We start from the raw sequence: 54,723 nt of genomic DNA on the forward strand, positions 1-54,723 counted from the left end.
GCTGTCGACACATCCGGCGCGCCGCTGATCTCGGACACTTCGCCCGTCGCGGCCTCATAAAGAAAGAACGTGCCATTGCGGCCAGTCATCAGGATATCGTCGCCATTGGGCAGAAATTCCATCGCCCAAGGCCGCTCCAACCCATCGGCGAGGACCTCATGCGTATAATCCTGCGCAAAGGCGGGTGCTGCGATCATGATCGCCGTTGCTGTGGTGAATGCGGTGAATTTGGTCATAATATTCCCTCTGTTACATCGTTCCCATTTATATCTGGTCAACAATAGGGATAAGGCGAGGTTCCATAACATGATTGTCATGTCGGGCGCCTGCGCGGGCACCCGACCGCAATAAAAAAGGCCGCCTGCAAGCAGACGGCCCTTTTCGCAATGTCACCGTAGGGTGCGTGCAAGCACGCACCCTACCGATGGTCGCTTACTTATCGTCGTCGTCGCCGAATTCGTCAGCGGCGCTGCCAATATCGTCGAACAATTCCTGAATTTCGAATTCAGCGGCGGCTTCTTCTTCAGCAGCCAGTTCAGCGATGGATTTGCCGGCAGCTTGCAGTTCAGCCTCGTCCTTGGAGCGTGCGACGTTCAGCGTGATCGTCACAGTGACTTCGGGGTGCAGCACGACATCGACGTCATGCAGGCCCAGTTCCTTGATCGCGCCTTTCAGCACAACCTGATTTTTGTCGACGCTGAAACCATCGGCACTCGCGGCTTCGGCGGCGTCACGTGTGGTGACGGAACCATAAAGCGCGCCACCATCAGATGCCGACCGGATCACCACGAAAGTCTGACCGTCGAGCTTTTCGCCCAGACCTTCAGCTTCTTTCTTGGTTTCCAGATTGCGGGCTTCGAGCTGGGCCTTGTCAGCTTCAAAACGGGCAAGGTTTGCCTTGTTCACGCGCAGGGCTTTGCCCTGGGCCAGCAGATAGTTGCGGGCATAGCCGTCCTTGACGGAAACGACTTCGCCCATCTGACCCAGCTTCGCCACGCGTTCGAGAAGAATGATATCCATGATATGTCCTTACTTAACTGCGTATGGCAGCAGGGCCAGGAACCGGGCACGCTTGATCGCACGGGCGAGGGCGCGCTGGTTCTTGGAACCGACAGCGGTGATACGGGCTGGCACGATCTTGCCACGCTCAGAGATATAGCGCTGCAATGTGCGGGTGTCTTTATAGTCGATCTTCGGGGCGTCATCGCCTTCGAATGGATCGGACTTGCGACGGCGGAAGAATGGTTTGGTTGCCATGATTGCTATCCTTTACTGATCAACGACGTTCGCGGCGTTCGCCGCCACGGTCACCACGGTCGGGGCGGTCGCCCCTGTCACCGCGCTCTTCGCGCTTTTGCATCTGCACGGATGGGCCGTCTTCATGTGCATCGACCTTGATGGTCAGCACACGCATCACGTCATCATGCAGGCGCATCAGGCGTTCCATTTCCAGGATCGCAGGTGCGGGCGCATCGGTGCGCAGCAGGGCGTAATGGCCCTTGCGGTTCTTGTTGATCTTATAGGCCATCGTTTTGACGCCCCAATATTCGTTTTCCAGCAGCTTGCCGCCGTTATCGGTCAGCACCGTGCCGAAATGTTCGATCAAGGCTTCGGCTTGCGTGTTGGACAAGTCCTGACGCGCAATCATCACATGCTCATATAGCGGCATGTATACTCCAGTTCTTTTCTCGGCGCATTTCAAAGGCGGGGCAGTGACCCTTCTGCACCCCAGCCACGAGAGTCTGCGCAGTTCATAACAATACACAGAAGGATGGGGCCTTATACGCAGGCTGGCCCGCGATGCAAGGGGGCTGTTGGGGTGGCGGTTCACCGCCGTGTCCGCCTGAACATGTCATGTGCATTTATGTCGGGTTGCGGCTGGCAGGGGTAATCACTCTATAAACAGCACACATGAAACGCCCATCAGGAGCATCCCAATGAAAAACGTCCTTGCCGCAGCCGCCCTTGCCACTTTCGCCGCTGTCCCCGCCTTTGCCCAGGATTACGTGCTGGACGCCAGCCACAGCCAGATCGTCTTCACATACGAGCATCTTGGCTTTTCGACCACCACTGGCATGTTCTCCGGTTTCGAGGGCGAGATCAGCTTTGATCAGGAAGATCCTGCCGCCTCTTCCGTCACCGTGGAATTCCCCGTCCGCACCATGCTGACCGGCTGGGAAGGCCGTTTTGAGCATTTCATGAGCGGTGACTTCTTCGACGCTGCCGATGACGAAATGGTCAGCTTCACATCCACCGGGATCGAAGTGACCGGCGACACCACCGCCTTGATCACCGGCGACCTGACCCTGAACGGAGTCACCAAAGAAGTCGTGCTGGATGCCACCCTGAACCAGGCCGGCATGCACCCGATGGAGAACAAGGAATGGGCCGGTTTCGACGCGACAACAACATTGCTGCGGTCCGACTATAACGTCGGCGCGTTCGCACCGTTTGTGAGCGATGAAGTGCAGGTCATGATCTCGATCGAGGCGATGGTGGCTGAATAAGCCATCCGCGCCTAAGTACCTGTATTTTTAGCGTAAAGATTTGCACGGTTAGATTAACGAGTGCGTATTTCATCAGTATCAGACCACATCGGATAGTCCGGTGTGGTCTTTTTTGTTTGTGGGGATTGTCGCGGACCAGGGGCTTGCGTCAACATCAGCCAATGGATCAGCGATCCCGTAAGTTGTCAGTTGACAATTTAATGAGTGGAGGTTATCAATTGGGTCGCAAGCGGCACACATCGAAAGAAATCGAAGCGCTGCTGCAGGAACTTGAGGCGCTCGGGTGGATCGTCATTGAAGGCAGGGGACATGCATGGGGTATCCTGCGCTGTCCTGCGAACAGCAAGGATTGCCGATGCGGTGAATTCTGCCAGATGTCGGTCTGGTCCACGCCGAAAAACCCGCAGCAATTTGCAAAAAAAGCTGCGGCAAAAGGCGCTCGCCTGTGTGAAGCGCGATGAGAAGAAGGAAAAACCGCATGGCTGAAGACTTTGAATTCGAACTGGTCTTCGCGCTGCCCGAAGGGTCGCATGATGCCTTCGCGCTATCCGATGCCGTTTTTGAAGCAGGGTTTGAGGATGCTCTGGTCGGCACAGGCATCGCCGGACTTCTTGCTGTCGCGATTGAAGCGGAAGGCGAGGATGCGGAAACGGTCATCCTTGATGCAGCACGCGCGTTGATCAAGACGCTGCCCAAAGGCACGATCCTGCGCGAAATTCGCCCCGACCTTGTCAGCCTCGCCGATGTCGCCGAAAAGCTGGAGGTCAAACGCCAGGCACTGCAACAGCGCCAGATGCCGTTGCCGTCTGCCGGTGGCCTTTACCGCATTGATGAGATGATGGCAGTGCTGACCGCAGCAGCCCAACCCCAGCCGGGCGGTCGCCGCCCGCGATTTAACCTCAAAGCGGCGGAAAACTGGTTCCGGGCCGGGCAGGCCGCGCGCAGGATCAATGCGCAGTTGACAATGCGCCAAATCGACCCCGCAACGATTGAATACAAGTAGGTCGGGGTTCTCCCCGACCAATCCCGCACCCGACCCAATCCCGCGTCCGGCGGGGTAAACCCCGCCCTACCGTGTTGCGGTGACGGCCAGCGTCACATCCACCGCAAAGCCCAGCGAGCTTTCATCCGCCATCGACGCCCCGATCCCGAAATCGCGGCGGTCGAGCGTCAGGGTGCCGCTCATCTGGGCCACATCCCCATCCGCCACCAGATCAAACGGAAAGCTGACCGGCATTTCGCTGCCTTTGATCGCCAGCACACCATCGGCGATATAGGCCCCGGCCTCTTCAATAATCGTCCCGGTGAAGGTCGCGGTAGGGAAGGTCGCGGCATCGAAGAAATCCGCACCCATCGCCTGGCTTGTCACCGACCCCAGCGTCAGCGACTGGATCGCGATGGTCGTCATGACCTCGCCCGCAGCCCCGGTGGCATCAGGGTCGAAACTGATCGCGGCGGTCCATTCACCGAAACTGCCCTGCACATCGCTGCCCAATTGCGTCACGCTGATGCCGATCTCGCCTTCGGTCACTGTCCATTCAGAGGAAACAGTGGCCAAAGCCTCGGTCGGGGCGCTTTCATGCGCGCTGAACAGGCCCGCCGCGGCGGCACCCCCGGTGGCCAGCGCAAAGATCACGACGGCGGCCAGAGGGGCCGCAAAGCCCCCACGATGCGCAGGCACCTGTGGCGCATCGGCCCGGCCGAACCACATCCGGCGCAAAGTGGCATCCTTGTCGATGAAATGATGCTTCAACGCCCCGGCAACATGCAGCAGGATTGAGGCGATCATGATTTTGCTGAACAGCCAATGCAGCGCTGCGGCACTTTCGGCGACAGTCTCATTCAGCGGCACAAAGGGCAGGCCCTGCCCAAAGGGCCACCAGATTGGGGCAAAACCGCTGGTGGCCGCATGATGCACCCAGCCCGACAGCGGCACCGCGAACAGAGAGATATACAGCGTCCAATGCACCACCGCCGCCAGCGTCGATTGTGCCTTTTTGTCATGGTTCAGATCACCGGGTTTGGGCTGGCTTACCGCCCAGATAATCCGCGCCAGCGCCACGAAAAACACCAGCACCCCCAGCGTTTTATGCACTGAGAACACCTGCGCCTTCAGCGCCAGCTCCGCATCCGTCTCATAAGGCAGCGCATTGGCGATTAACCCCAACGGCACCAACGCCAAAATCAGCAAGGCGGTCAGCCAGTGGAATGTCTTGGTCACCGACCCATAGGTCTGCGCGGTATTGGCTGCGGGCATCGTCATCTCCTGTAAATGCTGCACTGCAGATAGCAGCGCGCGGCCCAGCGGCAAAGACCCGCCGATGCAGAGTGATTGTGCATCTGTGCTGCATTGCTTGCCGTGTCCGCGCGCAGCGGCTAAACCAAGGCCAAGCAATGAATTAGGAGCAGGTCCAGATGCGGGCATTCGTTTTTCCCGGCCAAGGGGCGCAGACAATCGGGATGGGGCAGGCGCTGGCTGCGGCCTATCCATCGGCCAAAGCTGTCTTTGACGAGGTGGATGAGGCTTTGGGCGAAAACCTCTCCGCCCTGATCTGGGACGGCGATATCGCCGAACTGACCCTGACCCAGAATGCCCAGCCCGCCTTGATGGCAACCTCCCTTGCCGCGATGCGGGCGCTGGAATCAGTAGGCGTCGATGTCACCGCTGCCAGTTTCGTTGCAGGCCATTCCTTGGGCGAATATTCCGCCCTTGCCGCCGCAAAGGCACTGACCATCGCCGATACCGCCCGCCTTCTGCGCATCCGTGGCCGCGCCATGCAGGAGGCCGTGCCAGTGGGTATCGGCGCGATGGCCGCCCTTTTGGGGCTCGATTTCGACCAGGCCCGCGCGGTGGCCGAAGAAGCCGCACAGGGCGAGGTCTGCGAAGCTGCCAATGACAATGATCCGGGGCAGGTCGTCGTTTCCGGCCACAAGGCCGCTGTCGAACGCGCGCTCGATATCGCCAAGGCCGCAGGTGCCAAACGCGCGATCCTGCTGCCGGTCTCCGCACCGTTCCATTGCAGCCTGATGGCCCCGGCGGCAGAGGTGATGGCGCAGGCGCTGGCAGAGGTCACCATCGACAAACCCGCCGTGCCCTTGGTCGCCAATGTGCTGGCCGATGTGGTGACTGACCCTGACAAGATTCGCACATTGCTGGTCGCTCAGGTCACAGGCTCGGTCCGCTGGCGCGAAAGCGTGGCCTTCATGGCCGCGCAGGGTGTCACCGATACCTATGAAATCGGCGCAGGCAAGGCGCTGTCCGGCATGGTCAAACGGATCAACCGCGACCTGACAGCCAGTGCCATCGGCACCCCCGAAGATGTGGCCGCCATGGCTGCTGCATTTCATGAATAAAGGAATACATATGTTTGATCTGACTGGTAAAACTGCACTCATCACCGGTGCTTCTGGCGGTATCGGCGGCGCGATTGCCAAGGCGCTTTATGATGCCGGGGCCACCGTCGCGCTATCGGGCACACGGGTGGAACCGCTGGAAAAACTTGCCGCTGAACTGGGCGACCGCGCCCATGTGCTGCCCTGCAACCTGTCCGATGCAGAGGCCGTCACCGCCCTGCCAAAACAGGCGGCTGATCTGATGGGGTCGGTGGATATTCTGGTCAACAACGCCGGAATCACCCGCGACAACCTGTTCATGCGGATGTCGGATGATGAATGGGCCGATGTGCTCAACGTCAACCTGACCTCCACCATGCGCCTGTGCAAAGGCGTCATTCGCGGCATGATGAAAGCGCGCTGGGGGCGGATCGTGAATATCTCCTCTATCGTCGGTGCCACCGGCAATCCCGGTCAGGCAAATTATGCTGCCTCCAAGGCCGGGATGGTCGGCATGTCCAAATCCATCGCCTATGAGGTCGCCAGCCGTGGCATCACCGTCAATTGTGTGGCACCGGGCTTTATCACCACGGCAATGACCGACAAACTGAACGACGACCAGAAATCCGGCATCCTGACCCAGGTCCCCGCCGGCCGCATGGGCGAGGCGGATGAGATCGCCGCCGCCGTCTTGTATCTCGCCAGCAATGAGGCAGGCTATGTCACCGGTGCGACCTTGCATGTGAACGGCGGTATGGCCATGCTATAGCACGGGGAGGACGGGGAAAGCGTTTGCCAAGACGAATTTCTCTGCTATGAGCCTCGCAGCTTAACATGCGGCGTCGTGCCCGCTTTGCTAAATCCCGCAAGGGAATATGAAATCGGGCGCTTGCCCAGAAAGAACTGAGGAATTGACATGAGCGATGTCGCAGACCGCGTACGCAAGATCGTTGTAGAACATCTTGGTGTTGAAGAAGACAAAGTGACCGAAACTGCGTCTTTCATCGACGATCTGGGGGCAGACAGCCTCGACACCGTCGAATTGGTCATGGCTTTCGAAGAAGAATTCGGGATCGAAATCCCTGATGACGCTGCAGAAACCATCCAGACTTTCGGCGATGCGGTGAAATTCATCTCCAGCGCACAATAAATCCGGTTCACCGGGTGCAAACGGCGTCCCTCGGGGCGCCGTTTTGCTTTTGAGGCGCAGCTTTGCGCCCAGAGGTTGATCCGCGCCCTTGCCCCTATGTGGCGGGCTGGGGTATCAAGCAGAAAATACGCCAAGAGGTGAGGGCATTATATGCGTCGTGTCGTTGTAACAGGTCTGGGGCTGGTCACGCCCTTGGCTGACGGGGTCGAAAACAGCTGGAAAGCCTTGCTGGCCGGGAAATCCGGCGCAGGCAAGATCACCGGCTTTGATCCCAGCCGCCTGACCACGCAATATGCCTGCGAAGTCCCGCTTGGTGACGGAACCGACGGCACGTTCAACGCCGATAAATATATGGAAGCGAAAGAACAGCGCAAAGTCGATACATTCATCCTCTTTGGCATGGCCGCCGCCCAGCAGGCGATCGAGGATTCGGGCTGGATGCCGACCGCGCGTGAAGATCAGGAACGCACCGGCGTGATGATCGGGTCGGGCATCGGCGGGCTGAATTCCATCGCCAACACCGCCGTGATGATGGCCGAAAAAGGCCCGCGCCGCGTCTCTCCCTTCTTCGTCCCCGGCGCGCTGATCAACCTGATCTCCGGCCAGGTCTCGATCCGCTACGGCTTTCGCGGCCCGAACCACGCGGTAGTGACGGCCTGTTCGACCGGTGCCCATGCCATCGGCGACGCCTCGCGCCTCATTCAGTTCGGCGACGCAGATGTCATGATCGCAGGCGGGGCAGAGGCCGCGATCTGCGAGCTTGGCATCGCCGGGTTCAACGCCTGCAAGGCGCTCTCCACCGCGCACAACGACGACCCGACCAAGGCCAGCCGCCCTTGGGACAAAGACCGTGACGGGTTTGTCATGGGCGAGGGGGCAGGGATGCTCGTTCTGGAAGAATATAAACATGCCAAGGCGCGTGGTGCCAAAATCTATGCCGAGGTTTTGGGCTACGGCCTGTCCGGTGACGCACACCACATCACCGCCCCACCGCCCGACCATGAAGGCGCCGAACGCGCGATGCGCGCCGCCTGCCGGAACGCCAAGATCGACCCAAGCCAGATCGATTACGTCAACGCCCATGGCACCTCGACCATGGCTGACACCATCGAACTCTCCGCCGTCGAACGGCTCGTCGGGCCAGAGGCTGCGGCGAAACTCACCATGTCCTCGACCAAATCCGCCACAGGTCACCTGCTCGGTGCCGCTGGCGCGATCGAGGCGATCTTCTCCATCCTCGCGATCCGCGATCAGGTGGCACCGCCCACGATCAACCTCGACAATCCCGATGTCGAAACTGTCGTCGACCTCTGCGCCAACGCCAAACGCGAACGCAAAATCGACATCGCTTTGTCGAATTCCTTCGGCTTTGGTGGCACCAATGCCAGCGTGATCTTCGGGAAACCGACCTGATGTGGCGCAATATCGCCTCCAACGCGCTGACGCTGTTCGTCGTCGCCTTGTTCCTGCTGGCCGGTGCCATCGGCTGGGCCAGCAAAGCATACCGCGACCCCGGCCCGCTGGCGCAAGCCATTTGTTTCGAGGTGCCTGCCGGTGCCTCGATGAACGCCGTCGCAGACCGGCTGTCAGAGCAGGATGCCGTCACATCGCGGATGATTTTGCGCGCTGGCGCGGATTACACCGATAAATCGGGCCTGTTGAAAGCGGGCAGCTTTCTGGTCCCCGAACGCGCCTCGATGGAAGAAATCGTCGATATCATAACCCGTGGCGGTGCCAATACCTGCGGCACCGAAGTCATCTACCGGATCGGCGTCAATCAGGTGCAGGGCGTGGTGCGCGACCTTGATCCGGTGACCAACCGCTTTGTCGAATTGGTGACCTTCGATCCAGTCGCTGGCGAAGAACCCGCCGAATATATCGAGGTCCGCGATCAGGCCGACACCCGCTATCGTCTGATCCTCGCCGAAGGCGTGACCAGCTGGCAGGTGCTGAACGCGCTGCAAAATATCGCCACAATCGACGCGGATGTGACCGAAAGGCCCGCCGAAGGCAGGCTCGCCCCCGGCAGCTATGACCTGACCCCGGGCACCGCCGCCTCGGCCATTCTGGCGCAGATGACATCGCGGCAGGATCAGATCATCGCCACTGCCTGGGCCAACCGCGATGAAGATTTGCCGCTCGCCAACCCGGAAGAGATGCTGATTCTCGCCAGTATCATCGAAAAGGAAACCGGCATCGGCGGCGAACGGGCACAGGTCGCCAGTGTCTTCGTCAACCGGTTGCGGCAGGGCATGCGGCTGCAGACCGACCCGACCGTGATCTATGGCATCACCGAAGGCGAAGGGGTATTGGGCCGCGGCATCAGGCAAAGCGAATTGCAGGCCGAGACGCCGTGGAACACCTATGTGATCACCGGCCTGCCACCGACGCCCATCGCCAATCCGGGCCGCGAAAGCATCGAGGCGGCGGTCAATCCCGATGAGACCGATTATATCTTCTTCGTCGCCGATGGCACGGGCGGACATACATTCACCACCAATCTTGACGACCACAACCGCGCCGTCGCGGTCTGGCGGCAGATCGAGGCTGAACGCGCCGCCAATCCCCCCGCCGCGGCAGAGTAAGCGAAGATTTTTCATCCGGAAAATCTCTGCCCCGCCAAGAAATGCCTGCGACATTTCCTGGCTGCTTGCGGCGGTGATATGGCGCGAGGCCCCGGAGCACGTCCGGGGCTGCGGTTACCTCGCACGCAGGGTCCGCCTCCCACGCAGCCCCGGACTTGATCCGGGGCCTCACCCCCATACACCCCAACAAAACTAAACATCCCGCTAACCCCCCGCACGCAGCCATTGCGCGTGCAGGTTGTGCTGGCACCCCCTTTGCGGTAATTTCAAATCGCTAGATGGCGTGATCTGACCCTCACCCACTCGACCTGCGGAAGATGTCCAACAGGTCATTCATCATGAACCCCGATCCCGATACCGACCCCACGGCGCTGGCCAAGGCCCGCGACCGCGTCGATGAAATCAGCCTTCTTTTCGGGCGCATCCGTGCGCTTCTCGACCACAGCCTGCGGGTCACTGACGATTTGTCAGAGGAAACCCCGCGCGCTGTCATCACCCGTATGGACCAATTGATCGCGGCGCATCTGAAGATGCTGACCGCAGAGGAGGCTTTCAATGCTGCCCACAACAAAAATCCCACCGATCTCGCCGAACTTGACCGCATCCGCTGTGCGCTGGAACGCCGATTCCGTCGCCTCTGCGCCAGCAGTGATCCGCAAGGCGTTTCTGAACAGCCTTGATCCGGCGGAATTGCAGGCCTTGCCCTATCTGTTCCCGTTCTGGGCGATGCCGCATCAATTGCCCCCGCCAGGCGATTGGCGCACCTGGCTGATCATGGGCGGGCGCGGTGCCGGCAAGACCCGCGCCGGGGCCGAATGGGTCCGCGCCATGGCGGCCGGCGGCGCGCGCCGGATCGGCATCATGGGCGAATCCTTCCGTGAAGGGCGCGATGTGATGATCTTTGGCGAAAGCGGCATCATGGCGGTCAGCCCGCCCGCCGCGCGCCCCAAATGGATCGCCACCCGCGACCTGCTGGTCTGGCCCAATGGTGCCGAGGCGCAATTGTTTTCCGCCCAGCAGCCAGAGGCTTTGCGCGGCCCGCAATTCGACGCCGCCTGGGTCGATGAGCTGGCGAAATGGCGCAAGGCGTCGGACACATGGAACATGCTGCAATTCGCGCTGCGACTGGGGGATAACCCGCAGGTCTGCGTGACGACAACACCGCGCCGCTCCATGATGCTGCGCGCGCTGCTGGCGCGCCCCAGCACGGTGATGACCCATGCAGCAACCCATGCCAACCGCGCCAATCTGGCGGCGGGCTTTCTGGCCGAAATGGCGGCAGAATATGAAGGCACCACATTGGGACGGCAGGAATTGGAAGGGCTGATCCTCGACGATGTTGAAGGGGCCTTGTGGCAGATGGCACCACTCGCCGCCTGTCAGGTGACGGAAGCGCCGCCCTTGACCCGCATCGTCGTCGCGGTCGATCCGCCGACCACCGCCCATGAAGGATCAGACGCCTGCGGCATCATCGTCGCTGGCGTGGTCATGTCCGGCCCGGTGCAGGACTGGCGCGCCTATGTGCTGGAAGATGCCAGCATTCAGGGGGCCAGCCCCGCCATCTGGGCGCGCGCCGCCATCGCCGCAATGGCGCGCCACAAGGCCGACCGTCTGGTCGCCGAGGTCAATCAGGGCGGCGATATGGTCGAGGCCGTGATCCGCCAGATCGACCCTTTGGTGTCCTTCCGCGCCGTGCATGCCAGCAAAGGCAAGATCGCCCGCGCCGAACCGGTCGCCGCCCTTTACGAACAAGGCCGCGTGCATCATCTGCGCGGCTTGGGCGATCTGGAGGACCAGCTCTGCCAGATAACCGCTGCGGGCTATGAGGGCAAAGGCTCCCCCGACCGCGTCGATGCTTTGGTCTGGGCGTTGCAGGACCTGATGATCGCCCCCGCCGCAAACTGGCGCAATCCGCAGATCCGGCAGTTGTGACCGTCACATCCCTGCGGGATGTTTGGTGCCTCCGGCGGGAGTATTTTTCGGAAATAAGAAGCGAAAGTTCCCGTCTTCTTATTTCTCCAAATACTCCCGCCGGAGGCATCAAAGTTTTTTCTCACAGGTGTTGCCACACCCACCGAACGCCGCAGTAACCCGATCCTCATCCCTTTTCGTTAAATTGGTTTCAACGCTGCAAAGACCACGTGATCCGCAGCCAAGGAGATGCTGATGTTTGATTTTCTCACCCGCAAAACGGCCCCCGTGCCCGAAGTGAAAACTTCGGCCACGGGCCGCATCATGGCGATGCAGGGCGGCCGTGTCGCCTGGACCCCGCGCGATGTGGTGTCTTTGACCCGCGCCGGGTTCCTTGCCAACCCCATCGGCTACCGCGCCGTGAAGCTGATCGCCGAAGCCGCCGCCGCGATCCCGCTGATCGTGCAGGATGACCAGCGCCGCTATGATCATCATCCGGTGCAGGAATTGCTGGCGCGCCCCAATGCCGCCCAAGGCCGCGCCGAATTGCTGGAGGCTTTGTTTGGCCAGATCCTTTTGACCGGCAATGGCTATCTGGAGGCTGTCGCGATTGATGACCTGCCTGCCGAAATCCACGTTTTGCGGTCTGACCGCATGGCCGTGGTGCCCGGTGCCGATGGCTGGCCTGCGGGCTATGAATATTCCGTGGACGGGCGCAAACATCGCTTTACCAGCACCGACAGCCACAGCCCGATCTGCCATGTGAAATCCTTTCACCCGCAGGATGACCATTACGGCTTTTCCGCCTTGCAGGCCTGCGCCGCCGCGATTGACGTGCATAATGCGGCCTCGCGCTGGTCCAAGGCCTTGCTCGACAATGCCGCCCGGCCATCGGGGGCCATCGTCTTTCGTGGTGGCGAAGGCCAATCCGCGCTGACGCGGGACCAATATGACCGCCTGATCGATGAGATGGAAACCCAGCATCAGGGCGCGCGCAACGCTGGCCGCCCGATGCTGCTGGAAGGCGGGCTTGACTGGAAACCGATGGGCTTTTCCCCCTCCGACATAGAGTTCCAGAAAACGAAAGAGGCCGCCGCGCGGGAAATCGCCATCGCTTTTGGTGTGCCGCCGATGCTGCTCGGCATTCCCGGCGACGCGACTTATGCCAATTATCAGGAAGCCAACCGTGCCTTTTACCGCCTGACCGTTCTGCCTTTGGCAACCCGCGTCACATCGGTCATCGCCGACTGGCTGTCTGATTTTTCGGGCGAGCGGATCGAAATCCGCCCCGATGTCGACCAGATCGCCGCCCTGTCGCCTGAACGCGACAGCCTCTGGCGGCGGGTGGGGCAGGCGGCTTTCCTCAATGAGGCTGAAAAACGCAATCTGCTGGGCCTGCCAGCGCTGGAGGTGGGTGATGGACAATAAAATCATCGCCCTGCGCGGCACACCGCGCCCGCCACCGCCACCGGCCTCGGATTTCTGGTTCGCCCATGTCGATCTGCGGCTGGGAAAAATCGAAACCATCATCGCACGGCTCGCATGGCAGATCTGGATTGTGGTCTGCGGCAGTGCTGCCTTGCTGATCATCGAAATTGTCACAGCATTCAGCGGGGGGACCCCATGACCTTGGAACATAAATTCTGCACCAGCCCCGGTGCTGTCACAGTCAGCGATGGCGCTGTGATCAGCGGCTATGCCTCGCTGTTCGGCAAATCCGATCAGGGCGGCGATATCGTCACCAGCGGTGCCTATCGCATCAGCCTGTCACAGGGCCGGCGGATCAAGATGCTCTGGCAGCATGATCCCACCCAGCCGATTGGCATCTGGGATGAGGTGGTCGAGGATCACAAAGGCCTTTGGGTCAAAGGCCGCCTGCTGACCGATGTCGCCAAAGCGCGCGAGGCGGCAAGCCTGATCGCCGCCGGGGCCATTGATGGCCTCTCCATCGGTTACCGTACGATCAAGGCGCGCAAGGATGACACCGGCGCGCGCCACCTGACCGAACTCGATCTGTGGGAGGTGTCTCTGGTCACCTTCCCGATGCTGGCCGATGCGCGCGTTGCCGCAAAGGCCGACCAAACTGGCGCGGATGATCTGCGCCAGCTGACCGCGGCCTTTGCTGCCGCACGCCGCCTGCTGCAACCGCGCTAACCCCGCCACCCAAAGGAAAAACCGACATGACCACACCCGTGCCACAGGCTCGGACCGATACGGCTATGCCCACCGATCTGACCACCACAATCGCCGGATTTCTGGCCGATTTCACCAGTTTCACCCACGGCCTAGAGGCCAAATTGCAAAAACAGGATGACCGCATGAACAAGCTTGACCGTAAAACCCTGATGAATGCGCGTTCCGCGCTGACCACGGCCGCCGTGCAGGACGCACCGCATCACAAAGCCTTTGCCGCCTATCTGCGCTCTGGCGATGATGACGGCCTGCGGGGCTTGGACCTTGATGGCAAGGCGATGGCCTCTTCCATCGCCGCCGATGGTGGCTATCTCGTCGATCCGCAGACCGCCGATACGATCAAAGGCACGCTGTCGTCGACCGCCTCGCTCCGCGCTGTCGCATCCGTTGTGACGGTCGATGCCACCTCCTATGACCTGCTGGTCGATCATTCCGACATGGGCGCAGGCTGGGCGTCCGAGACCGGTGCGGTGGCAGAAACCACAACCCCGCAGATCGACCGGATCACCATCCCGCTGCATGAACTTTCCGCCTTGCCGAAAGCCTCGCAACGGCTGCTCGATGACAGCGCTTTCGATATCGAAAACTGGCTCGCGGGCCGCATCGCCGATAAATTCGCCCGCTCCGAGGCGGGTGCTTTCATCAACGGCAACGGCATCGACAAGCCGAAGGGCCTCTTGACCTATCCAACGATCGAAAACGAAATCTGGGAATGGGGCCATATCGGCTATGTGCCCACCGGTGTCGCAGGCGGCATCAATGGCGGCGATGCGATTGTCGATCTGGTCTATGCTTTGGGGGCGGCTTACCGTGCCAATGGCACCTTCCTGATGAATTCCAAAACCGCCGGCACCATCCGCAAGCTCAAAGACAACGATGGCCGGTTCCTCTGGTCCGACGGTCTGGCCGCGGGCGAGCCTGCGCGCCTGATGGGTTACCCCGTGCTGATCGCCGAAGACATGCCCGATATCGCGCCCGATGCCATGCCCATCGCCTTTGGCGATTTTGGCGCAGGCTACACCATCGCCGAACGCCCCGATCTGCGCGTGCTGCGCGATCCGTTCTCGGCCAAACCGCATGTGCTGTTTTACGCCACCAAACGTGTCGGCGGCGCGGTCAGCGATTTTGATGCGATCAAGCTGTTGAAATTCGCAGTGGCCTGACGCCGCTGCGATAGGGTGGCGCGTTTATCGCGCGCCACCTCACCCCCCGGCGGCGGGCCTCTCTTGCAAGGTCTAGCAACCCCCCTCTTCCGTGAGCGTTGCAGGGCGGGTCCGCCGCCGGGGTCAGTGCCACCAGAAATGCAAAGGAATACCATAATGTTAGTCGAAGAAATGCCGGTCTCCGATGCGGTCCTGCCGGTGGCGCAACTGAAAGAATATCTGCGCCTGTCCACAGGTTTCGCCGATGCCGCCGATCAGGATGCCTTGCTTTTGCGCCATCTGCGCGCCGCCATGGCGGTGATCGAGGCGCGGATCGCCAAGGCGCTGATCGCGCGCGATTTCACCCTGACCCTGACCGCCTGGCGTGATCCTGTGCGGCAGGTCCTGCCCATCGCGCCAGTGACTGCGATCACCAGCATCACGCAGATCGCCCATGACGGCACGGAAACCCGATCCGACCCCGCGCGCTTTTATCTTGTCCCCGACAACCAGCGCCCCTGCCTTGTCGCGAAAGGCGGCATCCTGCCGCCCATTCCGCCGCATGGTGCGGTGCGCATCGGGCTGGTGGCGGGCTTTGGGCCGGATTGGTCCGACCTGCCAGCGGATCTGGCACAGGCGAGCCTGATGCTCGCCGCGCATCATTACGATGGCCGCCATGATATCAGCGCCGGGCAAACGACCATCCCCGCCGCCGTCACCGGCCTGACCGATGGCTATCGCCAGCTGCGTCTGGGGGCAGGGCGATGAGCATTCCGCAAATGACCCGCGCTTTGGTGCTGGAACATCCTGTCCAGACCCCCGATGGCGCCGGTGGCTTCGCGACCGATTGGCAAGCCCTTGGCGTGATCTGGGCTGCGATCCGCCCCGGTCTCGCGCGCGAAACAGCCAACCTGTCGCGCATAGCTTACCGCATCACCCTGCGCGCGGCCCCCTACGGCGCACCCTCGCGCCCCGAAGCCGGGCAAAGGTTCCGCCGGGGCGAAAGGATCTACCAGATCGAGGCTGTGGCCGAGGCTGATCCCAAAGGTCTCTACCTCACCTGCACAGCGTCAGAGGAGGTTGCGACATGAGCTATGCCATCGCCGCCGCCCTGCAAATGGCGATCTACACAAGGCTGAGCACAGTGAATCTGCCGGTCTATGACGCCGTGCCTGCCGGGGCCTTGCCACCGCTTTACGTGCTGCTGGGCGCAGAGGATGTCCGCGATGCCTCTGACCAGACCGGCTTTGGCGCCGATCACGCGCTGAGTATCGCGGTGATCAGCGAGGCGGCGGGTTTCGCCCCCGCCAAACAGGCCGCCGCCGCGATCTGTGACGCGCTGCTCGACACCCCCATGCCGCTGACACGCGGCACGCTGGTGGGCTTTCATTTCACCAAGGCCCGCGCCGCCCGCAAGGGTGGCCAGCGCCAGATTACCCTGACCTTTCGCGCCCGCGTGGCCGATGACACCTGAACCCCTCATATAAGGAATGCCCCCAATGGTGGCCCAGAACGGAAAAGACCTGCTGATCAAGATCGACATGACTGGCGATGGCCAGTTCGAAACCCTCGCTGGCCTGCGCGCCACGCGGATCAGCCTGAATGCGGAAACGGTGGATGTGACCAGCCTTGAAAGCGGCGGCTGGCGTGAACTCTTGGGCGGGGCGGGCGTGAAAACCGCCGCGATATCAGGCTCTGGCGTGTTCAAGGATGCCAGCACCGATGAACGCGCGCGCCAGATCTTCTTTGCCGGGCTGACGCCGGATTTTCAGGTCATCATCCCCGGTTTCGGCACGCTGCAAGGGGCCTTCCAGATCACCGCCATCGATTACGCCGGCAGCCATAATGGCGAGGCGACCTATGAAATCGCCCTCGCCTCTGCCGGGATCGTGCAATTCACGGTGCTGGTCTGATGGGCAATCCTTACACAGGTGAAGTCGCCGTGATGATCGGCGATGTCGTGCATGACGCCAAACTGACGCTTGGCGCGCTGGCGGAGTTGGAGGCGAATTTGCACACCGGATCGCTGGTCGATCTGGTCGCGCGGTTTGAAGGCGGTGCCTTTTCCAGCCGCGACGTGATGGCCGTGATCGTCGCAGGCCTGCGCGGCGGTGGCTGGCGCGGGCAGGCGGGTGATCTGCTGGCGGTGGAGTTTCCGGGCGGTCCCTTGGGGGCCGCGAAACTCGCCGCGACCTTGCTCGCCCGCGCCTTCACGGTGCCGGAATGACACGGCTTGACTGGCCCGGATTGTTGCGCGCGGGGCTATGCACGCTGCGCCTGCAGCCCGGTCAATTCTGGGCGCTGACGCCTGCGGAACTGCACTTGATGCTGGGCGCGCAGGCGGGGCCAGCGCCCATGACCCGCGCGGGCCTGGATGCCTTGGCCCGCGCCTATCCTGATGATGTGAAAGGGAATGATGATGAGCGATCTTGACAGGCTGGACGCATTTGACAGCGATATCAGTGCCTTGGAACGCAGCCTTGGCGATACTGCCGCCGTGACGGCGGCGTTTGAAACCCAATTGCGCGGCGCCCAGACCGCCTTGACCGACACGACCCGCGATCTGGGACAGTTGGAGCGTGGCTTTTCCCACGGGTTGCGCCGCGCGCTCGATGGTCTGGTGCTGGATGGCAAAAGCCTGTCGGATGTCTTCGCGGGCCTTGGCCGGGCGATGTCCGGCACGGCCTATAACGCCGCGATGAAACCCGTCACCGATCATTTTGGCGGCGCGCTGGCAGGGGGCCTCAACAGCCTCGTTTCGGGCCTGATGCCCTTCGCCGATGGCGCGCCGTTTTCGCAAGGCCGCGTGATGCCCTTTGCCAAGGGCGGGATCGTCACCAGCCCTACGAGTTTCCCGATGCGCGGCGGCACCGGCTTGATGGGCGAGGCGGGGCCAGAGGCGATCATGCCGCTCGCGCGCGGCCCCGACGGGCGGCTGGGTCTGCGCGGCGGTGGCGGTGTGACGGTCACGATGAATATCACCACGCCCGATGTGCAGGGGTTCAATCGCAGCCAAAGCCAGATCGCGGCCCAGATGGCACGCGCCCTGTCACGCGGCCAGCGTAATTCCTGAGGAGAATGCGATGTTTCACGAAATCAGATTTCCCGCGAACCTGTCATTCGGTGCCACAGGCGGCCCCGAACGGCGGACCGAGGTGGTCACACTCGCCAACGGGTATGAAGAACGCAACACGCCCTGGGCGCACAGCCGCAGGCGCTATGATGCGGGGCTGGGCCTCAGCGCTCTGGACGATCTGGCCACATTGATCGCGTTTTTCGAGGCGCGGCAGGGCCAGTTGATCGGCTTTCGCTGGAAGGATTGGTCGGATTACACATCCTGCCTGCCGTCGCAGGACATCACCGGCACCGATCAGCTGATCGGGATCGGTGATGAGGTGCGGCGCGATTTCCAACTGACCAAAACCTATCGGTCGGGGGTGACCAGCTATATCCGCCCGATCAGAAAGCCGGTGGCGGGGAGCGTGCAGATCACGCGCGGCGGTGATCCGATGGTGGACGGCATCGATTACACCGTCGATCACGCGACCGGTGTGGTGCAATTCACCCAAGCCCCCGATATCGGGTCCGAAATCCGCGCAGGCTATGCCTTTGACGTGCCGGTGCGCTTTGCGACCGATACGATCCGCACATCGATGTCGCGGTTTCAGGCGGGCGAAGCACCCGACGTGCCGGTGATCGAGGTGCGGCTATGAATGCGCTCTCTGCACATCTGGCGACTGGCGCGACCCATCTGTGCCATTGCTGGGCGGTGACGCGCAGCGATGGTGTCACGCTGGGCTTTACCGACCACGATCTGGCTTTGACCTTTGACGGCATCCGCTTTGCGCCTGAAACCGGCCTGTCGGCGCGGGCCTTGGCCAGCACCACCGGGCTGTCGGTGAATAATACCGATGCTGTGGGTGCTTTGTCATCCGATGCGATCAACGAAGCTGATATCACCGCTGGCCGCTATGATGGCGCGCAGGTGCGGGTCTGGCTGGTGCGCTGGGATGATGTCACCCAGCGCGATCTGCGCTTTGCGGGCAGCCTGGGTGAAATCACCCGCGCCGCGGGCGGGTTTCAGGCGGAACTGCGCGGGTTGACGGAAGGATTGAACCAACCACAAGGGCGGTCCTATCTGACGCAATGTTCCGCCGTGCTGGGCGATGCGCGTTGCCGATTTGATCTGGATGATCCGGCCTATCGGTTTACAGCACAGCCTTTGGCGGTGGAGGATGGGCGCGTGTTCCGCTTTGCGCAGCCTGCTTTCAACGATGCTTGGTTCGATGACGGGCAGGTGCTGGTGACGACAGGTTCGGCACAGGGCCTGCGCGGCACGATCAAAACCGACCGGCTGGTGGCAGGTATCCGCGAGATCATCCTGTGGGACCCTATCCGCGCCTCTGTCAGTGTCAGCGATACGCTGATGGTCACGGCTGGCTGTGACAAAGCCGCGCAAACCTGCCGGGTGAAATTCGCCAATCTGGTGAATTTCCAAGGCTTCCCCGATATCCCCGGCGAAGATTGGCTGGTCGCGATCCCGCGCAGCGATGGCAATCTGACCGGCAGCAGCAGGCGCGCGACATGACCTGCGTCGTAACCGCCGCGCGGGGCTGGATCGGCACGCCTTACCTGCATCAGGGCGCGGCGAAGGGCGTGGGTTGCGATTGCCTTGGCCTGTTGCGCGGGCTTTGGCGCGACATCCACGGGGCAGAGCCGGAAAAGGTGCCGGCCTATACCCCCGATTGGTCCGAACCGCAGGGGGTGGAACTGCTGTGGCAGGCCGCGCTGCGCCATATGCCGCCTGCGACCGGACCCATGCAGCCCGGCGACGTGCTGCTGTTTCGCATGCGCGCAGGCTCTGTGGCGAAACATCTGGGGTTGGTCAGCGCCACCGGCGACACCCCTGCCTTCATCCATGCCTATAGCGGGCATGGCGTGGTCGAAAGCCCGTTATCCGCGCCTTGGGCGCGGCGCATCGCGGCACGGTTTATCTTTGCACAAAGGAGCCTTTGAGATGGCGACGATTGTTCTTTCAGCCGCAGGCTTGGCGCTTGGCGGATCGATAGGCGGCTCTGTCATGGGCCTGTCCATGGCTGTCGCGGGCCGTGCCGCTGGGGCGATGCTCGGCGCGCGGATTGACCAGCGCTTGCTCGGTGCGGGCAGTGATGCGGTGGAAACCGGCAGGGTGGACAGGTTTCGCCTGACGGGTGCGGCGGAAGGGGCCGATATCGGGCAGGTCTACGGGCGGATGCGCGTGGGCGGCCAAGTGATCTGGGCCAGCCATTTCCGCCAGTCGAGCCGCACCAGTGGCGGCGGCAAAGGTGCGCCGCGCGCACCGCAGACCACCGAATACAGCTATTCCGTCAGCTTTGCCGTGGCTTTATGCCAAGGGCCGATCAGCCGGGTCGGGCGGATCTGGGCCGATGGGGTCGAGATTGCACCGGGTGATCTGAACATGCGTGTCTATCACGGCAGTGCCGATCAGTTGCCCGATCCCTGTATGTCCGCGATCGAGGCGGGTCAGGTCCCGGCCTATCGCGGCACTGCCTATGTGGTGATCGAGGATCAGGATCTGGGCGCCTATGGCAACCGCATCCCGCAACTGACGTTTGAAGTGGTGCGCGCCGGGCTGGACGGCGGGCTGGAGGCCAGCCTGCAAGGGGTCGCGCTGATCCCCGGCACCGGGGAATATGCGCTCGCGACAACGCCTGTCTATCTGTCGCCGCGCTATGGTGAACGGGTCGCGGTGAATATGAACGCGCCTGTCGGGCAGAGCGATTACAGCGTGGCGATGGAGGCCCTGCAGGGCGATCTGCCACGCTGCACATCCGTCGTGTTGGTGGTGTCATGGTTCGGCGATGACCTGCGCTGCGGGTCCTGTCAGATCTTGCCGAAGGTTGAACAGAAGGATGTCGATGCCGCTGCCATGCCGTGGCGTGTGTCTGGCATCAGCCGCAGCACAGCGCAGCTTGTGCCCTATCAGGCGGGTCAGCCTGTCTATGGCGGCACGCCCGCCGATGCGGCGGTGGTCGAGGCGATTATGGACCAGCGCACGCGCGGGATCAGGACGGTGTTCTATCCCTTCATCCTGATGACGCAATTGGCGGGCAATGATCTGCCTGATCCCGCGACCGGCGCTCTGGGCCAGCCCGCCTTGCCATGGCGCGGGCGGATCACCAGCGGTGCTGCCGACAGGAGTGTCGCGGCAGAGGCGGAGGTGGCCGCCTTCATGGGCCATGCCGCGCGTCAGGATTTCGCGGTGCAAGGGACACAGGTCAGCTATACCGGCCCTGTGCAAGGCGGTTATCGGCGCTTCATCCTGCATTACGCGCATCTATGTGCGGCGGCAGGGGGTGTGGATGCGTTCTGCATCGGATCGGAAATGCGCGGGTTCACGCAAATCAGGGGGGTGAATGGCTTTCCGGCAGTCGCCGCCCTGCGTGCTTTGGCCGCCGATGTGCGTGCCATTCTGGGACCGGATTGCAAGATCAGCTATGCTGCCGATTGGACCGAATATCACGGGCTGCAACCGGCAGGGACGGCGGATAAGCTGTTTCACCTCGACCCGCTCTGGGCTGACACAAACATCGATTTCATCGGGATCGACAATTACATGCCCTTGGCCGATTGGCGCGATGGTGAGAGCCATGCCGATGCCAGTGCGGGGTCCATCCATGATCTGGCCTATCTGCGCGGCAATATCGCGGGGGGTGAGGGGTATGATTGGTATTACCCCACGCCAGAGGCGCGCGATGCCCAACGCCGGGTGCCGATTACGGATGGCTTGGGTGAACCTTGGGTCTGGCGCGTGAAAGATATCGCCAATTGGTGGGGGCAGGCGCATCACGACAGGATCGGCGGTGTGCGGCAGGCACAGCCCACCGCTTGGGTGCCGCAATCGAAACCGATCTGGTTCACCGAATTTGGCTGTGCAGCGGTGGATAAAGGGGCGAACCAGCCCAACCGGTTTGTCGATGCGAAATCATCGGAATCCGGTCTGCCGCATTATTCCAACGGCAACCGCGATGATCTGATGCAGATGCAATATCTGCGCGCCATGGTGCAGCATTATGCTGATCCGGCGTGCAACCCGACCTCTGCTCTCTATGGCGGGCCGATGGTGGATACCGCAAGGATGCATGTCTGGGCTTGGGATGCGCGGCCTTATCCGGCCTTTCCGGCCAATCGCAGCCTCTGGGCCGATGCGGGCAATTATGCGCGCGGGCATTGGCTGAATGGCCGGGCGAGCAATCTGCCGCTGTCCGCTGTGGTCGCCGCGATCTGTGATCAGGCGGGGATACGCGCCTATGATGTGTCGCGGCTGTTTGGCATTGTGCGCGGCTATCATCTGGACCGCGTGGCAAGCGGGCGGGCGGCGTTGCAGCCCTTGATGCTCGCCTATGGGTTTGACGCCGTGGAAAAAGGCGGTGTGCTGGTGTTTCGCAATCGCGCGGCGCGTGTCGCGGCGACCCTGCGCCCGGATGATCTGGCGCTGGATGCGGAACAGGATCAAAGCTTTGCCCTGACCCGCGCGCCATTGGCGCAAAGCGCTGGGCGGGTCGAGGTTTTGCATCTGGATGCCGATGCCGATTATGAACCGGCGGCAGCGGATGCGCGACAGGGGGATGGGACATCACCCACTGTGGCGCGCAATGACTTGCCGCTGGCCCTGACCCGTGCGGAGGGGCGCAACATCGCCGCGCGCTGGCTGCAAGAGGCGCTGGTGGCGCGCGATACGGTCAGTTTCGCGCTGCCGCCGTCGCGCGATTTGGGCGCGGGGGATGTTGTGGCGCTGGATCTGCCGGGGCACGAAGGGCGTTACCGGATCGACCGGGTCGAGGATGCGGGGCTGAAACTGGTCGAGGCTGTGCGGGTCAGCGCCAGTACCCATCTGCCAAGCCCGGCAGAGGATCAGGCGGTCGTGCTGAAACCCTTTGCAGCACCTGTGCCGGTGGAACTGCTGCTGCTCGATCTGCCTTTGCTGCGCGGCGATGAATGGCCGCACGCGCCGCATCTGGCGGTGGCGGGTGCGCCCTGGCCGGGGTCAGTCGCGGTTTATTCCGCCGCACAGGACAGCGACTATGTGCTGAGCGATATCAGGCGTGACCCTGCGGTGATGGGGGAAAGCGTGACGGCCTTGCCACGTGGCCGCGCCGGGATCTGGGACCGGCAGGCGGGGGTCGATCTGCGGCTGATCAGCGGCACGCTGCAATCGGTGACGGCGCAGGCGGTGCTGGCCGGGGCGAATATGATCGCCATCGGCGACGGGTCGGTGGATCATTGGGAGGTGTTGCAATTTCGGGACGCTGTGCCTTTGGGCGGTGGCAGCTACCGTCTGCACGGGCTGTTGCGCGGGCAGGCGGGCAGTCGCGGGATCATCCCCGATCTCTGGCCTGCGGGGGCTAAGGTTGTGCTGCTGGATGGCCGCGTCGCGCAGATGGTCCTGCCGTCGCGGGCGCGTGGGCTTTCGCGGCATGTCCGCTATGGCCCGGCCAAGCGGCCCTTGGGGGATCCCAGTTTCCGGTATCGCGTGGATGCTTTTGCGGGCAACGGGTTGCGCCCCTTTCCGGTGGCGCATCTGCGCATGCGGCAAGGGGCGGAGGGTCTACACATGTCATGGATCAGATGCGGCAGGATCGATGGTGATCTGTGGGCCGATGGCGAAATTCCGCTGGGCGAGGCGGCGGAGATTTACGACATCCGCGTGCTGCGCGACGGGATTATGCGCAGGCAAGCCCGCGTGACCAGCCCAATCTGGCATTATCCTGCCGCGCAGATCGCGACGGATCATGGCGGTGCTGCGTTCCGCATCGAGGTGGCGCAGGTGTCGGAAAGCTTCGGCCCCGGCCCCTATACAGCACAGGTGCTGGGCTGATGCGGGGGGTGCATCTGGCCGATCTGGAATGGGTCACGCGGGTTCTGCTGGCTGTGCCTGCGGCGCAAAGGGCCGATCTGCTGGAAGAGATGCTGATCACCGCGACCCGTGGCGATCAGTTCTATCAGCTGACCGGCCGCGCGCATCCTTTGCATGGGATCGGCACGCTGATGTCGGCGGCATCGCGCCTGAAGATGGTGCCGCGCCCGGCGGTGCTGACGCCGGATTACCTGCGCTGTCTGGCGATGATCGCGCTGCGGATCGGGGATCAGTCATCGTGATGTGACAGATCACGCTTTAATCTTGGCCAAAGCCCCCTATCTGGATTAGAACCGGGGGCCAGAGACAAAGGATAGACCCATGCGCCAGCCCAAAGCCGCCCTGACCGAACTTGACCCGGTCTGGCACCGCATCTGTGAAGAGGCCGAAGCCGCGATTGCGACTGAACCGCTGATCGGCGGGCTGGTCCATGCGGGTGTGCTGCATCACGCGACGTTCGAGGCAGCACTTGGCCACCGGATCGCGATGAAACTGTCGTCATCCGAGATGTCGGAACAGACGTTGCGGGAAACCGCCAATGCGGCCTATGCGGCAGAGCCTGCGCTGGCGCTGGCAGCTAGGGCCGATCTGGTGGCGATCTATGACCGCGACCCGGCCTGCCATCGGTTCATCCAGCCCTTGCTGTTCTTCAAAGGGTTTCAGGCGGTGCAGGCGTATCGCTTGGGCCATTGGCTGTGGACGCAAGGGCGGCATGACATGGCCTATTTCGTGCAGATGCGGGTGAGCGAGATTTTCGGGGTCGATATCCACCCCGCCGCGAAGATCGGCAAGGGGATCATGATCGACCACGCGCATTCGATTGTTGTGGGGGAGACTGCGGTGATCGGGGATAATGTATCGATGCTGCATTCGGTGACGTTGGGCGGCACCGGGAAAGAGGACGACGACCGCCACCCCAAGATCGGCAATGGTGTGCTGATCGGGGCGGGGGCGAAAGTGCTGGGCAATATCAAGGTTGGCCATTGCAGCCGGATCGCCGCAGGGTCCGTGGTGCTGGACGATGTGCCGCCGATGAAGACCGTGGCGGGGGTGCCTGCGCGGATCGTGGGCGAGGCCGGATGTGCGCAGCCGTCGGTGACGATGGATCATTTGTTTCGGGAGTGAGGGGGGGTAGCCGGCAGCTATTTGGGACTTTCCAGCCGTTCACTGCGCGCGAGGAAAAGTCCGCTTCGTGCTGTTGTAGTGCTTCACTTTCTTAGTAGCATCTTACAAGGATAAATGAAAAAAATTTGAGGAATAATTTATGCTGTTTAGGGATATCCCCGTCGACATTTGGCGTACCGTGTGGGCTGAACTGGAACAGGTTGTAGTTGGCGGCGGCAGCTCCAGGGACCTTGTTCCAGATGCACGGCCTGACACCCGCCGCGCGTCCCACTGGCTTGTCAGCGGAAACTCAATCGTCTTTCTAAAGGCGGTTACGAGGCTCGCATACAGCCGCTGCGGAATGGAGTGGGACGGCCCGCAAACAACGGCGGTCGCCCGGTTTCTCACCGAAATGCATTTTCCGGTGGTTAGGGATAACCAACTCCGTGAGGGAAGTGGGGGTCCGGACCCAGCCGAAGTCTTAGGTGAAGTTGATCCCCCACAAACTCCTGAATACGAGACAGTTCGCCGGTTGTCGCGTCGGGAGCAAGCTCAGTTTCGTGCCGACCTGAAAAGAGTGTACGGGCCGCGATGCGCAATTTCCGGATGCGAAGTCGAGGCGGTTCTCGACGCATGTCATATACTAAGCCACGCGGCTGGAGGTCCCACCGAAGTTTCTAACGGTCTTCTCTTGCGGCGAGACCTTCATACGCTGTTCGATCTTGGCCTAATCGCGGTCGATCCGGAAGCACGATCGTGGCGGTTTCACGAAGACCTAGCCGATCATTATCGGGACCTTTGCGATGTTCGAAATGGTCCAGATTTCGAACCTGGTGATACTCGACTTGATAGACTAGCCACGCATTGGCAAGCTTCGCAGCTTTGACCATTTGAGAGCGGCATTAATCAATTTCTCGCCCGCCTACGGCACCAAAGCTGCCATCCGAGATAAATGCGGCATTTGTCATTCTGGGCTCAAAACGGACATTCCAGTGCAAAAAGCCCCGCCATCAGGCGGAGCTTTTCTGATTATCACCAGCCCTACGCCAACATCGTCAGCGGATTTTCCAGATTATCCTTGATCGCCTGCAGCAAATTCGCCCCCAGCGCCCCGTCGATCACGCGGTGATCGACTGAGAGCGTCACCGACATCACCGTCGCCACGGCCAGTTCGCCATCGGCGCCCACGATGGGTTTTTTGACGCCTGCGCCGACGGCCAGGATGGCGGCATGGGGTGGGTTGATGATCGCGTCGAAATTGTCGATGCCGAACATGCCCAGGTTGGAGATCGCGAAGCTGCCGCCCTGGTATTCGCTTGGCGCGAGTTTGCGGTCGCGGGCGCGGGTGGCGAGGTCTTTCATCTCTGCCGAGAGCGCCGACAAGGATTTCATTTCCGCGTCGCGCAGGACGGGGGTGAAGAGGCCGCCTTCGATGGCCACCGCCACCGCCACGTCTGATTTTTCGAATTTCAGCGTGCGGTCACCGGCCCAGACGGCGTTCGCGTCGGGGACCTGTTGCAGGGCCAAGGCGCAGGCCTTGATGATGAAATCATTGACCGAGAGTTTGACGCCGCGGGATTCCAGTTGCTTGTTCAGCGTGCCGCGGAATTTCATCAGCGCGTCGAGGTTGATATCGCGGCGCAGGTAGAAATGCGGGACGGATTGTTTCGCTTCGGTCAGGCGGGCGGCGATGGTCTTGCGCATGCCGTCGAGTTTGACCTCCTCATAGGGGCGACCGTCGTACATTTTGATGACGGATTCCGTGTTGGGGCTGGTGGCCATGGTTGTGGCTTTGGGGGCCTCGGTTTTGGCGGCTGGCGCGCTTTCGGATTTCGCAGATGGTTTGGCGGATTCCACGTCCGCCTTGACGATGCGGCCGTGGGGGCCGGAGCCGGTGACAGCGGCCAGATCGAGGCCTTTTTCGGCGGCGATCCGGCGGGCGAGGGGGGAGGCGAAGATGCGCTCGCCGTCCTTTGCCGGGGCGGCGGGGGCTTTTGTGTCGGTTGCGCTTTTTGTCTTCTGTTGAGGCCCCGGCGTGGGGGCCGGGGCTGCGTTGCTTGCGGGCGCGGGGGCTGCGGGGGCAGGGCTGTCGCCGTCCCGGGCTTGATCCGGGACCTTGTCGCCGGTCGGCGCAGCGATATCATCCGCGCTTTCGCCCTCTTCCAGCAGCACGGCGATGACGTCGTTGACTTTCACGCCTTCGGTGCCTTCGGGGATCACGATCTTGCCCATCACCCCTTCATCCACGGCCTCGAACTCCATCGTGGCCTTGTCGGTTTCGATCTCGGCCAGAATGTCGCCGGAGGAGACTTTGTCGCCTTCCTTGACGTGCCATTTGGCCAATGTGCCTTCCTCCATCGTGGGGGACAGGGCGGGCATCAGAATTTCTGTGGGCATCTCTGTCTCTCCTTAGCGGTAGGTCACGGATTTGCAGGCGGCGACGACGTCGTCGGTCGTCACCAGCGCGTGTTTTTCGAGGTTCGCGGCATAGGGCATCGGCACGTCTTTGCCGGTGCAGTTGATCACGGGGGCGTCGAGGTAATCGAACGCCTGCTGCATGATCACGTTGCTGATATAGCCGCCGACAGAGCCTTGCGGCCAGCCTTCTTCGACCGTGACGCAGCGGTTGGTTTTGCGCACGGATTTGAGGATGGTTTCGGTATCCATCGGGCGGATGGAGCGCAGGTTGATCACCTCGGCGCTGATGCCTTCTTCGGCCAGCTTTTCAGCGGCGGCCAAGGCATAGGTCATGCCGATGCTGAAGCTGACGATTGTGACATCGGTGCCGGCGCGTTCGATTTTCGCCTTGCCGAAGGGGATAGTGAAATCATCCATGACGGGGACGTCGAAAGATTTGCCATACATGATCTCGTTTTCCAGAAAGATCACCGGGTTGGGGTCGCGGATCGCGGATTTCAGCAGGCCCTTGGCATCGGCGGCGGAATAGGGCGCGACGACCTTGAGGCCGGGGATCTGCATGTACCAGGCGGTGTAATCCTGGCTGTGCTGCGCGCCGACGCGGGCGGCGGCCCCGTTGGGGCCACGGAAGACCATGGGCGCGCCCATCTGGCCGCCGGACATATAGAGCGTCTTGGCGGCGGAGTTGATGATATGGTCGATGGCCTGCATCGCGAAGTTGAAGGTCATGAATTCGACGATGGGTTTCAGACCGCCGAAAGCGGCACCTGTGGCGATGCCTGCGAAACCATGTTCGGTGATCGGTGTGTCGATCACGCGTTTGGCGCCGAATTCGTCGAGCAAGCCTTGGGAGATTTTATAGGCGCCTTGGTATTCGCCGACCTCTTCGCCCATCAGGAAGACATTGTCGTCGCGGCGCATTTCCTCGGCCATGGCGTCGCGCAGGGCCTCGCGGACGGTGGTTGCCTTGACCTCGACATCATCGGCCCAGTCGGGGGTGACGTCGGACACGGGGGCGGCGGGTTTGGCCGCTGCCGGGACCTTGGCCGGGGGGGCTTCGGTTTTCGCCTCTTCTTTTTCCGCCGGGGCTGTGTCTTCGGGGACGTCTTCGCCTTCTTCGACCATCACGGCGATGGCGGTGTTGACCTTCACGCCTTCGGTGCCGGCTGCGATCAGGATCTTGCCGATGATGCCTTCATCGACGGCTTCGAATTCCATCGTGGCCTTGTCGGTTTCAATCTCGGCGAGGATATCGCCGGAGGCGACTTTATCGCCTTCCTTGACCATCCATTTGGCGAGCGTGCCTTCTTCCATCGTGGGCGACAGGGCGGGCATCAGAATTTCAATTGCCATGTCTCAAGCCTCCTGCGGGATTTCTGTGGCGTAGATATCGGTCCAAAGTTCGTCCAGATGCGGTTCCGGGCTTTCCTTGGAGAATTCGGCGGCTTCGTTGACCACGGCCTTGATGTCTTTGTCGATGGCCTTGAGGTCTTCGTCGGTCGCATGTTTGCCGGTCAGCAGCATGTCGCGGATCTGCTCGATCGGGTCGCGTTCGTCACGCATTTTCTGCACCTCGTCGCGGGTGCGGTATTTGGCGGGGTCAGACATGGAATGGCCGCGGTAGCGATAGGTTTTGACTTCGAGAATATATGGCCCTTTGCCCGCACGGCAGTGGGCGACGGCCCTTTCGCCTGCTTCCTTGACGGCCAGCACGTTCATGCCATCGACTTCTTCGCCCTTGATGCCGTAGGCGGCACCGCGTTCCCAGAGGGAGGGCGATTTGGTGGAGCGACCGACCGAAGTGCCCATGGCATAGCCGTTGTTTTCGATCACGAAGATGACGGGCAGATCCCAGAGCTGGGCCATGTTATAGGTTTCATAGACCTGACCCTGGTTCGCCGCGCCATCGCCGAAATAGGCGAAGGTGACGCGGTCATTGCCTTTGTATTTGTCGGAAAACGCCAGACCCGCGCCCAGCGGCACCTGCGCGCCGACAATGCCGTGGCCGCCGTAAAAATGTTTCTCTTTCGAGAACATATGCATAGAGCCGCCTTTGCCTTTGGAAAAGCCGCCTTCGCGGCCTGTCAGTTCGGCCATGATGCCCTTGGGGTCCATGCCGCAGGCGAGCATATGACCGTGGTCGCGGTAGGAGGTGACGCGCTTGTCGCCTTCACTTGCCGCGGCTTCCAGCCCCACAACGACTGCTTCCTGCCCGATATAGAGGTGGCAGAAACCACCGATCAGGCCCATGCCGTAAAGCTGGCCTGCCTTTTCCTCGAACCGGCGGATCAGCAGCATTTCGCGGTAATGTGTCAGCAATTCCTCGGCTGATACATTGGATTGCGCGGCTGGCTTTTTGGGTGGCATGGTCTCTCCTCCGACATGGCAGCATATAGTTTAGTATTAAACTATCTCTCAGAGTAAGGCATTTCGGGATGGATTGGAACCGGGAATATGACGTGGCGGCACGAGCGCGGGGTCGCGCTGAGGGCAGGGGGGGCTGACCGGCTGCGCCGGGCCTCCGGCGGGGATATTTGGGCTCGGACGATGGGGGGCGGGGATTGAATTGACAAAGTTTGCCATGAATGCCATCAAATGCGCGAAGGAGCATGCGATTATGGCCACGATGAACGTCTCTTTGCCCGATCCGATGAAGAGCTGGGTCGAGGCCCAGACCCAAGACGGACGATACAGCAATGTCAGTGATTATGTGCGCGATCTGATCCGTCGGGATCAGGACCGGCAACAGGCCGTCGTCGCATTGCAGCAGCTTGTCGATGAAAGTCTTGCCAGCGGCCCGGCGCAGCCTTTGGATGTTGACGCCTTCCTCGCGCGCATGCGGGGCCCTGATGCCAGAACCGGAAATCGTTGAATATCGGTTATCGCCTGCGGCGTTAACTGATCTGGACTCTATCTGGGCTTACACGGCGCGGACATGGTCGGAAAGTCAGGCTGACATCTATATACGCAGGCTGGCTGCTGACATGGATCTGCTGGTCCAATACCCAAAGATCGTGCGGGAACGTATGGAGATCGATCCGCCCGTTCGCCTTTATCGTTCAGGGTCACATTTGATCGTTTATCGCATCGAAACAGGGTTTCTGCAGGTCTTGCGCATTGTCCATATGCGGCAGAACTGGGCGGCATATATCAATGATTGATCTCAAGTGTCATTGGGAAAAAATGAATTACCTGTGGCTTTCAGCGAATAACAATCTCATCCGCGCCGATCAGGCCGAGCACGTCGCGGGCGTCATGCAGAGGGCAAGGGATGCTGACCGGCTGCGCCGGATGCCTCCGGCGGGGATATTTGGGTTCGGAAGATGGGGGGGTGGACCCGGAAGCCAGAACGCTGGGATGTCGTGCTGCCAAAGGTTCTGCGGATCGCCGGGGCGCTTCGCTTGATCCGCTCTTAAGCAGGCTGTTTACCAAAATGAAAAAACGCTTGAACCTCTCGTCGCTGGAGGTTGTATGTAAAGTGGGACTCAGACACGCGAGAGCACAATGTCCCAAGATTACCTTGCCGAAACACACATCCTCAACTATCGCGCGGCGCCTATCCAGCGTCTGATCAAGGATCGTGGGTGGGAAAGGTTGCAGCCGACAGCGCGGATCGGCGCGGCCTATGATTTTGTGCGCAACGACATCCTGTTCGGGTACAATGCGCAGGATGATTTGCCCGCCTCGCATGTGCTTGCTGATGGGTTTGGGCAATGCAATACCAAGACCACGCTGCTGATGGCCTTGCTACGCGCGCTGGATGTGCCTTGCCGGTTCCATGGTTTCACCATCGACAAGGGGTTACAACGCGGTGTCGTTCCCGAATTGATTTATCCGCTTGCACCGCAGAACATCATCCATTCCTGGGTGGAGGTGGAACATGCAGGTGAATGGCTTAATCTCGAAGGGTTCATACTGGATCAGGCCATGCTGACGGCATTACAGGACAGATTTCCGGAGAGAAACGTGCTCTGTGCCTATGGTGCGGGCACGGATAAGCTGCAGGTGCCCGAGGTCGCGTGGCGCTGCGAGAGCACATATATCCAAAGAACAGGGATCACGCAGGATTTCGGCGTTTTCGCAGCGCCGGATGTTTTCTACGCGCGGCACCGCCAGCTGTCAGGCTTGCGCGGCTTTCTTTTTCGTCAGGTGTTTCGGCATTGGATGAACCGCCGTGTGGCGCGGATACGCAAAGGCGACGTCCCGGTGATACCGGGTGGCGAGGCCGCCCTTGTTCCGAAGGCTGCAAATGCGACGCCGCGCGTGGTGATGTGACGGCAGGCTGGGGGGCGTTCAGCGAATAACAATCTCATCCGCGCGGATCAGGCCGAGCACGTCGCGGGCTTGTTCATCCAGCAGGTCGAGGTCGAGGTAAGTGTCCGACAGGCGGGTGGTGAGGTTTTCCATCCGGGCGACCTCTGCCTGCAAAGCGGCGAGTTCGGCGCGTAGTTCAATCGCTTCGGCGCGGACTTCGACGCGTTTGAACAACCCGTTCTGGCCCTGCACGGCGGCGAAGGTGAAATAGAGCCCCAGCATGATTGCGCCAAGGTAATAAAGCAAGGCCCCGATCGCCGGGCGGTTGCGTTTGAGCATCTGCTGTCCTCTGGTATCGCCTCTGCCGGGCAATTGTCTGTATTGTGGCACAACGGCCCGGCAAAGTTAATCCAGAAAATGCGGGGTCAGTCGCGGCCGCGGTAGATATCGACCAGTTTGGCGAGCATCGCCAAAGCCTCGCCCCGTTCGCGCTGGAACGAATTGCGCCCGATGATCGAGCCGTTGCCGCCGCCGTCGCGGATCGCGCGGGCATCGTCGTAGACAGAGTTGGCATCCTTGGCGGCACCGCCGGAAAACACGGTCAGGCGGCGCCCGGCAAAGGCCGCATCGACGCAATGCCGCACGCGGGCGGCTTGGGTGGCGATGTCGATGTTCTTGTCCTGGTAGACTTTCTTGGCTTCGGGCAGGGACAGGTCATCGGTGGAAAGTTTGATCTTGATGATATGCGCGCCAAGCAGCGCCGCGATCTGCGCGGCATAGGCGGCGATGTCGATGGCGGTTTCGCCGGTCTTGTCGAGTGCCTCGCCGCGCGGATAGGACCAGATGACGGTGGCGATGCCTTTACTGGCCGCCTCGTGCCGCATTTCGGCGATGTCGCTGAACATGTTCAGCGCGGCGGATGAGCCGGGATAGATGGTGAAACCGATGGCCGAACAGCCAAGGCGCAGGGCGTCATCGACGCTGGCGGTGATCGCTTGGGTTTTGGGCGCGGCATCGGGGATCAGGGAATTGGCGGAGTTCACTTTCAGGATCGTCGGGATCTGGCCTGCGAATGTATCCGCGCCTGCCTCGATCATCCCCAAAGGCGCGGCATAGGCGTTCAGGCCCGCGTCGATCGCCAGTTGGTAATGGTAATGCGGGTCGTAACCGGCGGGATTGGCGGCAAAACTGCGGGCGGGGCCGTGTTCAAAGCCCTGATCTACGGGCAGGATGATCATCTTGCCGGTGCCGCCCAGTTTGCCGGCCATCAGGATGCGGGCAAGCTGGGCTTTGACGCCAGGGGTATCGCCTTCGTATTGCGACAGGATTTTCTGGACGATGCGGGTGGTTTTCATGGACGGGGCCCTTTTGGCAGCGATGGTTGCGGCAAGGGTTAGAGCGGCAGGCGCGCGGTTGCAAATGTGTTAGCGCGAACGGCGGGGATTTTAGCGTTAACGGCGTGATCCTCTTGGTTGTGCGGTGCGCTTGGGCTAGCATGGCGCAAAACTGGGAGAGGCGAAAATGTCTGAAACGATCAAGGGGCCTACATCGTATTTTCCATCTATCGAGGCGAAATATGGCGAGCCCATTGCCTATTGGAAAGATTTGATCCGCGCGCAATCGGGCAAGAAGCACATGGAGCTGGTGGCGTGGCTGAAGCAAGAGCACGGGATAGGGCATGGCCATGCCAATGCGCTTGTCGCGGATACATTGCGGGAGGGGAGCAAGACGCAATGATGTGTGGGGCGGGGTTTTCCCCGCCACTAGATCATCCCAGCGCGGCCACACCCGGCAAGGTCTTGCCTTCCATCCATTCCAGAAACGCCCCACCGGCACCGGAGATATAGGTGAAATCATCGGCGACGCCCGCTTGGTTCAGCGCGGAGACCGTGTCGCCGCCGCCGGCGACGGAGATCAGTTTGCCATCAATCGTCAGCTTGGCGGCATGGCGCGCGGCGGCATCGGTGGCGGCGTTGAACGGGGCGATCTCGAAGGCACCCAGCGGGCCGTTCCAGATCAGGGTTTTCGCCTTGTCCAGCACCTGGGCGATATAGGCGACCGTTTCGGGGCCTGCGTCGAGGATCATCGCGTCGTCGGGGCAGGCATCGGGCGCGAGGGTTTCGCTGGCTGCTCCGGCTTTGAATTCACGCGCGACGACGATGTCGCGGGGCAGGATGATTTCGCAGCCCGCTTCCTGCGCTTTTGCCAGAATATCGCGGGCGGTGTCGGCGAGGTCGTGTTCGCAGAGTGATTTGCCGACATTGATGCCTTGGGCGGCGAGGAAGGTGTTGGCCATGCCGCCACCGATCACCAGATGATCGACCTTGCCCACCAGATTGCCCAGAAGGTCCAGCTTGGTGGAGACTTTCGCGCCGCCGACCAATGCCACGACCGGGCGGTCGGGATTGCCAAGCGCGGCGTCGAGGGCGCCGAGTTCCTCCTCCATCAGCCGACCCGCGCAGGAGGGCAGCAGATGCGCGATGGCTTCGGTGCTGGCGTGGGCGCGGTGGGCGGCGGAGAAGGCGTCATTGACGTAGATATCTCCAAGGCTCGCCAGACGCGCGGCGAAGGCTGCGTCATTCGTTTCCTCGCCCGGATGGAAGCGGAGGTTTTCGAGCAGCAGCACCTCTTCATCCTCCATCTCGTCCACGGCTTCGGCGTAGTTGGAACTGACGAAAGTCACGGTCAGGCCCAGCACGTCGGCGACGGTGCCTGCGATATGTTCGAGCGACATTTCGGGGACGACCTTGCCCTTGGGCCGGTCGAAATGCGCCAGCAGGATGACCTTGCCGCCTTCCGCATGGATCGTGTCCACGGTGGGGATGATCCGTTCGATCCGGCTGGTGTCGGTGACCACGCCGTTTTCCACCGGCACGTTCAGATCGACCCGCACCAGCGCGCGTTTGCCGTCAAAATCCATATCGTCGAGTGTTTTCCAGCTCATCGGGTCCATCCTTTGGGGTTGCTTGCTGCTTTGTTGCGGCAATGATGCGCCCGCGTCAACAGCGCTGCCTTGGCTTTTGCGCGCGCGCACCATATGTCCAAGGGCAATTGCAAGCGAAGGAGCCCCAAATGGCCGAGATCAAAGACCCAGAGAACACGATTATCATGACGCTGAAAGATGGTGAGGTGGTTATTCAACTGTTGCCAGACGTGGCCCCCGGCCATGTGGAGCGGATGAAGACGCTGGCCCGCGCCGGTGCCTATGACAATGTCGCCTTTCACCGGGTGATCGACGGGTTCATGGCGCAGACGGGTGATGTGCAGAATGGCAATATGGAAAAGGATTTCAACATCCGCCGCGCCGGCACAGGCGGGTCTGATATGCCCGATCTGAAGGCTGAATTTTCCAAGATCCCCCATGCGCGCGGTTCGATTGGTGCGGCGCGGTCTTCCAGCCCGGATTCGGCGAACAGCCAGTTTTTCATCAACTTCAAGGATAATGATTTCCTGAACGGGCAGTATACTGTCTATGGCCAGGTGATTTCCGGGATGCAGCATGTCGATGCGATCACCAAGGGTGAGCCGCCTGCGAACCCTGACCGGATGATCAGCGTGAAGGTGGCGGCGGATGTATAAGGCATTTATCGCAGCGGCCCTGCTGGCGAGCCCTGCCTATAGTGCGGGGCTGGAGATCGATATTGCGGGCGATGCCAATGGCACGATTGTCATTGATCTGTTCGAGGATATTGCACCGCTCCATGTCGCGCAGATCACGGCGATTGCCGAAGCGGGGGATTACGACAATGTCGTGTTCCACCGGGTGATTGATGGGTTCATGGCGCAGACAGGTGATGTCGAAAATGGCGTGATGGGGGCAGATATGTCCCGCGCGGGCACTGGCGGGTCTGATCTGGGCAATATCCCGGCGGAATTTTCGGACCGGCCGTTTGAACGTGGTGTGGTCGGCATGGCCCGGTCGCAGAACCCGGATTCGGCCAATAGCCAGTTCTTCATCATGTTCGAACCCGGCTATTTCCTGAATGGCCAATATACGGTTGTCGGCGAAGTGACCGAAGGCATGGAGATTGTCGATGCCATCAAACGCGGTGCCGGTGCCAATGGCGCGGTTGTCGGCGCGCCTGATGTGATGACAGCGGTGCGGGTGGTCGAGTAAAGGTTGGCGGTGGGGCCCCGGATCAGGTCCGGGGCTGCGCTTGTGTTTTGATGTTGGCGTAGAGGTCCTGGATCAGGTCCGGGACTGCGACATTGGCAAGTGGGACGTGTTATTGCTGGCGTTGAGGTCCCGGAGTAAATCCGGGACTGCGTATGGCTTAAACGCGGCAGCCACTATGACACGCAGCCCCGGACTTGATCCGGGGCCTGCGCGAAAAAATCCACTACATTTGCAAACAACGCAGCCCCGGACCTGATCCGGGGCCTCAACACTTATGTTCCGCAAAACGTCCGCGTAACGCGTTCGTCCTGCGACGGGGGCCGCGCGAAGGTGGCATGTGGGGCATAGGGCTGCGTCACCGCCGCCAGCAGCGCCTCGAAGGGCGCGAAATCGCCCGCGACACCGGCCTGAATCGCGGCCTCGACCTGATGATTGCGCGGGATGATCTGCGGATTGGCCTTTGCCATGATCGCTGTGGCATCCGGCGCTTTGCGGTTTTCCCAGCGCGCGGCCCAAGCGTCAAACCCCTCACGGTCAATAAACTGATCGCGCGCCTGATCACCCGACAGCGCCGTGAAGGTTGCGGTGAAATCCGCGCCATCCTGTTCCATCAGGGCCAGAAGGTCGCTGATCAGCGCGGCATCCTCGGCACCCGGATCCACGATCCCCAGCTTGGCGGCGAAGACCCTCAGCCAAGCCTCGGCATAAAGCGGGGCGAAACGGTGCACGGCGGCGGTGAAATCCTCCACCGCCTTGTCGCGGTTGGCCATCAGCGGGATCAGCGCGGTGGCAAATTGCGCCATATTCCATGCGGCGATCTGCGGCTGGTTGGCATAGGCATAGCGGCCATGCTGGTCGATGGCGCTGAACACGGCGCCTTGGCTGAAAGCATCGATAAAGGCGCAGGGGCCGTAATCGATGGTTTCGCCCGCGATGCTGACATTATCGGTGTTCATCACGCCATGGACAAAGCCCAACCCCATCCAGCGCGCGATAAGCTGCGCAGAGTTCGCGATGACGGCGTCGAGCAGTTCGGCAGGACCATCGACCTGCGGATAATGCCGCGCCATGACATGGTTGGTCAGCGCGATCAGCGCGTCGATATCCTTGCGCGCGGCGAAGAATTGAAAGGTGCCGACGCGGATATGGCTTTGCGCCACACGGGTGATGATCGCACCGGGGAGATTGGTTTCGCGATAGACATCCTCGCCCGTCGTGACGGCGGCCAGCGCGCGGGTGGTGGGGACGCCAAGGGCATGCATCGCCTCTGACACCAGATATTCGCGCATCACCGGGCCGAGCCAGGCGCGGCCATCGCCGGAGCGGGAATAGGGGGTGGGGCCTGCGCCCTTGAGCTGGATATCACGGCGGATGCCGTCGCTGCCCACCACCTCACCCAGCAGGATCGCGCGGCCATCGCCAAGCTGGGGGTTCCAATTGCCGAATTGATGCCCGGCATAGGCCTGAGCGAGGGGCGCGGCACCTGTCGGGATGTGGTTGCCGGCAAAGACCTGCGCGGCATCGGGGGCGTTCAGGTCAATGCCGAGTGTGGCGGCGAGCGCATCATTGCGGGCGAAGATTTTCGGTGCCGCCACGGGCGTCGGCAATTGCGGCGTGAACATCTGCCGGGGCAGGGCGGCATAGCTATTGTCAAAGGCGATTTTCATAGCTTGGCCAAGCGATCCGCCAGCAGGGCATAAAAGCCTGCGGCATCCAGATCACCGATGAAGAGCGCATTCTTGGGCCGGTCGGTAATGCCCCACCAATCGGCGACTGTCATGCCAAGGGTCAGGTCGGACGTGGTCTCAATCTCGACATTGATCTGCCGGCCGGTGAACAGGCTGGGGTCGATCAGATAGGCCACGGTGCAGGGATCATGCAAAGGCGCGCCTTCGGAGCCATATTTGGCCATATCGAAACGCTCGAAAAAATCGGTCCAGGCGGCGACCATATCGCCGACCTTGGTGCCCATGGCGCGGAAGGCGTCAATGCGGGCGCGGGTGGTCAGCGCCTTATGCGTGACATCGAGCGGCATCACCACCAAGGGCACGCCGGCGTCAAAGACGATCTTGGCGGCCTCTGGATCGACATAGATGTTGAATTCCGCCGCCGGGGTGATGTTTCCCACCGCGAAATAGGCACCGCCCATCAGCACGATCTCCTGCACGCGGGGGATGATATCGGGCGCGCGTTGGAACGCGGTCGCGATATTGGTCAAGGGGCCGATGGGGACGAGGGTGACCGTACCGCTGGGTTCATCGCGCAATGTCTGGATGATGAAATCGACGGCATGCTGATCCTGCAGGGGCATGGTCGGGTCGGCCATCTGCGGACCGTCAAGGCCGGTTTTACCATGCACATGCTCGGCGGTGACCAAAGGGCGCACCAAAGGGGCGCCACAACCGGCAAAGACCTTGATATCGGGCCGACCGGCCAGTTCACAGACGATCCGCGCGTTCTTTTCCGTCAGGGGCAGCGGCACATTGCCTGCGACGGCGGTAATGCCCAAAACCTCGATCTCCGCCGGGGAGGCCAGCGCCAGCAGAATGGCGACGGCATCGTCCTGTCCGGGATCGGTGTCGATGATGATCTTGCGTGCGGTCATGGTCGGGTCCTTTCAGGGCTTGACGGCACCTTGTCGCCTGCGCAGGCCGGGAGCAAGGGGTCCTGCTGTAACGTGATCGGCGGGCACTGGTAATCGGCACGGTTTAGGCCCAGATAGGATCGAGATCATTTGATCAAGGAGAATGACATGACCAATCTCAAAACATTGCTGTCCCCTGCGGCGGCCCTGCTGCTGGCGCTGCCGGCTTTTGCGCAATCGGCGGATATCGATATCAATGCCGACGGGATGTACAGCTTTCCCGAAGTGCAGGCCGCAGCCCCTGACGTGACCGAGGATGATTTTGCCGCACTCGACAGCAATGGCGATGGCCTGCTGGATGCGGAAGAAATCGCCGCTGGCGAAGCGGCGGGCGTGCTGCCGCGCTAAAGACCTTCACATGCCCTGACGGGCATGTTTGGGCGCGCCGCGCGGGAGTATTTGGAGAAATAAGAAGGGCTGGGCCGCGTCTTCTTTTTTCCAAAAATACTCCCGCCGGAGGCTTCCGTCGCTTGAAAAGCGGCGGATCAGACAGCGCCGCGGGAAAGTGCTGCGACACCGGTGCGCGCGACCTCCTGCAGGCCCAAGGGGCGCATCAGATCGGCAAAAGCGTCGATTTTTTCCGGCGTGCCGGTGATTTCAAAGACGAATGATTCCAGCGTGCTGTCCACCACATTGGCGCGGAAGATATCGGCGAGGCGCAGGGCCTCGACCCGGTGGTCACCTTTGCCGGACACCTTGAACAGACCTAGTTCGCGTTCGACGCTCGGCCCCTCGACGGTCAGGTCATTGACCTTATGCACATCGATGATTCGGCCCAGCTGCGCCTTGATCTGCACGATGATCTGCGGCGTGCCGGTGGTGACGATGGTGATCCGGCTGCGGTGGCCCTGATGGTCGACTTCGGCGACGGTCAGGCTTTCGATATTATAGCCGCGCCCGGCGAAGAGTCCGATGACCCGCGCCAGCACGCCGGGTTCGTTTTCGACCAGCACGGCCAGCGTATGTTTCTCGATCGTGTCGGAATAGCTGGGCCTTAGGTCATAGGCGGAATGGCTGGTAGAGCCTTTTTTGATCTTGAGCGGTGACATGATGTCTCCCTTATTCTTGAGTTGAACCGGTTTACACCAGCACCGCGCCGCCGGCTTGGATGGCATCCTTGGTGGATGCATCGCCGAGCAGCATTTCGTTATGGGGTTTCCCTGACGGGATCATCGGGAAGCAGTTTTCATGCTTTTCGACCAGACAATCGAACAGGACCGGTCCGTCATGGGTCAGCATTTCCATGATCGCGTCATCCAGCGTGTCCGGGTCGCTGCACAGGATGCCCTTGGCGCCAAAGGCTTCGGCCAGTTTGACGAAATCGGGCAGGGATTCGGACCAGCTTGATGAATAGCGTTCGCCATGCAGCAATTCCTGCCATTGCCGCACCATGCCCAGCCGTTCGTTGTTCAGGATGAATTGCTTGACCGGCAAACGATATTGCATCGCGGTGCCCAGTTCCTGCATGTTCATCAGCCAGGATGCCTCGCCCGCCACATTGATCACCAAAGCATCCGGATGCGCCATCTGCACGCCGATGGAGGCGGGGAAACCGTAACCCATCGTGCCGAGGCCACCGGAGGTCATCCAGCGGTTGGGGTCCTCGAATCCCAGATATTGCGCGGCCCACATCTGGTGCTGGCCAACCTCGGTGCAGATATAGCGGTCGTGTTTTTTGGTCAGCTCTTCCAGCCGTTGCAGGGCATATTGTGGTTTTATGACAGCGCCTTCCTGCTTGAACTTCAGGCAATCGACCTTGCGCCATTCCTTGATCTGGTCCCACCATTTGGACAGGCCTTCGCTATTGGTCTTGCGCCCGCGGGCTTTCCAGACGTTCAGCAGATCTTCCAGCACATGGGCGACATCGCCCAAGATCGGGAAATCGGCATGGACGACTTTGTTGATGGAGGAGGCGTCGATATCGATATGCGCTTTCTTGGAGCGCGGGCTGAAAGCGTCGATCCGCCCGGTGATCCTGTCGTCGAACCGCGCACCGATGTTGATCATCAGATCGCAATCATGCATCGCCATGTTGGCCTCGTACAGACCATGCATGCCGAGCATGCCCAACCAAGCCTCGCCCGAGGCCGGGTAGGCACCCAGACCCATCAGGGTGGAGGTGATCGGGAAACCTGTCGCCGCCACCAGTTCGCGCAGCAATTGCGACGCGGCAGGGCCGGAATTGATCACGCCGCCGCCGGTATAGAAGACGGGCCGTTTGGCGGTTTCGATCGCTTTCACCAGATCGGTGATCATCGACAGATCGCCTTTGACCTGCGGATTATAATGCGTTTCGACCTGCCGCGCCTCGGTATAGGTGCCGGTGGCAAATTGCACATCTTTCGGGATGTCGATCAGCACCGGGCCGGGGCGGCCGGAGAGCGCGATATGAAACGCCTCATGCAGGGTGGCGGAGAGTTTGTCGGTATCCTTGACCAGCCAGTTATGTTTGGTGCAGGGGCGGGTGATGCCGACGGTATCGGCCTCCTGAAACGCATCTGAGCCGATCATGAAGGTCGGGACCTGACCCGTCAAAACGATGATCGGGATGCTGTCCATCAGCGCATCGGTCAGCCCGGTCACCGCATTGGTGGCCCCGGGGCCGGAGGTGACCAGCGCCACACCGGGTTTGCCGGTGGAGCGCGCATAGCCTTCGGCGGCATGGACAGCGCCTTGTTCGTGGCGGACCAGCACGTGTTTGATGTGGTTCTGCTGGAACAATTCGTCATAGATCGGCAGGACAGCGCCACCGGGATATCCAAAGACGACGTCCACGCCCTGATCGATCAGGGCTTGTACGACCATTCTTGCGCCCGTCATGGTTTTGTTCATTGCTCTGGTGTCCTATCCGTTTCGTTGCATCTGGCATAAAAAAACCCCCGATTGTGTCGGGGGCGCATGGGGTCATTATGGCGATCCGTTACCGGCCCATGCGCATGTGATCCACAAGTAGTACGACGACAATCATCAGGTTTCCTTTTGCTGAGGCTGGTTCTAAAGGCAAGGCACAGGGCGGTCAACCGCCCTGCTGGAGAAAATGTCGTGAAAGACCGTTTTGTCGCAACTTTCTTTCAGAGCCCGGCGGTCAGCGCGATATAGGCGATGTAAGCCACCAGCATGCCCGCGCCGATGATCCGGTTCATCCGGCCCACAAAGAACACCAGCGCCAGCACCAGCAGGGTGATCGCGATGACAACGGGCGTATCGACGGTCAGGAAGCGCGGATCGACCGGGATCGGCACGATGATCGCGGTGATCCCCAGAATCGCGAGGATGTTGAAAATGTTGGACCCGACGATATTGCCAAGGGCGATATCGCGTTCGCCTCGGATCGCGGCCATAACGGTGGTGGCCAGTTCCGGCAGCGATGTGCCGATGGCGACGATGGACAGGCCGATCATCGCCTCGGACACGCCGAACTGGCGCGCGACGATGGTGGCAGACTGCACCAGATAATGCGCGCCGACCATGACGGTGACCAGACCCAGCAATGTCAGGCCGATGCCGAGCCAGAGGCTTGTTGGCGCTTCAATCGGGTCTTCGCCGTCGCGTGAGCCTTTGAAACTGAAATAAAGATAGACCAGCAAGGCCAGCACCAGCGCCAGACCTTCGAGCAGGCCCACCTCGCCACCCCAGAAGATCAGCGGCAGGGCCAGTGCGGCACCGCACATCCAGTAGATATCCTTGCCGACATCGGCCATCCGCATGGTGATCGGCCCGATCAGGGCGGCGATGCCCAGCACCAAAAGGATATTGGCGATATTGGAGCCGACGACATTGCCGATCGCGATGCCGGGCTGCCCGCCAAGGGCGGCGTTCAGCGAGACCAGCAATTCCGGCGTCGAAGTGCCGAAACCGACGATGGTCAGACCGATGATCATCGGCGAAATGCCAAAGCGCAGCGCGATGCCGCTTGCCCCTTTCACCAACCAATCGCCACCAAGAAACAAGGCCAGAAGGCCGCCGACTAGAATTAGGTAAGTGATCATAAGGCCCTCGCTGTTGGGCGACACATGGGGCGCGCAGGCGGCAGAGGCAAGAGGGGGCGGGCGAATAAACCCCGCCGCCCCATCTTCCGAGTCGTTGAAATCGCGCAAAGCGCGAATTCAACTACATATCCCGTGGGTCCGGGGCTGGCCCCCGATTTTCTTACTTGTCGAAATCGCTGGCGCTGTGCCGTTCCGGCAATTGCCCGGCCTCATCGCCCCAGGTGCGATTGACCATCTTGCCGCGCTGATAGGCGGGACGATCATGCACCTCGGCCACCCAGCGGTTCACGTTTTTATAAGACGCGGTGTCAAGGAATTTGGCGGCGTCATAAGCCTCGCCCTTGACCACAGCGCCATACCAGGGGGCGATGGCGATATCGGCGATGGAATAATCCTCACCCGCGATGAATCGGTGATCGGCCAATTGCCGGTCCAGCACGTCCAACTGACGCTTGGCTTCCATCGCGAAACGGTTGATCGGGTATTCGAATTTTTCCGGCGCATAGGCGTAGAAATGACCGAAACCGCCGCCCAGATAGGGGGCCGCGCCCTGCAGCCAGAACAGCCAGTTGAGCGTCTCGGTGCGGCCTTTGATATCCTTGGGCAGGAAGGCCCCGAATTTTTCAGCCAGATAGACCAGGATCGCGCCGCTTTCGAAAACCCGCAGGCCGGTGTCCGTATCGAACAGGGCGGGGATTTTGGAATTGGGGTTCACCTCGACAAACCCGCTGCTGAATTGGTCGCCTTTGTTGATGTCGATCAGCCAGGCGTCATATTCGGCGCCCGCGTGACCGGCTGCCAGCAATTCCTCCAGCATCACGGTGACTTTGACGCCGTTGGGTGTGGCCAGCGAATAGAGCTGCAAGGCATGTTCCCCGCGGGGAAGGTTTTTGTCATGGGTCGGACCGGCGATGGGGCGGTTGATGCTGGCGAATTTGCCGCCGCTTTCAGCGTCCCAGGTCCAGACTTCGGGGGGCGTATAGGTTGGTTGATCGGTCATGTTCTGCTCCTGCAAAGGGATGATGGCTGCGTTAAACCAGCCTTGGCGCGTGGATGGCAAGCCCCGCAAGCGGCACATGATTGTGACGTGGCAGGGCCGGTGCGCGTGAAATGCGCGACAGGCATTGATATAGGTCGGTTTTCGGCCTTGCCGCCTATTTTCGTGGTTTTCTGCGGGATCGTCCCGGCTGCGGTCACTTTTGTGCGAAAGGACCTGCTGATGATTATGCCCCAGAATGGTTAAAAATTCCTGACCCCTCCGATCTGAGGGTTGAGCATGCTGTGGACGGGCGTTCGGGCAAGTGCCGAGATCTGAAGCCGGGGCGGGGTGAATCAGACGGGCCGTGGTGTGGGCGCGCGGTCGCGTGCGGGCGCGGGCTGTGCCTGTTTGGCAGGCACAGGGTTGCGGTTCTGACGCGGCGCGGGGGTGTTAGCGCCCCAACCTTTCCACGGTGTGAACGTTTTTTGATAAAAAGTGATCCGCCACTCATTTACCCTATTTCCCGGTGCGAAATGTCAGGCTAGCGTTTCGCGACGACAGGACGTGATGGGCAGATAACGACCCACACCATCGTCATTTTTTTGGGAGGAGAAACTATGGACCGTCGGTCTTTTTTGAAGAAGTCCGCCTTGGGCGGCTCTGCCGCTGCGGCGACTGCGCTGGCGGCACCTGCCTATGCGCAGGGCAACCGCACGTTGACGCTGGTCACCACCTGGGGCCGTGGTCTGGCCGGTGTGCATGATTCCGCGCAATATTGCGCGGATGCGATCACCGCGATGACGGATGGCCAGATCACCGTCGATGTCAAAGCCGCGGGCGAATTGGTCGGCGCGTTTGAAGTGTTCGATGCCGTCGCTGCCGGTCAGGCCGATATGTATCACGGCGTGGATTATTATTTTCTTGGCCAGCATCCGGCCTTTTCGTTCTTTTCGCAGATCCCGTTCGGCATGACCTTCATGGAATATGCCAATTGGTTCGACCATGACGGTGGCCGCGAATTGGCGGATGAGCTTTATTCGATCTTTGGTCTGAAAACCTTTTCCGCAGGCAATACCGGCCCGCAATCGGGTGGCTGGTTCGCCAAGGAAATGAACAGCCCCGAGGATTTTCAGGGTCTGCGGTTCCGGATGCCCGGTCAGGGTGGTCAGGTGCTGGGCAAGCTGGGTGCCTCGGTCCAGAACCTGCCGGGTGCGGAGGTTTATCAGGCGCTGGCCTCCGGTGCGATTGACGGGACTGAATGGATCGGGCCTTGGGCGGATGAAACCGCCGGGTTTCAGGAGATCACCAAATTCTATTACACCGCCGGTTTCCATGAGCCGGGGCCGAACCTGAACCTGACGCTGAACCTTGAGGTATACGAAAGCCTGACGCCGGCGCAGCAATCGATCATCGAAAATGCCAGCCGTGCCAGCAGCATCTGGACGATGTCGCTGTTCATGTCGCGCAATGCGGCGGCTTTGCAGCGGTTGCAGGCGGGTGGCACGCAGGTGCTGGAATTCGCAGACAGTATCTGGGACGCTTTCGCCACCGCATCGGATGAGGTGGTCGCGGAATCCATGGGCGATGATATCTATGCGCGCTGCCATGAAAGCTATTTCGCGTCGATGGCCAGTTCCGCGCAATGGGCAAGCACATCGGAAGGCGCCTATCTGGCGCAGCGTAACCGTCTGAAAGGCTAGGCCTTTTCGGATCAGGACGAAAGGCCCGGGCCGGGTGCTGCGGGCCTTTCGTTGTAGCGCGTCCAGAATGATCGGAGAAAGAGCATGGGATTGGTCGAGGCATGGGGCGGCACCGCTTTGGGCTGGTTTTTCGCCCATCTGATCGAGGCGTTTTACAACATCTTTTCTGCTTTGCTGAATCCCGGCCTCTGGCTGGCCTGGGTGCCGCAGATCAACGCCCCGATGGATGAGGCGGGCAAGGCGGCGCTGGCGCGGTTCATCTATTATGGGGCCTCGGTCGAATTGTTCTTTGCGGTTTTCGTGGTGTTTCTGGTCGTCACCCTTGTCGGGCTGATCTGGAATAATGTCATGTGGCGGTGTGTGCGCGGCCTGGAAGGGTTCGCCAATGCGGTGGGCCGTGTGGCGGCCTGGGCCGGGCTGATCATGGTGCTGCAGCAGATTGTGATCATCTTTCTGCAGGGCATCTTTGCCGTCTCGGACATCAGCCTTGGCTTTGGCTTTACCTTCTCCCGGCCGGTGAGCTGGTGGTCGGATGAGCTGAAGCTTTACAACGCCATCGTCGTGACGATGTGCGTCACCTATACTTTCGTGCAAGGCGGGCATGTGCGCGTCGATCTGTTCTATTCCATCATCAGCTATCGCGCGAAACGTGTCGTCGATATGCTGGGATCGCTGTTTTTCATGGTGCCTTCGGCGATTGTGATCTGGCTTTATGGCTGGTTTTTCCTGTGGCGGCATCTGGTGCTGCCGAACCCGTCCGCATCCGACACGCTGGAACGGCTGATCCAGCGCGCGCAGGTGCTGCAATGGAATATCGAGACGATCAGCACATCGGCTAATGGGTTTGACGCCTATTTCCTGTTCAAGATCCTGCTGCTGACCTTCACCGGGATGGTCATGGTGCAGGCGGTCGCGTTTTTCTATCGCTCTTACCTCGAATGGAAAGAGGGCGAGGCGAGCGAAGGCAAATTCCTCGACAAAGACCGGATCGGCGATGACACCGCCGAACTGGTCGTGAAAATTCATTAGGGCGGGCAATATGCTTTTCGGATTAGACGGTATCGAAATCGGCATCATCATTCTTTTCCTGACCCTGTTTGCGGGTATCCTGTCGGGGTTCCCGGTGGCCTTTGCGATCAGCGGATCGGCGGTGATTTCCTTTGCGATTATCGCAGCCTTGGACAGTTCGGGCCTGTTGATCCATGCGGCGGTCGATATCAGGTCTGACGCCTATCGCGCACTGATTGCCGAAGGGGTCAGGCCGGATGCGGTATCGGTGTTCCGCTATCCTGATCTGCCGCGCTTTGAGGACCGGCTGTTCCCGCAGGGCTGGGAAACGGCGCTGGACCGCAATATCGGCTTCATGGTGAACCGCATCAATGAAAAGGTGCTGGCAGGCAATTCAATCGAGATTCTGCTGGCGGTGCTGATGTTCGTGATGATGGGCATCGTGCTGGAACGGTCGCGGATTGCCGATGAATTGCTGACCACGATGGCGCGGGTCTTTGGCCCGCTGCCGGGTGGTCTGGCCGTGTCCATCGTGATCGTGGGCGCGTTTCTGGCGGCATCCACCGGGATTGTCGGGGCGACGGTTGTCACCATGGGGCTGCTGGCACTGCCGACGATGTTGAAGAACGGCTATTCGCCGCAACTGGCGACGGGCGTGATCGCGGCGGCGGGGACCTTGGGGCAGATCATTCCGCCATCCATTGTCATCGTGTTGCTGGGGACTTTGGCGGGTGATCTTTATGCCACGGCACAGGAACAACGCGCGCAGCTGGCGGGCTGCAATGATGCGCTGACCTATCTGGGCACGCCTGCGGTGGTGTCGGTGGGCGCGCTGTTTCAGGCGGCCCTGCTGCCCGGTATCCTGCTGGCGGTGCTTTACGGGGTCTATTCCTTTGTCTTTGCCTTGCTGAACCCGACGAAGGCCCCGGCGGTGCAATTTGCCGAAGGCACCGGCACCAAGACCGGCAGCCGCAATGACAAGCTGACCTGGTTTCTGGGCGTCCCTGTCGGCATCATCGTGCTGGCCGTGGGGCTGGGGCAGGTGGGGATTGTTGGCAGTCAATCGGTGTTGGTGGGCAGTTTCACGGAATCGGGTGAATCGGCATCCCTGCGCACCCGCGTCAGCCCGCAATGCGCGCAAAGCATGATCGCCCTGCATGGGCAGGAGGCCTGGGATACTGCCGTGGCAGAGCAGGCCGCGATTGATGCAGCGGGCGGGGTGGAACAGGCGCGGCAATTGTCACCCGAGGAACGGGCCGAGCGTGTCCTGCAACGGGCGGCAGATGCGCCGCCTGTCGGCACCGGGATCGGGGTGACAGCGGTCTTTCTGGGGTTGATGCTGGCGCTGGCGCGGGGTGTCGCGCCGCTGGCGGATCACCGGCCGTTGTGGGTTGGTGCTGCGGGCGTCGTGCTGTTGCTGCTGGTTGATATTGTGCTGATCTCGCCGTTGACGACGCCGGGGGTGACCACGCTGCTGATCGCTCTGCCACTGCTGATCGCCTATCGCGGGCTGCGTGTTGCGGCGATCTATCTGGGGCAGAATGATATCCTGCGGGTGATCTTTCCGCCGCTCGTGCTGATCGTCGCGGTGCTGGGGTCGATCCTTGGCGGGATCACCAATCCGACACCGGCAGCGGCGCTTGGCGCGGGCGGCGCGATCTTGCTGGCCGCCTATCGCAAGCGCAAGGATCAGGGGCTTTCGGGCCGGATCGTGCTGCTGACGGCGGCGGCCATCGTGCTGATGCTGCTGGTGGGCTATAATTTCGACATGCGGATGGGGCGCGAGGTGGTGCTGCTGGAAGATCGCATCGCCTTTATGGTGGCTTTCGGTGCTTTCCTGTTCACCATGTTCGGCATTCTTTGGTCCTGCTGGGTCCTGCTGACAGGCGGTGTGCTGACGCCGGTGGTGCGCGAAACGGCCAAGGTCACGGCGATGGTTTTCGCGATCCTGATCGGGTCGCAATTGCTGAACCTTGTGTTGATATCTTTCGGAGGGGAACATTATATCCAGCAATTCCTGCGGTCTTTTGACAATGAATGGCAAGTGTTCCTGCTGGTCATGCTGGTGCTGTTCATCCTTGGCTTCGTGCTGGATTTTCTGGAGATCATCTATATCGTGATCCCGATCGTCGGCCCGGTGATCTATGGTGGCACTTTTGATCCCAAATGGGTGACGATCATGATCGCGGTGAATTTGCAGACCTCGTTCCTGACGCCGCCCTTTGGTTTTGCTTTGTTCTATCTGCGCGGGGTGGCGCCAAAATCGATCACGACCGGGCAGATCTACCGTGGCGTGGTGCCGTTCATCGGCATCCAGATCGGCGCGCTGCTGATCCTGGCGTTCTTTCCCTGGGTGGTGACGATATTGCCGAATTTGCTGGGGTAGGGCTGGGCAAAACCGTTCGTCAGACGGTTTTATCGTAGCTGGCGATGCTTTCGTCGCGCGCGGCAAAGAACGTGGCGTTCATATCTTCAAGCCGTTCTAACGCCCTTTCGTGGCGATGTGTCGCAGTTTTGTACACATCTAGTCATTCCCTAATTCCGCCCGTCCGGCAGGGCGATCTTTGCGACCTGTTCGGCGATGGGTTCGGTGGACAGGGGGTGGATCGAGGTGTCGTAATCCTCGGGCTTGGTCACCGGCGACCATGTGGCGTTGCGAAACACCTCCAGCCCGGCGAATTTGGCTTTATAGCCCATTTTCTGGCTGCCGGGGACCCAATAGCCCAGATAGACGTAAGGCAGACCCAGCTCATGCGCGATGCGGATATGGTCCAGGATGATATAGGTGCCGAGCGAGAGTTTTTCCTGCGCAGGATCGAAGAAGGAATAGACCATCGACAACCCGTCATCGAGGATATCCGTCAGGCAGACCGCCTGCAATTCAGCGCCATCGCTATATTCGATCAGGCGGGTGCGGATCGGGGTTTCTTCGACCATGGCGGCGAATTCGAACATATCCATATCGGCCATCCCGCCCGTGGCATGGCGGCTGTCCAGATAGGTGCGGAACAGATCATATTGCTCTTCCGTGGCCCAAGGGGCGGTGGCCCGTCTTGTCAGATGCCGCGCGCGGCTGATCACCCGGCGCTGGCTGCGCGTGGGGGTGAAATTGGCGACATTGATCCGGGCAGACATGCAGGCGGAACATTCGGCGCAGGATGGGCGGTACAGCACGTTTTGCGAGCGGCGAAACCCTTGTTTTGAAAGGGAATCATTCAGTTTCGGCGCAGTTTCCCCTTGCAGCGCGGTGAACAATTTACGTTCCATCCGTCCGTCCAGATAGGGGCAAGGCTGGGGTGCCGTCACATAGAACTGCGGGGCAATCGGTAAGGTATGGCGCATCAAGGAACCCAAGTGGTTTGCCGAAGACTAGCAATGGAAAACCTTTACGCCAAGCCCCCTGTCATGCGGTGGGACAATCCCTGCGTAGGGTGCGTGCAAGCACGCACCCTACGGAGTTAAGCTTCGGTGGTTTTGCGTTCGCGTTCGTCCATGAAGGCATCGAATTCGGCCTTGTCCTTGGCGTCGCGCAGCCGCTTGAGGAAGCTTTCGAACTTGTGCTGTTCTTCTTCCAACCGGCGCATGGTTTCATCGCGGTAGGCGTCAAAAGCGGCATTGCCGCTGGTCTTGGTCATGGGCATGGTAAAACCTTTCATCTCGCGGCAGGACCTGCTGAACATCGACTTGCCCCAGATCATATAGGCCAGCAGGGCCAGACCGACGGGCCAGAAGACGATAAAGCCCAGCACCATGGCGGCGATCCAGCCGAATTTGCCGCGTGCATCAAGCCATGCCTCGGCGCGGGCGAAAAAGCCGGGGCGGGTGTCGTAACTGATCCCCGAATGGGGTGTTGCTGTCGTCATTTGCTTTCTCCTTCAAGGCAGCGGGTTGATGTGAATGTCTTTCACATTATCCATATTGGGATGTTGTCCGCCGCCTGCAAGGGGTGATGTGAAGGTTTTTTACATTAACCGGAATCAGGCCGTGAAATCAGCCATTTGCGCGCCGGAAATCTGCAGTAAAACCTGCGGTGCGATGGGGAAGATATGGCGCGGCGTACCTGCGGCGGCCCAGATTTCGGTGAACGCCAACAGCCGCGGGTCGAAAAACGCAATAATCGGTGACAGATGCCCGAGGGGGGCAACCCCGCCGATGGCGAAACCTGTCTGCGCGCGGATCAGGGCGGCATCGGCCTTGCCAAGCGGTTCGCCTGCCACAGCGCTGGCCTTGGCCGCATCGACCTGATTACCACCGGCGGTGATGAACAGTATCGCGGTGCCGCTGTCTTGCCCCGCAAAGATCACCGATTTGGCGATCTGGTCCAAAGCACAGCCTGCGGCATCGGCGGCCTGTTGTGCGGTGCGGGTCTGGTCGCCCATTTCCAAAGGCGTGATCTGCAAGCCGTGGTCGGCAAGGGCGCGGGTGACGCGGGTCAGGCTTTTGCTCATCTCATTCTCCTGTCTTTGCGCCAGTCTAGCCACGCGATGACGATTGACCAGATCGGATCCGTCACCCAATGTGCGGCCATGAGCTTTATCAATCGGATCACCCGCACACCCTTGCCCTATGATGCCGCGCGCGGCGCGGATGCGCTGGCGGCTTTGCCGGACCTGCCGGGGCAGATCAGGGATTTGCTGGCAGGCACAGCCGGGTGCAGCCCCTATCTGGCCGGGCTGATCGGCAGTGAAGGTGACTGGCTGATCCCGGCGCTGGATGATCCTGAAGGTGCTGTGGATCAGATGCTGGCGGAGCTGGGGGATGTGCTGCTGGAGGCGCTGCCAGCGCATTTACGGCAGATCAAGCGCCGGATCGCGCTGATCACCGGGCTGGCCGATCTGGGCGGCGTCTGGCCGCTGGAGATGGTGACCGGCACGTTGACCCGCTTTGCCGATGCCGCCGTCGATACCTGCGTGACCAAACTGGTCGCAGCCGAGGTCGCGCGCGGCAAATTGCCTGCGGGCGATCCGGCCGATGCGGCGGGGATGTTCGTGCTGGCCATGGGCAAGATGGGCGCGGATGAGCTGAATTATTCCTCTGACATCGACCTGATCTGCCTGTTCGATGATGCAAGGTTCGACCCGGACGAAAGTTATGAGGCACGCGCGGCCTTTATCCGTGTCACCCGAAAGATGACCGCGATCCTGTCCGAGGTGAAACAGGGCGGCTATGTCTTTCGCACCGATCTGCGGCTGCGCCCCGATGCCTCGGTCATGCCGGTCTGCATGTCGATGGAGGCGGCGGAACGCTATTACGAAAGCGTGGGGCGCACATGGGAACGGGCTGCGTATATCAAGGCGCGGGTCTGTGCCGGGGATCGCGCGGCGGGGGAGCGGTTTTTGCAAAGCCTGCGGCCTTTCGTCTGGCGCAAGCATCTGGATTTCGCGGCGATCCAGGACGCGCATGACATGCGGCTGAAAATACGTGATCACAAGGGGTTGGGCGGCGCGCTTCATCTGGAAGGTCATGATATGAAACTGGGACGCGGCGGCATCCGCGAGATTGAATTTTTCACCCAGACACGGCAATTGATTGCGGGCGGGCGTGATCCGTCGCTGCGCCTGCGCCGGACTGGCGCAGGTTTGCAGGCGCTGGCCGATGCGGGCTGGATCGGGGCGGATCTGGCGGCAACCTTGCTGGATCATTACCGCCATCACCGCGAGGTCGAACATCGCTTGCAGATGATCAATGATGCGCAGACCCATCATCTGCCGCAGGATGCGGCGGGGTTTGCCCGGCTCGCCGCCTTCATGGGCATTTCGGTGGCGGAGCTGCGCCGTGATCTGACCGAGCGGTTGAACGAGGTTCATGCGCTGACCGAGGATTTTTTTGCCCCCGACGCCAAGCCCAGAAGCCAGATCACCTGGGGGCAGGAGGTTGTCGCGCGCTGGCAGGATTATCCGGCGCTGCGGTCCACGCGCGCGAGCGAGATTTTCGACCGGATCACGCCGCAGATCATGGCGCGGCTGCATGAGGCCGCCCGCCCGGATGAGGCTTTGGCGCAGTTTGACGGTTTCCTGCGCGGCCTGCCTGCCGGGGTGCAATTGTTTTCGCTGTTCGAGGCGAACCCGCAGTTGACGCAATTGATCGTGGATATTGCGGCGACCGCCCCGGCGCTGGCGCAATATCTGTCGCGCAATGCGGGTGTGTTTGATGCGGTGATCGGGGGCGCGTTTTTCAATCCTTGGCCCGGCATGGCTGCGTTGCGTGATGAACTGGCGGAAAGGCTGGCGGGGATCAGTGACTATGAAAGCCAGCTGATCGCGGCGCGCCGTTGGGCCAAGGAATGGCATTTCCGCATTGGCGTGCACCACCTGCGCGGCCTGATCGATGCGCCGACCAGCGGCCAGCATTATGCCGATCTGGCCGAGGCGGTGATTGCGGCACTCTGGCCGCTGATCGTCGCGGAATTTGCCCGCAAACATGGCGCGCCACCGGGGCGTGGCGGGGCTGTTGTCGGCATGGGGTCGCTGGGCGCGGCGCGGCTGAATGCCGGGTCGGATCTGGATCTGATCGTGATCTATGATCCGGACCGTGTGGAAAGCTCGGATGGGCCGCGCCCTTTGGCCACCCGCGCCTATTTCGCGCGGCTGACGCAGGCGCTGATCACGGCGCTGTCGGCGCAGATGTCCGAAGGGCGGCTATATGAGGTGGATATGCGCCTGCGTCCGTCCGGGCGACAAGGGCCGGTGGCAACGTCGCTGGAGGCATTCACGAGTTATCAGAAAAACGAGGCCTGGACCTGGGAACATCTCGCCCTGACCCGCGCGCGCCCGATTGCGGGGGATGCGGCGCTCTGCGCGGATATCGAGGATTTCCGGCAAGCGATCCTGCTGGAAAAAGGGCAGGGGGACAATGTGCTGGCGGATGTAGCCGAGATGCGCGCCAGGCTGGCGCAGGCCAAGGGGCCGGATGGCGAGTGGGATGCCAAGAACGGGCCGGGCCGTTTGCAGGATATCGAATTGATCGCGCAGACGGCGGCCTTGCGCGCAGGCAGCGCCGCGCGTGGTGTAACGGCGCAATTGCACGCAGGCTGCGATGCGGGTTGGCTTGATCCTGCCGACTGCGCCGCAGTCTGCGATGCCGGGACCTTGTTCTGGCGCTTGCAGGCCGCCTTGCGGCTGCTGACGGGTGGGCCGCTCGACCCCGATGATCTGGGCGAAGGCGCGCGCAGGATGATCCTGCGCGAAACTGGCAGCGATGATCTGGAAAGCTTGCAGGCGCGGATGACGGCGCTGCGCAAGAAAGCTGCCGCGGTGATTGACCGCAAACTGGAAAGCGGGACATGAAAGGCGATCCGCATGATCCCAAAGCGCTGATCCGCGAAGCGTATCGGATCGACGGGATCACGGAGGCTGAATGCCGCACGATCTTTCTGGAATGGGCGCTGGAGGTGCAGGATGTGGCTGGGCTGGCGCGGCTCTTGCTGGACCGCCATGCCGGTGAACCTGCGGATCATCCAATGACCCGCCTGTTGCATCAGGCGCAGACGACCAGTTCAGAACCGCGCCGCCGGGGCGGGCGCGCTGGACGGCTGGCCTAGTCTCTTTCAGCTTCTTTTTTCCAAAAATACTCCCGCCGGAGACTCTGGATTATCAGTTACGCGCAAGGCTCAAGCCTGATCGCGACCTTGCCGTTGCTGGGGTCAGGACCCCAGCAACGCCGCCTCGGACGCGAGGGCGGTGATCGCGGCCCAGTCGCGGGCTTTGACCAGATCGGCAGGTGCTATCCAGGACCCGCCGACGCAAAGCGTGTTGGACAGGGCCAGATAGGCGGGCGCATTTTGCAAGGTCACGCCGCCGGTGGGGCAGAATTTGACCTGCGGGATCGGCGCGCCGATGGCTTTGAGTGCGGCCGCACCGCCATTGGCCTCGGCCGGGAAGAATTTCTGCGTGGTATAGCCGCGCTCGAGAAGCCGCATCGCCTCGGTCGCTGTGGCGGCACCGGGCAGCAGCGGCAGGTCATTGGCCTCGCAGGCGTCGAGCAGCCGGTCGGTGGCACCGGGGGCGACGCCGAAAGTGGCGCCTGCGGCCTTGGCGTTTTCGACGTCTTTGGGTGTGAGCAGCGTACCGGCACCGACATGGCCACCGGGCACGCCGGCCATTTCGCGGATCACGTCGAGGGCTGCGGGGGTGCGCAAAGTCACCTCCAGCGCGGGCAGGCCGCCTGCGATCAATGCGCGGGCAAGATCGGCGGCAAGGCTCGCGTCATCGATCACCAAGACCGGGATTACCGGGGCGAGGTTGCAGATATCGGCGGCGGCGATGGAAGCGTCTTGTGGGGTCATCATCTGGTCTTTCTGTGGGTCTGCGCCGGAGCTGTTGCGCTGCCTCCGGCGGGAGTATTTTTGGAAAAAAGAAGACCGGGCGTCAGACGACGACCCCCGCGCCATCGGCGGCATGGCCGACAGAGCGGCGGAACACCTCGAAGAGTTCGCGGCCCACGCCGGTGCCGTTGCCGGTAAGATCGGCCTGGGCCGGGCTGCGGGTGGCAAGGTCCACGCCCAGCACCTCGATCGTGCCTTTGGTCGCGTCGAGCCGGATGATATCGCCGTCCTGCAGCAGGCTGATCGGGCCGCCATCGGCGGCCTCTGGCGACAGGTGGATGGCGGAGGGCACTTTGCCGGAGGCACCCGACATCCGCCCGTCGGTGACGAGGGCGACCTTGAGGCCACGGTCCTGCAACACGGCAAGCGTCGGTGTCAGATTGTGCAATTCCGGCATGCCATTGGATTGCGGTCCCTGAAAGCGGACGACGATCACGGTGTCGGCGGTG

The 54,723-nt window shown here is 61.4% G+C and carries 62 protein-coding genes (2 of these 62 cut by a window edge); 40 read left to right on the forward strand and 22 right to left on the reverse strand.

What is annotated here, in order from left to right; translation table 11 throughout:
* The 4 genes from VOY09_RS01410 to rpsF form a co-directional block, all read right to left on the reverse strand.
* Window positions 1-236 carry the start of a PQQ-dependent sugar dehydrogenase gene (locus VOY09_RS01410; protein ID WP_322892669.1) on the reverse strand. It extends 904 nt beyond the left edge of the window, so the window shows 236 of its 1,140 coding nt (coding positions 1-236); the start codon lies at window positions 234-236; its stop codon lies beyond the left edge, outside the window.
* A gap of 196 nt (window positions 237-432) precedes the next feature.
* Window positions 433-1,020 carry a 50S ribosomal protein L9 gene (gene rplI, locus VOY09_RS01415; RefSeq protein ID WP_322892668.1) on the reverse strand — a complete coding sequence of 196 codons (588 nt, stop codon included), beginning with the start codon at window positions 1,018-1,020 and terminating at the stop codon, window positions 433-435.
* 9 nt (window positions 1,021-1,029) lie between these two features.
* Window positions 1,030-1,257, reverse strand: a complete 228-nt coding sequence (rpsR, locus tag VOY09_RS01420) for a 30S ribosomal protein S18 (RefSeq protein WP_322892667.1) — start codon at window positions 1,255-1,257, stop codon at window positions 1,030-1,032.
* Window positions 1,258-1,276: 19 nt separating this feature from the next.
* Window positions 1,277-1,669: a 30S ribosomal protein S6 gene (gene rpsF, locus VOY09_RS01425; protein WP_322892666.1), complete on the reverse strand. Its 393-nt coding sequence runs from the start codon at window positions 1,667-1,669 to the stop codon at window positions 1,277-1,279.
* A gap of 268 nt (window positions 1,670-1,937) precedes the next feature.
* Here rpsF and VOY09_RS01430 point away from each other — a divergent pair, with 268 nt between their 5' ends.
* The 3 genes from VOY09_RS01430 (at window position 1,938) to VOY09_RS01440 (ending at window position 3,510) form a co-directional block, all read left to right on the forward strand.
* A complete protein-coding gene (locus VOY09_RS01430; protein ID WP_322892665.1) occupies window positions 1,938-2,507 on the forward strand; it encodes a YceI family protein in 570 nt (189 codons plus the stop codon).
* Between the two features lie 200 nt (window positions 2,508-2,707).
* Window positions 2,708-2,968: a hypothetical protein gene (locus tag VOY09_RS01435; protein ID WP_322892664.1), complete on the forward strand. Its 261-nt coding sequence runs from the start codon at window positions 2,708-2,710 to the stop codon at window positions 2,966-2,968.
* A 17-nt stretch (window positions 2,969-2,985) separates the two neighbouring features.
* Entirely contained in the window at window positions 2,986-3,510 is a 525-nt protein-coding gene (locus tag VOY09_RS01440; protein WP_322892663.1) for a hypothetical protein, read from the forward strand.
* Between the two features lie 66 nt (window positions 3,511-3,576).
* On the opposite strand, the gene VOY09_RS01445 is transcribed toward VOY09_RS01440, so the two are convergent.
* Window positions 3,577-4,764: a cytochrome b/b6 domain-containing protein gene (locus tag VOY09_RS01445; RefSeq protein ID WP_322892662.1), complete on the reverse strand. Its 1,188-nt coding sequence runs from the start codon at window positions 4,762-4,764 to the stop codon at window positions 3,577-3,579.
* A 158-nt stretch (window positions 4,765-4,922) separates the two neighbouring features.
* Between VOY09_RS01445 and fabD the strand changes: the two genes are divergently transcribed.
* From fabD to VOY09_RS18255, 25 genes are all read left to right on the forward strand, one after another.
* A complete protein-coding gene (gene fabD, locus VOY09_RS01450) occupies window positions 4,923-5,861 on the forward strand; it encodes an ACP S-malonyltransferase (RefSeq protein ID WP_322892661.1) in 939 nt (312 codons plus the stop codon).
* Between the two features lie 10 nt (window positions 5,862-5,871).
* Complete coding sequence (gene fabG / locus VOY09_RS01455; RefSeq protein WP_322892660.1) at window positions 5,872-6,609, forward strand: 3-oxoacyl-[acyl-carrier-protein] reductase; 738 nt, start codon at window positions 5,872-5,874, stop codon at window positions 6,607-6,609.
* A gap of 147 nt (window positions 6,610-6,756) precedes the next feature.
* Window positions 6,757-6,990: an acyl carrier protein gene (locus VOY09_RS01460; RefSeq protein WP_007205102.1), complete on the forward strand. Its 234-nt coding sequence runs from the start codon at window positions 6,757-6,759 to the stop codon at window positions 6,988-6,990.
* A 150-nt stretch (window positions 6,991-7,140) separates the two neighbouring features.
* A complete protein-coding gene (gene fabF, locus VOY09_RS01465; RefSeq protein WP_322892659.1) occupies window positions 7,141-8,403 on the forward strand; it encodes a beta-ketoacyl-ACP synthase II in 1,263 nt (420 codons plus the stop codon).
* A complete protein-coding gene (mltG, locus tag VOY09_RS01470; protein WP_322892658.1) occupies window positions 8,403-9,575 on the forward strand; it encodes an endolytic transglycosylase MltG in 1,173 nt (390 codons plus the stop codon). The genes fabF and mltG overlap by 1 nt, the downstream gene beginning before the upstream one ends.
* Before the next feature lie 338 nt (window positions 9,576-9,913).
* A complete protein-coding gene (locus tag VOY09_RS01475) occupies window positions 9,914-10,255 on the forward strand; it encodes a hypothetical protein (RefSeq protein ID WP_322892657.1) in 342 nt (113 codons plus the stop codon).
* Window positions 10,185-11,507, forward strand: a complete 1,323-nt coding sequence (locus tag VOY09_RS01480) for a DNA-packaging protein (RefSeq protein WP_416236726.1) — start codon at window positions 10,185-10,187, stop codon at window positions 11,505-11,507. Before VOY09_RS01475 ends, VOY09_RS01480 begins: the two co-directional genes overlap by 71 nt.
* A gap of 234 nt (window positions 11,508-11,741) precedes the next feature.
* Complete coding sequence (locus tag VOY09_RS01485; RefSeq protein WP_322892656.1) at window positions 11,742-12,914, forward strand: phage portal protein; 1,173 nt, start codon at window positions 11,742-11,744, stop codon at window positions 12,912-12,914.
* Window positions 12,904-13,113: a hypothetical protein gene (locus VOY09_RS01490; RefSeq protein ID WP_322892655.1), complete on the forward strand. Its 210-nt coding sequence runs from the start codon at window positions 12,904-12,906 to the stop codon at window positions 13,111-13,113. The genes VOY09_RS01485 and VOY09_RS01490 overlap by 11 nt, the downstream gene beginning before the upstream one ends.
* Entirely contained in the window at window positions 13,110-13,640 is a 531-nt protein-coding gene (locus VOY09_RS01495) for an HK97 family phage prohead protease (RefSeq protein ID WP_322892654.1), read from the forward strand. Before VOY09_RS01490 ends, VOY09_RS01495 begins: the two co-directional genes overlap by 4 nt.
* A 26-nt stretch (window positions 13,641-13,666) precedes the next feature.
* Window positions 13,667-14,842 (forward strand): phage major capsid protein, encoded by a 1,176-nt coding sequence (locus VOY09_RS01500; RefSeq protein WP_322892653.1) that lies wholly within the window; start codon window positions 13,667-13,669, stop codon window positions 14,840-14,842.
* Between the two features lie 156 nt (window positions 14,843-14,998).
* On the forward strand, window positions 14,999-15,589 hold the full coding sequence (locus VOY09_RS01505) for a head-tail connector protein (RefSeq protein ID WP_322892652.1): 591 nt from the start codon (window positions 14,999-15,001) through the stop codon (window positions 15,587-15,589).
* On the forward strand, window positions 15,586-15,912 hold the full coding sequence (locus tag VOY09_RS01510; protein ID WP_322892651.1) for a head-tail adaptor protein: 327 nt from the start codon (window positions 15,586-15,588) through the stop codon (window positions 15,910-15,912). The genes VOY09_RS01505 and VOY09_RS01510 overlap by 4 nt, the downstream gene beginning before the upstream one ends.
* Window positions 15,909-16,295, forward strand: a complete 387-nt coding sequence (locus VOY09_RS01515; RefSeq protein WP_322892650.1) for a DUF3168 domain-containing protein — start codon at window positions 15,909-15,911, stop codon at window positions 16,293-16,295. The genes VOY09_RS01510 and VOY09_RS01515 overlap by 4 nt, the downstream gene beginning before the upstream one ends.
* A gap of 25 nt (window positions 16,296-16,320) precedes the next feature.
* Entirely contained in the window at window positions 16,321-16,734 is a 414-nt protein-coding gene (locus VOY09_RS01520; protein ID WP_322892649.1) for a phage major tail protein, TP901-1 family, read from the forward strand.
* Window positions 16,734-17,048, forward strand: coding sequence for a gene transfer agent family protein (locus tag VOY09_RS01525; protein ID WP_322892648.1), 315 nt, complete (start codon window positions 16,734-16,736; stop codon window positions 17,046-17,048). Before VOY09_RS01520 ends, VOY09_RS01525 begins: the two co-directional genes overlap by 1 nt.
* Window positions 17,045-17,254, forward strand: coding sequence for a rcc01693 family protein (locus VOY09_RS01530; RefSeq protein WP_322892647.1), 210 nt, complete (start codon window positions 17,045-17,047; stop codon window positions 17,252-17,254). The genes VOY09_RS01525 and VOY09_RS01530 overlap by 4 nt, the downstream gene beginning before the upstream one ends.
* The gene (locus VOY09_RS01535) at window positions 17,241-17,894 is read left to right on the forward strand and encodes a phage tail tape measure protein (protein WP_322892646.1); all 654 of its coding nucleotides are present in this window, start codon (window positions 17,241-17,243) and stop codon (window positions 17,892-17,894) included. Before VOY09_RS01530 ends, VOY09_RS01535 begins: the two co-directional genes overlap by 14 nt.
* Before the next feature lie 10 nt (window positions 17,895-17,904).
* Window positions 17,905-18,534, forward strand: a complete 630-nt coding sequence (locus tag VOY09_RS01540) for a DUF2460 domain-containing protein (protein ID WP_322892645.1) — start codon at window positions 17,905-17,907, stop codon at window positions 18,532-18,534.
* On the forward strand, window positions 18,531-19,409 hold the full coding sequence (locus tag VOY09_RS01545; RefSeq protein ID WP_322892644.1) for a DUF2163 domain-containing protein: 879 nt from the start codon (window positions 18,531-18,533) through the stop codon (window positions 19,407-19,409). The genes VOY09_RS01540 and VOY09_RS01545 overlap by 4 nt, the downstream gene beginning before the upstream one ends.
* Complete coding sequence (locus VOY09_RS01550; protein WP_322892643.1) at window positions 19,406-19,837, forward strand: NlpC/P60 family protein; 432 nt, start codon at window positions 19,406-19,408, stop codon at window positions 19,835-19,837. The genes VOY09_RS01545 and VOY09_RS01550 overlap by 4 nt, the downstream gene beginning before the upstream one ends.
* A gap of 1 nt (window position 19,838) precedes the next feature.
* Window positions 19,839-23,699, forward strand: a complete 3,861-nt coding sequence (locus tag VOY09_RS01555; protein WP_322892642.1) for a baseplate multidomain protein megatron — start codon at window positions 19,839-19,841, stop codon at window positions 23,697-23,699.
* Window positions 23,699-23,980, forward strand: a complete 282-nt coding sequence (locus VOY09_RS01560) for a hypothetical protein (RefSeq protein WP_322892641.1) — start codon at window positions 23,699-23,701, stop codon at window positions 23,978-23,980. Before VOY09_RS01555 ends, VOY09_RS01560 begins: the two co-directional genes overlap by 1 nt.
* 79 nt (window positions 23,981-24,059) lie before the next feature.
* Entirely contained in the window at window positions 24,060-24,863 is an 804-nt protein-coding gene (cysE, locus tag VOY09_RS01565) for a serine O-acetyltransferase (protein ID WP_322892640.1), read from the forward strand.
* A gap of 391 nt (window positions 24,864-25,254) precedes the next feature.
* Window positions 25,255-25,728, forward strand: a complete 474-nt coding sequence (locus VOY09_RS18255; RefSeq protein ID WP_416376271.1) for an HNH endonuclease — start codon at window positions 25,255-25,257, stop codon at window positions 25,726-25,728.
* A 155-nt stretch (window positions 25,729-25,883) separates the two neighbouring features.
* On the opposite strand, the gene VOY09_RS01570 is transcribed toward VOY09_RS18255, so the two are convergent.
* From VOY09_RS01570 to pdhA, 3 genes are read right to left on the reverse strand one after another with little or no spacing between them, the layout of a single operon-like run.
* Window positions 25,884-27,239, reverse strand: coding sequence for a pyruvate dehydrogenase complex dihydrolipoamide acetyltransferase (locus tag VOY09_RS01570; RefSeq protein WP_322892639.1), 1,356 nt, complete (start codon window positions 27,237-27,239; stop codon window positions 25,884-25,886).
* Between the two features lie 12 nt (window positions 27,240-27,251).
* A complete protein-coding gene (locus VOY09_RS01575) occupies window positions 27,252-28,613 on the reverse strand; it encodes a pyruvate dehydrogenase complex E1 component subunit beta (RefSeq protein WP_322892638.1) in 1,362 nt (453 codons plus the stop codon).
* 3 nt (window positions 28,614-28,616) lie between these two features.
* Window positions 28,617-29,627, reverse strand: coding sequence for a pyruvate dehydrogenase (acetyl-transferring) E1 component subunit alpha (pdhA, locus tag VOY09_RS01580; protein ID WP_322892637.1), 1,011 nt, complete (start codon window positions 29,625-29,627; stop codon window positions 28,617-28,619).
* Between the two features lie 250 nt (window positions 29,628-29,877).
* Here pdhA and VOY09_RS01585 point away from each other — a divergent pair, with 250 nt between their 5' ends.
* The 3 genes from VOY09_RS01585 to VOY09_RS01595 all read left to right on the forward strand — a co-directional run bounded on the left by VOY09_RS01585 (window position 29,878) and on the right by VOY09_RS01595 (window position 31,535).
* On the forward strand, window positions 29,878-30,132 hold the full coding sequence (locus VOY09_RS01585; protein ID WP_322892636.1) for a type II toxin-antitoxin system ParD family antitoxin: 255 nt from the start codon (window positions 29,878-29,880) through the stop codon (window positions 30,130-30,132).
* Complete coding sequence (locus VOY09_RS01590; protein ID WP_322892635.1) at window positions 30,110-30,421, forward strand: type II toxin-antitoxin system RelE/ParE family toxin; 312 nt, start codon at window positions 30,110-30,112, stop codon at window positions 30,419-30,421. The genes VOY09_RS01585 and VOY09_RS01590 overlap by 23 nt, the downstream gene beginning before the upstream one ends.
* A 343-nt stretch (window positions 30,422-30,764) precedes the next feature.
* Window positions 30,765-31,535 (forward strand): transglutaminase family protein, encoded by a 771-nt coding sequence (locus VOY09_RS01595; RefSeq protein WP_322892634.1) that lies wholly within the window; start codon window positions 30,765-30,767, stop codon window positions 31,533-31,535.
* Window positions 31,536-31,553: 18 nt separating this feature from the next.
* Here the strand turns inward: VOY09_RS01595 and VOY09_RS01600 are convergent, their stop codons facing one another.
* Both VOY09_RS01600 and VOY09_RS01605 read right to left on the reverse strand, forming a co-directional pair.
* The gene (locus tag VOY09_RS01600) at window positions 31,554-31,853 is read right to left on the reverse strand and encodes a septum formation initiator family protein (protein WP_322892633.1); all 300 of its coding nucleotides are present in this window, start codon (window positions 31,851-31,853) and stop codon (window positions 31,554-31,556) included.
* Between the two features lie 86 nt (window positions 31,854-31,939).
* A complete protein-coding gene (locus tag VOY09_RS01605) occupies window positions 31,940-32,869 on the reverse strand; it encodes a class I fructose-bisphosphate aldolase (protein WP_322892632.1) in 930 nt (309 codons plus the stop codon).
* Between the two features lie 166 nt (window positions 32,870-33,035).
* Between VOY09_RS01605 and VOY09_RS01610 the strand changes: the two genes are divergently transcribed.
* Entirely contained in the window at window positions 33,036-33,251 is a 216-nt protein-coding gene (locus VOY09_RS01610; RefSeq protein ID WP_322892631.1) for a DUF4287 domain-containing protein, read from the forward strand.
* A 31-nt stretch (window positions 33,252-33,282) separates the two neighbouring features.
* Here VOY09_RS01610 and VOY09_RS01615 read toward each other — a convergent pair whose 3' ends face one another.
* Entirely contained in the window at window positions 33,283-34,458 is a 1,176-nt protein-coding gene (locus VOY09_RS01615; RefSeq protein WP_322892630.1) for a phosphoglycerate kinase, read from the reverse strand.
* Window positions 34,459-34,586: 128 nt separating this feature from the next.
* Here VOY09_RS01615 and VOY09_RS01620 point away from each other — a divergent pair, with 128 nt between their 5' ends.
* Window positions 34,587-35,093 (forward strand): peptidylprolyl isomerase, encoded by a 507-nt coding sequence (locus VOY09_RS01620; RefSeq protein WP_322892629.1) that lies wholly within the window; start codon window positions 34,587-34,589, stop codon window positions 35,091-35,093.
* Window positions 35,086-35,631 carry a peptidylprolyl isomerase gene (locus tag VOY09_RS01625; RefSeq protein ID WP_322892628.1) on the forward strand — a complete coding sequence of 182 codons (546 nt, stop codon included), beginning with the start codon at window positions 35,086-35,088 and terminating at the stop codon, window positions 35,629-35,631. The genes VOY09_RS01620 and VOY09_RS01625 overlap by 8 nt, the downstream gene beginning before the upstream one ends.
* A 272-nt stretch (window positions 35,632-35,903) precedes the next feature.
* Here VOY09_RS01625 and VOY09_RS01630 read toward each other — a convergent pair whose 3' ends face one another.
* Both VOY09_RS01630 and VOY09_RS01635 read right to left on the reverse strand, forming a co-directional pair.
* Window positions 35,904-37,298 (reverse strand): protein adenylyltransferase SelO, encoded by a 1,395-nt coding sequence (locus VOY09_RS01630; RefSeq protein WP_322892627.1) that lies wholly within the window; start codon window positions 37,296-37,298, stop codon window positions 35,904-35,906.
* Entirely contained in the window at window positions 37,295-38,236 is a 942-nt protein-coding gene (locus tag VOY09_RS01635; RefSeq protein ID WP_322892626.1) for a nucleoside hydrolase, read from the reverse strand. The genes VOY09_RS01630 and VOY09_RS01635 overlap by 4 nt, the downstream gene beginning before the upstream one ends.
* Before the next feature lie 147 nt (window positions 38,237-38,383).
* On the opposite strand from VOY09_RS01635, the gene VOY09_RS01640 reads away from it, so the two are divergent.
* Window positions 38,384-38,623 carry a hypothetical protein gene (locus VOY09_RS01640; protein ID WP_322892625.1) on the forward strand — a complete coding sequence of 80 codons (240 nt, stop codon included), beginning with the start codon at window positions 38,384-38,386 and terminating at the stop codon, window positions 38,621-38,623.
* 137 nt (window positions 38,624-38,760) lie between these two features.
* Here VOY09_RS01640 and ilvN read toward each other — a convergent pair whose 3' ends face one another.
* From ilvN to yghU, 4 genes are all read right to left on the reverse strand, one after another.
* The gene (gene ilvN / locus VOY09_RS01645; RefSeq protein WP_322892624.1) at window positions 38,761-39,324 is read right to left on the reverse strand and encodes an acetolactate synthase small subunit; all 564 of its coding nucleotides are present in this window, start codon (window positions 39,322-39,324) and stop codon (window positions 38,761-38,763) included.
* A 31-nt stretch (window positions 39,325-39,355) separates the two neighbouring features.
* A complete protein-coding gene (locus VOY09_RS01650) occupies window positions 39,356-41,107 on the reverse strand; it encodes an acetolactate synthase 3 large subunit (protein WP_322892623.1) in 1,752 nt (583 codons plus the stop codon).
* 239 nt (window positions 41,108-41,346) lie between these two features.
* On the reverse strand, window positions 41,347-42,264 hold the full coding sequence (locus tag VOY09_RS01655; RefSeq protein ID WP_322892622.1) for a calcium/sodium antiporter: 918 nt from the start codon (window positions 42,262-42,264) through the stop codon (window positions 41,347-41,349).
* A gap of 160 nt (window positions 42,265-42,424) precedes the next feature.
* Window positions 42,425-43,264 carry a glutathione-dependent disulfide-bond oxidoreductase gene (gene yghU, locus VOY09_RS01660; protein WP_322892621.1) on the reverse strand — a complete coding sequence of 280 codons (840 nt, stop codon included), beginning with the start codon at window positions 43,262-43,264 and terminating at the stop codon, window positions 42,425-42,427.
* A 596-nt stretch (window positions 43,265-43,860) separates the two neighbouring features.
* Here yghU and VOY09_RS01665 point away from each other — a divergent pair.
* The 3 genes from VOY09_RS01665 (at window position 43,861) to VOY09_RS01675 (ending at window position 48,337) form a co-directional block, all read left to right on the forward strand.
* On the forward strand, window positions 43,861-44,943 hold the full coding sequence (locus VOY09_RS01665; protein ID WP_322892620.1) for a TRAP transporter substrate-binding protein: 1,083 nt from the start codon (window positions 43,861-43,863) through the stop codon (window positions 44,941-44,943).
* A gap of 84 nt (window positions 44,944-45,027) precedes the next feature.
* Window positions 45,028-45,972: a TRAP transporter small permease subunit gene (locus VOY09_RS01670; protein WP_322892619.1), complete on the forward strand. Its 945-nt coding sequence runs from the start codon at window positions 45,028-45,030 to the stop codon at window positions 45,970-45,972.
* Window positions 45,973-45,982: 10 nt separating this feature from the next.
* Entirely contained in the window at window positions 45,983-48,337 is a 2,355-nt protein-coding gene (locus tag VOY09_RS01675) for a TRAP transporter large permease (RefSeq protein ID WP_322892618.1), read from the forward strand.
* A gap of 149 nt (window positions 48,338-48,486) precedes the next feature.
* On the opposite strand, the gene VOY09_RS01680 is transcribed toward VOY09_RS01675, so the two are convergent.
* From VOY09_RS01680 to VOY09_RS01690, 3 genes are all read right to left on the reverse strand, one after another.
* The gene (locus tag VOY09_RS01680; protein WP_322892617.1) at window positions 48,487-49,293 is read right to left on the reverse strand and encodes an arginyltransferase; all 807 of its coding nucleotides are present in this window, start codon (window positions 49,291-49,293) and stop codon (window positions 48,487-48,489) included.
* A gap of 116 nt (window positions 49,294-49,409) precedes the next feature.
* Entirely contained in the window at window positions 49,410-49,814 is a 405-nt protein-coding gene (locus VOY09_RS01685) for a DUF2852 domain-containing protein (protein WP_322892616.1), read from the reverse strand.
* Window positions 49,815-49,928: 114 nt separating this feature from the next.
* Window positions 49,929-50,399 carry a YbaK/EbsC family protein gene (locus VOY09_RS01690; protein ID WP_322892615.1) on the reverse strand — a complete coding sequence of 157 codons (471 nt, stop codon included), beginning with the start codon at window positions 50,397-50,399 and terminating at the stop codon, window positions 49,929-49,931.
* A 78-nt stretch (window positions 50,400-50,477) separates the two neighbouring features.
* Between VOY09_RS01690 and VOY09_RS01695 the strand changes: the two genes are divergently transcribed.
* Complete coding sequence (locus tag VOY09_RS01695) at window positions 50,478-53,237, forward strand: glutamine-synthetase adenylyltransferase (protein ID WP_322892614.1); 2,760 nt, start codon at window positions 50,478-50,480, stop codon at window positions 53,235-53,237.
* Window positions 53,234-53,491, forward strand: coding sequence for a hypothetical protein (locus VOY09_RS01700; RefSeq protein WP_322892613.1), 258 nt, complete (start codon window positions 53,234-53,236; stop codon window positions 53,489-53,491). The genes VOY09_RS01695 and VOY09_RS01700 overlap by 4 nt, the downstream gene beginning before the upstream one ends.
* A 102-nt stretch (window positions 53,492-53,593) precedes the next feature.
* On the opposite strand, the gene eda is transcribed toward VOY09_RS01700, so the two are convergent.
* Together eda and edd are read right to left on the reverse strand one after the other, a co-directional pair.
* A complete protein-coding gene (gene eda, locus VOY09_RS01705; RefSeq protein ID WP_322892612.1) occupies window positions 53,594-54,235 on the reverse strand; it encodes a bifunctional 4-hydroxy-2-oxoglutarate aldolase/2-dehydro-3-deoxy-phosphogluconate aldolase in 642 nt (213 codons plus the stop codon).
* 82 nt (window positions 54,236-54,317) lie between these two features.
* Window positions 54,318-54,723: the final stretch of a phosphogluconate dehydratase gene (gene edd, locus VOY09_RS01710; RefSeq protein ID WP_322892611.1), read on the reverse strand. 1,400 nt of this gene lie beyond the right edge of the window; the window shows 406 of its 1,806 coding nt (coding positions 1,401-1,806); the start codon falls outside the window, past its right edge — the gene reads right to left on this strand; its stop codon occupies window positions 54,318-54,320.

It is taken from the genome of Yoonia sp. 67-2 (assembly GCF_035117555.1).
GTDB lineage: Bacteria > Pseudomonadota > Alphaproteobacteria > Rhodobacterales > Rhodobacteraceae > Yoonia.

Coding starts and splice junctions, on each gene's coding strand:
- rplI (WP_322892668.1), bottom strand. CDS start 1,020: ATGGATATCATTCTTCTCGAACGCGTGGCGAAGCTGGGTCAGATGGGC.
- rpsR (WP_322892667.1), bottom strand. CDS start 1,257: ATGGCAACCAAACCATTCTTCCGCCGTCGCAAGTCCGATCCATTCGAA.
- rpsF (WP_322892666.1), bottom strand. CDS start 1,669: ATGCCGCTATATGAGCATGTGATGATTGCGCGTCAGGACTTGTCCAAC.
- VOY09_RS01430 (WP_322892665.1), top strand. CDS start 1,938: ATGAAAAACGTCCTTGCCGCAGCCGCCCTTGCCACTTTCGCCGCTGTC.
- VOY09_RS01435 (WP_322892664.1), top strand. CDS start 2,708: ATGAGTGGAGGTTATCAATTGGGTCGCAAGCGGCACACATCGAAAGAA.
- VOY09_RS01440 (WP_322892663.1), top strand. CDS start 2,986: ATGGCTGAAGACTTTGAATTCGAACTGGTCTTCGCGCTGCCCGAAGGG.
- VOY09_RS01445 (WP_322892662.1), bottom strand. CDS start 4,764: ATGCCCGCAGCCAATACCGCGCAGACCTATGGGTCGGTGACCAAGACA.
- fabD (WP_322892661.1), top strand. CDS start 4,923: ATGCGGGCATTCGTTTTTCCCGGCCAAGGGGCGCAGACAATCGGGATG.
- fabG (WP_322892660.1), top strand. CDS start 5,872: ATGTTTGATCTGACTGGTAAAACTGCACTCATCACCGGTGCTTCTGGC.
- VOY09_RS01460 (WP_007205102.1), top strand. CDS start 6,757: ATGAGCGATGTCGCAGACCGCGTACGCAAGATCGTTGTAGAACATCTT.
- fabF (WP_322892659.1), top strand. CDS start 7,141: ATGCGTCGTGTCGTTGTAACAGGTCTGGGGCTGGTCACGCCCTTGGCT.
- mltG (WP_322892658.1), top strand. CDS start 8,403: ATGTGGCGCAATATCGCCTCCAACGCGCTGACGCTGTTCGTCGTCGCC.
- VOY09_RS01475 (WP_322892657.1), top strand. CDS start 9,914: ATGAACCCCGATCCCGATACCGACCCCACGGCGCTGGCCAAGGCCCGC.
- VOY09_RS01485 (WP_322892656.1), top strand. CDS start 11,742: ATGTTTGATTTTCTCACCCGCAAAACGGCCCCCGTGCCCGAAGTGAAA.
- VOY09_RS01490 (WP_322892655.1), top strand. CDS start 12,904: ATGGACAATAAAATCATCGCCCTGCGCGGCACACCGCGCCCGCCACCG.
- VOY09_RS01495 (WP_322892654.1), top strand. CDS start 13,110: ATGACCTTGGAACATAAATTCTGCACCAGCCCCGGTGCTGTCACAGTC.
- VOY09_RS01500 (WP_322892653.1), top strand. CDS start 13,667: ATGACCACACCCGTGCCACAGGCTCGGACCGATACGGCTATGCCCACC.
- VOY09_RS01505 (WP_322892652.1), top strand. CDS start 14,999: ATGTTAGTCGAAGAAATGCCGGTCTCCGATGCGGTCCTGCCGGTGGCG.
- VOY09_RS01510 (WP_322892651.1), top strand. CDS start 15,586: ATGAGCATTCCGCAAATGACCCGCGCTTTGGTGCTGGAACATCCTGTC.
- VOY09_RS01515 (WP_322892650.1), top strand. CDS start 15,909: ATGAGCTATGCCATCGCCGCCGCCCTGCAAATGGCGATCTACACAAGG.
- VOY09_RS01520 (WP_322892649.1), top strand. CDS start 16,321: ATGGTGGCCCAGAACGGAAAAGACCTGCTGATCAAGATCGACATGACT.
- VOY09_RS01525 (WP_322892648.1), top strand. CDS start 16,734: ATGGGCAATCCTTACACAGGTGAAGTCGCCGTGATGATCGGCGATGTC.
- VOY09_RS01530 (WP_322892647.1), top strand. CDS start 17,045: ATGACACGGCTTGACTGGCCCGGATTGTTGCGCGCGGGGCTATGCACG.
- VOY09_RS01535 (WP_322892646.1), top strand. CDS start 17,241: ATGAGCGATCTTGACAGGCTGGACGCATTTGACAGCGATATCAGTGCC.
- VOY09_RS01540 (WP_322892645.1), top strand. CDS start 17,905: ATGTTTCACGAAATCAGATTTCCCGCGAACCTGTCATTCGGTGCCACA.
- VOY09_RS01545 (WP_322892644.1), top strand. CDS start 18,531: ATGAATGCGCTCTCTGCACATCTGGCGACTGGCGCGACCCATCTGTGC.
- VOY09_RS01550 (WP_322892643.1), top strand. CDS start 19,406: ATGACCTGCGTCGTAACCGCCGCGCGGGGCTGGATCGGCACGCCTTAC.
- VOY09_RS01555 (WP_322892642.1), top strand. CDS start 19,839: ATGGCGACGATTGTTCTTTCAGCCGCAGGCTTGGCGCTTGGCGGATCG.
- VOY09_RS01560 (WP_322892641.1), top strand. CDS start 23,699: ATGCGGGGGGTGCATCTGGCCGATCTGGAATGGGTCACGCGGGTTCTG.
- cysE (WP_322892640.1), top strand. CDS start 24,060: ATGCGCCAGCCCAAAGCCGCCCTGACCGAACTTGACCCGGTCTGGCAC.
- VOY09_RS18255 (WP_416376271.1), top strand. CDS start 25,255: ATGCATTTTCCGGTGGTTAGGGATAACCAACTCCGTGAGGGAAGTGGG.
- VOY09_RS01570 (WP_322892639.1), bottom strand. CDS start 27,239: ATGCCCACAGAAATTCTGATGCCCGCCCTGTCCCCCACGATGGAGGAA.
- VOY09_RS01575 (WP_322892638.1), bottom strand. CDS start 28,613: ATGGCAATTGAAATTCTGATGCCCGCCCTGTCGCCCACGATGGAAGAA.
- pdhA (WP_322892637.1), bottom strand. CDS start 29,627: ATGCCACCCAAAAAGCCAGCCGCGCAATCCAATGTATCAGCCGAGGAA.
- VOY09_RS01585 (WP_322892636.1), top strand. CDS start 29,878: ATGGCCACGATGAACGTCTCTTTGCCCGATCCGATGAAGAGCTGGGTC.
- VOY09_RS01590 (WP_322892635.1), top strand. CDS start 30,110: ATGCCAGAACCGGAAATCGTTGAATATCGGTTATCGCCTGCGGCGTTA.
- VOY09_RS01595 (WP_322892634.1), top strand. CDS start 30,765: ATGTCCCAAGATTACCTTGCCGAAACACACATCCTCAACTATCGCGCG.
- VOY09_RS01600 (WP_322892633.1), bottom strand. CDS start 31,853: ATGCTCAAACGCAACCGCCCGGCGATCGGGGCCTTGCTTTATTACCTT.
- VOY09_RS01605 (WP_322892632.1), bottom strand. CDS start 32,869: ATGAAAACCACCCGCATCGTCCAGAAAATCCTGTCGCAATACGAAGGC.
- VOY09_RS01610 (WP_322892631.1), top strand. CDS start 33,036: ATGTCTGAAACGATCAAGGGGCCTACATCGTATTTTCCATCTATCGAG.
- VOY09_RS01615 (WP_322892630.1), bottom strand. CDS start 34,458: ATGAGCTGGAAAACACTCGACGATATGGATTTTGACGGCAAACGCGCG.
- VOY09_RS01620 (WP_322892629.1), top strand. CDS start 34,587: ATGGCCGAGATCAAAGACCCAGAGAACACGATTATCATGACGCTGAAA.
- VOY09_RS01625 (WP_322892628.1), top strand. CDS start 35,086: ATGTATAAGGCATTTATCGCAGCGGCCCTGCTGGCGAGCCCTGCCTAT.
- VOY09_RS01630 (WP_322892627.1), bottom strand. CDS start 37,298: ATGAAAATCGCCTTTGACAATAGCTATGCCGCCCTGCCCCGGCAGATG.
- VOY09_RS01635 (WP_322892626.1), bottom strand. CDS start 38,236: ATGACCGCACGCAAGATCATCATCGACACCGATCCCGGACAGGACGAT.
- VOY09_RS01640 (WP_322892625.1), top strand. CDS start 38,384: ATGACCAATCTCAAAACATTGCTGTCCCCTGCGGCGGCCCTGCTGCTG.
- ilvN (WP_322892624.1), bottom strand. CDS start 39,324: ATGTCACCGCTCAAGATCAAAAAAGGCTCTACCAGCCATTCCGCCTAT.
- VOY09_RS01650 (WP_322892623.1), bottom strand. CDS start 41,107: ATGAACAAAACCATGACGGGCGCAAGAATGGTCGTACAAGCCCTGATC.
- VOY09_RS01655 (WP_322892622.1), bottom strand. CDS start 42,264: ATGATCACTTACCTAATTCTAGTCGGCGGCCTTCTGGCCTTGTTTCTT.
- yghU (WP_322892621.1), bottom strand. CDS start 43,264: ATGACCGATCAACCAACCTATACGCCCCCCGAAGTCTGGACCTGGGAC.
- VOY09_RS01665 (WP_322892620.1), top strand. CDS start 43,861: ATGGACCGTCGGTCTTTTTTGAAGAAGTCCGCCTTGGGCGGCTCTGCC.
- VOY09_RS01670 (WP_322892619.1), top strand. CDS start 45,028: ATGGGATTGGTCGAGGCATGGGGCGGCACCGCTTTGGGCTGGTTTTTC.
- VOY09_RS01675 (WP_322892618.1), top strand. CDS start 45,983: ATGCTTTTCGGATTAGACGGTATCGAAATCGGCATCATCATTCTTTTC.
- VOY09_RS01680 (WP_322892617.1), bottom strand. CDS start 49,293: ATGCGCCATACCTTACCGATTGCCCCGCAGTTCTATGTGACGGCACCC.
- VOY09_RS01685 (WP_322892616.1), bottom strand. CDS start 49,814: ATGACGACAGCAACACCCCATTCGGGGATCAGTTACGACACCCGCCCC.
- VOY09_RS01690 (WP_322892615.1), bottom strand. CDS start 50,399: ATGAGCAAAAGCCTGACCCGCGTCACCCGCGCCCTTGCCGACCACGGC.
- VOY09_RS01695 (WP_322892614.1), top strand. CDS start 50,478: ATGAGCTTTATCAATCGGATCACCCGCACACCCTTGCCCTATGATGCC.
- VOY09_RS01700 (WP_322892613.1), top strand. CDS start 53,234: ATGAAAGGCGATCCGCATGATCCCAAAGCGCTGATCCGCGAAGCGTAT.
- eda (WP_322892612.1), bottom strand. CDS start 54,235: ATGACCCCACAAGACGCTTCCATCGCCGCCGCCGATATCTGCAACCTC.